The organism is Roseivivax sediminis, from assembly GCF_900112685.1.
Classification (GTDB): Bacteria; Pseudomonadota; Alphaproteobacteria; order Rhodobacterales; family Rhodobacteraceae; genus Roseivivax; species Roseivivax sediminis.
In genome coordinates, this window is the sequence record NZ_FOMS01000014.1 from 1 (window position 1) to 56,535 (window position 56,535).

52 protein-coding genes and 3 pseudogenes (1 of these 55 only partly in view) are annotated in these 56,535 nt (G+C 64.6%); 28 read left to right on the plus strand and 27 right to left on the minus strand.

Annotation, left to right across the window (positions count from 1 at the left end):
- The first annotated feature begins 604 nt into the window (after positions 1-604).
- The 5 genes and pseudogenes from F3H57_RS18370 (at position 605) to F3H57_RS18390 (ending at position 7,186) form a co-directional block, all read left to right on the plus strand.
- Entirely contained in the window at positions 605-2,128 is a 1,524-nt protein-coding gene (locus tag F3H57_RS18370; RefSeq protein ID WP_149757767.1) for a calcium-binding protein, read from the plus strand.
- 297 nt (positions 2,129-2,425) lie between these two features.
- Entirely contained in the window at positions 2,426-3,868 is a 1,443-nt protein-coding gene (locus F3H57_RS18375) for a mannose-1-phosphate guanylyltransferase/mannose-6-phosphate isomerase (RefSeq protein ID WP_149757769.1), read from the plus strand.
- A gap of 171 nt (positions 3,869-4,039) precedes the next feature.
- Positions 4,040-4,142 (plus strand): annotated as a pseudogene (locus F3H57_RS22895) (UDP binding domain-containing protein); the annotation flags it as partial.
- 261 nt (positions 4,143-4,403) lie between these two features.
- Positions 4,404-6,179, plus strand: coding sequence for a DUF927 domain-containing protein (locus tag F3H57_RS18385; RefSeq protein ID WP_188129738.1), 1,776 nt, complete (start codon positions 4,404-4,406; stop codon positions 6,177-6,179).
- Between the two features lie 230 nt (positions 6,180-6,409).
- On the plus strand, positions 6,410-7,186 hold the full coding sequence (locus tag F3H57_RS18390) for a recombinase family protein (RefSeq protein ID WP_149757775.1): 777 nt from the start codon (positions 6,410-6,412) through the stop codon (positions 7,184-7,186).
- Positions 7,187-7,308: 122 nt separating this feature from the next.
- Here the strand turns inward: F3H57_RS18390 and F3H57_RS18395 are convergent, their stop codons facing one another.
- Both F3H57_RS18395 and F3H57_RS18400 read right to left on the minus strand, forming a co-directional pair.
- Entirely contained in the window at positions 7,309-7,698 is a 390-nt protein-coding gene (locus F3H57_RS18395; protein WP_149757777.1) for a type II toxin-antitoxin system VapC family toxin, read from the minus strand.
- Positions 7,695-7,925, minus strand: a complete 231-nt coding sequence (locus tag F3H57_RS18400) for a type II toxin-antitoxin system Phd/YefM family antitoxin (protein ID WP_149757779.1) — start codon at positions 7,923-7,925, stop codon at positions 7,695-7,697. The genes F3H57_RS18395 and F3H57_RS18400 overlap by 4 nt, the downstream gene beginning before the upstream one ends.
- 326 nt (positions 7,926-8,251) lie before the next feature.
- On the opposite strand from F3H57_RS18400, the gene F3H57_RS18405 reads away from it, so the two are divergent.
- From F3H57_RS18405 to F3H57_RS22830, 6 genes are all read left to right on the plus strand, one after another.
- Complete coding sequence (locus F3H57_RS18405; protein ID WP_223163133.1) at positions 8,252-8,656, plus strand: XRE family transcriptional regulator; 405 nt, start codon at positions 8,252-8,254, stop codon at positions 8,654-8,656.
- A 5-nt stretch (positions 8,657-8,661) separates the two neighbouring features.
- On the plus strand, positions 8,662-8,865 hold the full coding sequence (locus F3H57_RS18410; protein WP_223163134.1) for a hypothetical protein: 204 nt from the start codon (positions 8,662-8,664) through the stop codon (positions 8,863-8,865).
- Positions 8,862-9,212 carry a hypothetical protein gene (locus tag F3H57_RS18415; RefSeq protein ID WP_149757783.1) on the plus strand — a complete coding sequence of 117 codons (351 nt, stop codon included), beginning with the start codon at positions 8,862-8,864 and terminating at the stop codon, positions 9,210-9,212. The genes F3H57_RS18410 and F3H57_RS18415 overlap by 4 nt, the downstream gene beginning before the upstream one ends.
- 363 nt (positions 9,213-9,575) lie before the next feature.
- Positions 9,576-9,947 carry a type II toxin-antitoxin system Phd/YefM family antitoxin gene (locus F3H57_RS18420; RefSeq protein WP_316633686.1) on the plus strand — a complete coding sequence of 124 codons (372 nt, stop codon included), beginning with the start codon at positions 9,576-9,578 and terminating at the stop codon, positions 9,945-9,947.
- Positions 9,948-11,548: 1,601 nt separating this feature from the next.
- On the plus strand, positions 11,549-11,755 hold the full coding sequence (locus F3H57_RS18425) for a hypothetical protein (RefSeq protein WP_149757785.1): 207 nt from the start codon (positions 11,549-11,551) through the stop codon (positions 11,753-11,755).
- The gene (locus F3H57_RS22830; RefSeq protein ID WP_262504527.1) at positions 11,752-11,880 is read left to right on the plus strand and encodes a hypothetical protein; all 129 of its coding nucleotides are present in this window, start codon (positions 11,752-11,754) and stop codon (positions 11,878-11,880) included. The genes F3H57_RS18425 and F3H57_RS22830 overlap by 4 nt, the downstream gene beginning before the upstream one ends.
- Before the next feature lie 192 nt (positions 11,881-12,072).
- Here the strand turns inward: F3H57_RS22830 and F3H57_RS18430 are convergent, their stop codons facing one another.
- Positions 12,073-12,252: a hypothetical protein gene (locus F3H57_RS18430; protein WP_149757787.1), complete on the minus strand. Its 180-nt coding sequence runs from the start codon at positions 12,250-12,252 to the stop codon at positions 12,073-12,075.
- A 197-nt stretch (positions 12,253-12,449) separates the two neighbouring features.
- On the opposite strand from F3H57_RS18430, the gene F3H57_RS18435 reads away from it, so the two are divergent.
- Positions 12,450-12,650, plus strand: coding sequence for a hypothetical protein (locus tag F3H57_RS18435; protein WP_149757788.1), 201 nt, complete (start codon positions 12,450-12,452; stop codon positions 12,648-12,650).
- Between the two features lie 100 nt (positions 12,651-12,750).
- On the opposite strand, the gene F3H57_RS18440 is transcribed toward F3H57_RS18435, so the two are convergent.
- The 3 genes from F3H57_RS18440 to F3H57_RS18450 form a co-directional block, all read right to left on the minus strand.
- On the minus strand, positions 12,751-12,990 hold the full coding sequence (locus F3H57_RS18440; protein ID WP_149757790.1) for a hypothetical protein: 240 nt from the start codon (positions 12,988-12,990) through the stop codon (positions 12,751-12,753).
- A gap of 64 nt (positions 12,991-13,054) precedes the next feature.
- Positions 13,055-13,384, minus strand: coding sequence for an ATP-binding cassette domain-containing protein (locus tag F3H57_RS18445; protein ID WP_149757792.1), 330 nt, complete (start codon positions 13,382-13,384; stop codon positions 13,055-13,057).
- 4 nt (positions 13,385-13,388) lie between these two features.
- Positions 13,389-14,198, minus strand: coding sequence for a molybdate ABC transporter substrate-binding protein (locus tag F3H57_RS18450; RefSeq protein WP_149757794.1), 810 nt, complete (start codon positions 14,196-14,198; stop codon positions 13,389-13,391).
- Between the two features lie 230 nt (positions 14,199-14,428).
- On the opposite strand from F3H57_RS18450, the gene F3H57_RS18455 reads away from it, so the two are divergent.
- Both F3H57_RS18455 and F3H57_RS18460 read left to right on the plus strand, forming a co-directional pair.
- On the plus strand, positions 14,429-15,163 hold the full coding sequence (locus tag F3H57_RS18455) for an ATP-binding cassette domain-containing protein (protein ID WP_223163135.1): 735 nt from the start codon (positions 14,429-14,431) through the stop codon (positions 15,161-15,163).
- 25 nt (positions 15,164-15,188) lie between these two features.
- Positions 15,189-16,007 (plus strand): substrate-binding domain-containing protein, encoded by an 819-nt coding sequence (locus F3H57_RS18460; protein ID WP_149757796.1) that lies wholly within the window; start codon positions 15,189-15,191, stop codon positions 16,005-16,007.
- Between the two features lie 644 nt (positions 16,008-16,651).
- Here the strand turns inward: F3H57_RS18460 and F3H57_RS18465 are convergent.
- Positions 16,652-17,761 (minus strand): ATP-dependent DNA helicase, encoded by a 1,110-nt coding sequence (locus F3H57_RS18465; protein ID WP_188129739.1) that lies wholly within the window; start codon positions 17,759-17,761, stop codon positions 16,652-16,654.
- 883 nt (positions 17,762-18,644) lie between these two features.
- On the opposite strand from F3H57_RS18465, the gene F3H57_RS18475 reads away from it, so the two are divergent.
- Positions 18,645-20,060, plus strand: a complete 1,416-nt coding sequence (locus tag F3H57_RS18475) for an alkaline phosphatase D family protein (protein ID WP_223163149.1) — start codon at positions 18,645-18,647, stop codon at positions 20,058-20,060.
- A gap of 96 nt (positions 20,061-20,156) precedes the next feature.
- On the opposite strand, the pseudogene F3H57_RS22620 reads toward F3H57_RS18475, so the two are convergent.
- Positions 20,157-20,537, minus strand: a pseudogene (locus F3H57_RS22620) (hypothetical protein); the annotation flags it as partial.
- On the opposite strand from F3H57_RS22620, the gene F3H57_RS18485 reads away from it, so the two are divergent.
- Positions 20,470-20,661 carry a transporter associated domain-containing protein gene (locus F3H57_RS18485; RefSeq protein WP_223163136.1) on the plus strand — a complete coding sequence of 64 codons (192 nt, stop codon included), beginning with the start codon at positions 20,470-20,472 and terminating at the stop codon, positions 20,659-20,661. The pseudogene F3H57_RS22620 and the gene F3H57_RS18485 sit on opposite strands and share 68 nt — an antisense overlap.
- Before the next feature lie 35 nt (positions 20,662-20,696).
- Here F3H57_RS18485 and F3H57_RS18490 read toward each other — a convergent pair whose 3' ends face one another.
- Genes F3H57_RS18490 through F3H57_RS18505 form a run of 4 tightly spaced genes read right to left on the minus strand, consistent with a single transcriptional unit; the run spans position 20,697 to position 25,266 of the window.
- Entirely contained in the window at positions 20,697-21,680 is a 984-nt protein-coding gene (locus F3H57_RS18490) for a calcium/sodium antiporter (protein WP_149757803.1), read from the minus strand.
- Positions 21,681-21,734: 54 nt separating this feature from the next.
- Complete coding sequence (locus F3H57_RS18495) at positions 21,735-23,645, minus strand: potassium transporter Kup (protein WP_223163137.1); 1,911 nt, start codon at positions 23,643-23,645, stop codon at positions 21,735-21,737.
- Positions 23,645-24,259, minus strand: a complete 615-nt coding sequence (locus F3H57_RS18500) for an exopolysaccharide biosynthesis protein (RefSeq protein WP_149757805.1) — start codon at positions 24,257-24,259, stop codon at positions 23,645-23,647. The genes F3H57_RS18495 and F3H57_RS18500 overlap by 1 nt, the downstream gene beginning before the upstream one ends.
- The gene (locus tag F3H57_RS18505) at positions 24,256-25,266 is read right to left on the minus strand and encodes a TerC family protein (protein ID WP_149757807.1); all 1,011 of its coding nucleotides are present in this window, start codon (positions 25,264-25,266) and stop codon (positions 24,256-24,258) included. The genes F3H57_RS18500 and F3H57_RS18505 overlap by 4 nt, the downstream gene beginning before the upstream one ends.
- 331 nt (positions 25,267-25,597) lie before the next feature.
- Here F3H57_RS18505 and secD point away from each other — a divergent pair, with 331 nt between their 5' ends.
- Both secD and F3H57_RS22995 read left to right on the plus strand, forming a co-directional pair.
- Positions 25,598-28,093 (plus strand): protein translocase subunit SecD, encoded by a 2,496-nt coding sequence (gene secD / locus F3H57_RS18510; RefSeq protein ID WP_149757809.1) that lies wholly within the window; start codon positions 25,598-25,600, stop codon positions 28,091-28,093.
- Positions 28,090-28,470, plus strand: a complete 381-nt coding sequence (locus F3H57_RS22995; protein WP_149757810.1) for a TSUP family transporter — start codon at positions 28,090-28,092, stop codon at positions 28,468-28,470. Before secD ends, F3H57_RS22995 begins: the two co-directional genes overlap by 4 nt.
- A gap of 63 nt (positions 28,471-28,533) precedes the next feature.
- On the opposite strand, the gene F3H57_RS18520 is transcribed toward F3H57_RS22995, so the two are convergent.
- From F3H57_RS18520 to F3H57_RS18550, 7 genes are all read right to left on the minus strand, one after another.
- Positions 28,534-29,094, minus strand: coding sequence for a copper chaperone PCu(A)C (locus F3H57_RS18520; RefSeq protein WP_149757812.1), 561 nt, complete (start codon positions 29,092-29,094; stop codon positions 28,534-28,536).
- Positions 29,095-29,114: 20 nt separating this feature from the next.
- The gene (locus F3H57_RS18525; RefSeq protein WP_149757814.1) at positions 29,115-30,428 is read right to left on the minus strand and encodes an FtsX-like permease family protein; all 1,314 of its coding nucleotides are present in this window, start codon (positions 30,426-30,428) and stop codon (positions 29,115-29,117) included.
- A complete protein-coding gene (locus tag F3H57_RS18530) occupies positions 30,425-31,111 on the minus strand; it encodes an ABC transporter ATP-binding protein (RefSeq protein WP_149757816.1) in 687 nt (228 codons plus the stop codon). Before F3H57_RS18530 ends, F3H57_RS18525 begins: the two co-directional genes overlap by 4 nt.
- A 6-nt stretch (positions 31,112-31,117) precedes the next feature.
- Complete coding sequence (locus F3H57_RS18535; protein ID WP_149757818.1) at positions 31,118-31,549, minus strand: P-loop NTPase family protein; 432 nt, start codon at positions 31,547-31,549, stop codon at positions 31,118-31,120.
- Between the two features lie 143 nt (positions 31,550-31,692).
- Positions 31,693-33,183: an alkaline phosphatase gene (locus F3H57_RS18540; RefSeq protein WP_149757820.1), complete on the minus strand. Its 1,491-nt coding sequence runs from the start codon at positions 33,181-33,183 to the stop codon at positions 31,693-31,695.
- Between the two features lie 648 nt (positions 33,184-33,831).
- Positions 33,832-34,752 carry an anti-sigma factor family protein gene (locus F3H57_RS18545; RefSeq protein ID WP_149757822.1) on the minus strand — a complete coding sequence of 307 codons (921 nt, stop codon included), beginning with the start codon at positions 34,750-34,752 and terminating at the stop codon, positions 33,832-33,834.
- Position 34,753: 1 nt separating this feature from the next.
- On the minus strand, positions 34,754-35,257 hold the full coding sequence (locus F3H57_RS18550; RefSeq protein WP_149757824.1) for a sigma-70 family RNA polymerase sigma factor: 504 nt from the start codon (positions 35,255-35,257) through the stop codon (positions 34,754-34,756).
- 184 nt (positions 35,258-35,441) lie between these two features.
- Here F3H57_RS18550 and F3H57_RS18555 point away from each other — a divergent pair, with 184 nt between their 5' ends.
- Positions 35,442-35,846 carry a DUF4168 domain-containing protein gene (locus F3H57_RS18555; RefSeq protein WP_149757826.1) on the plus strand — a complete coding sequence of 135 codons (405 nt, stop codon included), beginning with the start codon at positions 35,442-35,444 and terminating at the stop codon, positions 35,844-35,846.
- A 517-nt stretch (positions 35,847-36,363) separates the two neighbouring features.
- Here the strand turns inward: F3H57_RS18555 and F3H57_RS18560 are convergent.
- From F3H57_RS18560 to F3H57_RS18580, 5 genes are read right to left on the minus strand one after another with little or no spacing between them, the layout of a single operon-like run.
- Complete coding sequence (locus F3H57_RS18560) at positions 36,364-37,953, minus strand: hypothetical protein (RefSeq protein ID WP_149757828.1); 1,590 nt, start codon at positions 37,951-37,953, stop codon at positions 36,364-36,366.
- 10 nt (positions 37,954-37,963) lie between these two features.
- The gene (locus F3H57_RS18565; protein WP_149757830.1) at positions 37,964-38,713 is read right to left on the minus strand and encodes an SDR family oxidoreductase; all 750 of its coding nucleotides are present in this window, start codon (positions 38,711-38,713) and stop codon (positions 37,964-37,966) included.
- On the minus strand, positions 38,710-39,975 hold the full coding sequence (locus F3H57_RS18570; RefSeq protein ID WP_223163138.1) for an FAD-binding oxidoreductase: 1,266 nt from the start codon (positions 39,973-39,975) through the stop codon (positions 38,710-38,712). Before F3H57_RS18570 ends, F3H57_RS18565 begins: the two co-directional genes overlap by 4 nt.
- A gap of 56 nt (positions 39,976-40,031) precedes the next feature.
- Entirely contained in the window at positions 40,032-40,418 is a 387-nt protein-coding gene (locus F3H57_RS18575) for a GtrA family protein (protein ID WP_223163139.1), read from the minus strand.
- Between the two features lie 52 nt (positions 40,419-40,470).
- Positions 40,471-41,877, minus strand: a complete 1,407-nt coding sequence (locus tag F3H57_RS18580; RefSeq protein WP_262504528.1) for a UbiA family prenyltransferase — start codon at positions 41,875-41,877, stop codon at positions 40,471-40,473.
- Between the two features lie 502 nt (positions 41,878-42,379).
- Between F3H57_RS18580 and F3H57_RS18585 the strand changes: the two genes are divergently transcribed.
- The 6 genes from F3H57_RS18585 (at position 42,380) to F3H57_RS18610 (ending at position 50,491) form a co-directional block, all read left to right on the plus strand.
- Positions 42,380-44,320, plus strand: a complete 1,941-nt coding sequence (locus tag F3H57_RS18585) for an AsmA family protein (protein ID WP_223163140.1) — start codon at positions 42,380-42,382, stop codon at positions 44,318-44,320.
- 7 nt (positions 44,321-44,327) lie between these two features.
- Positions 44,328-45,860, plus strand: coding sequence for a protein O-mannosyl-transferase family (locus F3H57_RS18590; protein WP_223163150.1), 1,533 nt, complete (start codon positions 44,328-44,330; stop codon positions 45,858-45,860).
- Between the two features lie 231 nt (positions 45,861-46,091).
- Positions 46,092-47,282 carry a DUF4185 domain-containing protein gene (locus tag F3H57_RS18595; RefSeq protein WP_188129741.1) on the plus strand — a complete coding sequence of 397 codons (1,191 nt, stop codon included), beginning with the start codon at positions 46,092-46,094 and terminating at the stop codon, positions 47,280-47,282.
- Positions 47,283-47,436: 154 nt separating this feature from the next.
- The gene (locus tag F3H57_RS18600; RefSeq protein WP_223163141.1) at positions 47,437-47,688 is read left to right on the plus strand and encodes a hypothetical protein; all 252 of its coding nucleotides are present in this window, start codon (positions 47,437-47,439) and stop codon (positions 47,686-47,688) included.
- Positions 47,685-49,181 carry a sulfotransferase gene (locus tag F3H57_RS18605; RefSeq protein WP_149757844.1) on the plus strand — a complete coding sequence of 499 codons (1,497 nt, stop codon included), beginning with the start codon at positions 47,685-47,687 and terminating at the stop codon, positions 49,179-49,181. The genes F3H57_RS18600 and F3H57_RS18605 overlap by 4 nt, the downstream gene beginning before the upstream one ends.
- Positions 49,178-50,491, plus strand: coding sequence for an arylsulfotransferase family protein (locus F3H57_RS18610; protein WP_149757846.1), 1,314 nt, complete (start codon positions 49,178-49,180; stop codon positions 50,489-50,491). The genes F3H57_RS18605 and F3H57_RS18610 overlap by 4 nt, the downstream gene beginning before the upstream one ends.
- Here F3H57_RS18610 and F3H57_RS23000 read toward each other — a convergent pair.
- The 3 genes and pseudogenes from F3H57_RS23000 to F3H57_RS18625 form a co-directional block, all read right to left on the minus strand.
- Complete coding sequence (locus F3H57_RS23000; protein ID WP_149757848.1) at positions 50,394-50,819, minus strand: type II toxin-antitoxin system RelE/ParE family toxin; 426 nt, start codon at positions 50,817-50,819, stop codon at positions 50,394-50,396. The genes F3H57_RS18610 and F3H57_RS23000 overlap by 98 nt on opposite strands.
- Complete coding sequence (locus F3H57_RS18620; RefSeq protein ID WP_149757850.1) at positions 50,797-51,051, minus strand: type II toxin-antitoxin system ParD family antitoxin; 255 nt, start codon at positions 51,049-51,051, stop codon at positions 50,797-50,799. Before F3H57_RS18620 ends, F3H57_RS23000 begins: the two co-directional genes overlap by 23 nt.
- Positions 51,052-51,194: 143 nt before the next feature.
- Positions 51,195-51,503: pseudogene (locus F3H57_RS18625) on the minus strand (helix-turn-helix domain-containing protein); the annotation flags it as partial.
- 436 nt (positions 51,504-51,939) lie between these two features.
- Between F3H57_RS18625 and F3H57_RS18630 the strand changes: the two are divergent.
- The 3 genes from F3H57_RS18630 to F3H57_RS18640 form a co-directional block, all read left to right on the plus strand.
- Positions 51,940-54,012, plus strand: a complete 2,073-nt coding sequence (locus F3H57_RS18630; protein ID WP_223163142.1) for a hydantoinase/oxoprolinase family protein — start codon at positions 51,940-51,942, stop codon at positions 54,010-54,012.
- 36 nt (positions 54,013-54,048) lie between these two features.
- On the plus strand, positions 54,049-56,133 hold the full coding sequence (locus tag F3H57_RS18635; RefSeq protein ID WP_149757852.1) for a hydantoinase B/oxoprolinase family protein: 2,085 nt from the start codon (positions 54,049-54,051) through the stop codon (positions 56,131-56,133).
- A gap of 262 nt (positions 56,134-56,395) precedes the next feature.
- Positions 56,396-56,535: the 5' portion of a transporter substrate-binding domain-containing protein gene (locus tag F3H57_RS18640; RefSeq protein ID WP_149757854.1), read on the plus strand. The gene runs 1,027 nt beyond the window's last position; 140 of the gene's 1,167 nt are visible here — the first part of the coding sequence; the start codon lies at positions 56,396-56,398; its stop codon lies beyond the right edge, outside the window.

The window sequence follows — 56,535 nt, forward strand, 5'->3', positions numbered from 1 at the left end:
AGGCCGGTGAAGTTCCAGGACTGCTCGATCGCGGTCTCGGGGATGACGAGCGAGGGCTCCATCTCGGCAGGGCCGTCGGCCATCGCCGCGGTGCCGACCGCAGCGAGCAGCGCGGCTGTGAGGGTGAGGAAACGAGGCATGCGCTCTCCGGAATCTGTGATCTTCGACATATCCGGGCCGGAGTGGTTCTCTCCGGACCCGAATGCGCTCAATCCTGTATTGGCCGAACGGGCCCTTGCTGGCACATCGCGGGGACCGGCGGAAGTCCGCGCGGCCCGGGTGACACGCCCCCCGGCCCCGTTGCATGCGATATGTGGAAACGGCGCCACACTCGGTGACCGGCCTCAGCGGTTCGCCATTTTTTCAGGCAAGTTTTGCCCGCATATTTCCGGCACTTTTCTCCTGTCGGTCGCGGAAACAAGAAAGCCGGGTCTTTACACTGGCACGAAGCCGGCCCCGCAGCTCCGACCGGTTTTTGCGCGATCGCCCGCACCGGCGCGACTGGGCCGCGCGCACAGACCCCAGTATATTGCGGTTCCGCCCGCCCCCATGATCTGGTGCAGCGGCGCATGCGCGATTCGAAGTCGAACGCAAGGAAGTGTCGATGGCGGTCCTCAGATATCACGTCCCCCTCTCTCTCGATGAGATGTTTCTCCTCGAGGGCGAGTTGCAGGAGGTGGGAAATTCCAGGATCGCCGTAAAAGACGGAGATCGCAGAGCGATCTACGAAGGCGATTTCGACATCGACTCCGACGGGTTCGTCTTCGGCGATCTGGAGACTTTTACCCTCGAATTCGGCGATACCGTCGTCCTCGAATCCACCGGACTCGAAGCGGATGCGCGGCGCTTCGTCTGGAGCCTCGAGGCGGAAAATTCGGCGCGCGCCTACCGGCTCATCGCCGACGGATCTGACGAGATCTTCGGGTCCCCCGGTGCCGACACCCTGGACGGCTATCTCGGCGACGACGTCATCCGTGGCGGCACCGGCGACGACAGCCTCTTGGGCGACCGTGGCAACGATACCCTCGTCGGCGGTCCCGGCGACGACACGCTCAATGGTGAGGCGGGCACCGACACGGCGGTCTTCGAGACGCCGCGCCAGCTAGTCACGATCTACCGGGACGGCTCCGACATTCTGGTGCGATCTGCCGACGATTGGGACAGGCTCTCCAATATCGAGACCTTCGTGTTTGCCGATGTCAGCCTGGGTGAGAACGAGCTGGAGTCGCTTTCCATCGACGAGTCGACACGGCTCGTCGGCGCGGAGTTCGCCGACCGCTTCGCCGGCGGGTCCTGGCACGACACGATCGGCGGTCACGGCGGCGACGACACGCTGCTCGGCCGCGCAGGCGACGATCTGCTGCGCGGGGGCGCCGGGGACGACGTGATTTCGGCCTCCGACGGGAACGACACCATCTACGGCGACGAGGGCGACGATTTCATCGGCGGCGGCATCGGCCACGACCGGATCGAAGGCGGCGCCGACAACGATACCGTCGGCGGCGGCTTCGGCGACGATACGGTCCTGGCGGGAACGGGCGACGATGTCGTGGCCGGCGGGCCAGGCGACGATCGGCTCTTCGGGGGGGGCGGGGCCGACACGATGGGCGGCAGCTACCAGGACGACAGGCTCGAGGGCGGGTCCGGCGACGACAGCCTCGGCGGCGGCACCGGCCGCGATACGCTGCTCGGCGGCACGGGCGACGACGCCATCGGCGGCGGCGAGGGCGACGACGTCGTGGAGGGCGGTGCCGGCGACGATTTCCTGGCCGGCGGCGGGCGCAACGACCGGCTCGAGGGGGACGAGGGCCGCGACACTCTGAACGGCGGGGAAGGCGATGACACCCTGGACGGGGGAGCCGGGGCCGACCTCTTCGTCTTCAACGACCTCGTGGCGGGAGAGACGGACGTCGTTCTGGGCTTCGAGGACGGGATCGACCGGATCCGCCTCAGCGGCGTGCAAAGTTCCCCACAAAGCGGTCTGGCGGGATATCTCGACGCGCTGAACCTCACGGATGTCACGGTCGAGGGCGCTCCCGGCGTGTCCCTGCAGGCGGGCGGACACACGATCCTCGTGCAAGGCGTGACGGCGGCCGAGTTCGGGCTCGACGACATCACCTTTCTCTGAGCCGGCTTCCGGCTGGATTCGCGTTGCCGCCCCCACATGCCGACGCATCTCGATTGGCGGCACTCCGATTCCTCAGAAAATCATGCACGTGGCCGAACAAAGAGCGTGGGGACACCGAACATCCCATCGCCCCCCGCGATATTGTCGTCCGCTTCGAAAATCGCAAAGGAATCTGCCTTTTAGGTAAATCGCGACCAATACACGCCGCGACGCAGAAAAATCTTGCGGAGCCGTTGTGAAAATTTGGCGACTTGGCTACCCAATCGAAATTGAACGCACTCATTGGCAGAATGATATATGTCGCAAACCACCTTGACCCCTGTTCTTCTGTGCGGTGGATCCGGCACGCGGCTCTGGCCTTTGTCCCGCAAGAGCTATCCTAAGCAGTTTGCGCCTCTGATGGGCGAGGAAACGCTCTTTCAGGCCTCCGCCAAGCGCCTTTCGGGTGAAACCGACGAGATCGCCTTCACCCCGCCCACGGTGCTGACCAACTCCGACTTTCGGTTCATCGTGACCGAGCAGCTGGCCAATGCTGGAATCGATCCCGGCCCGGTGCTGATCGAACCCGAAGGCCGCAACACAGCCCCGGCTGTGCTCGCCGCAACGCTGCACGCCGCCAGGACCGATCCCGAGGCGATCCTTCTGGTCGCGCCGTCCGACCACGTGGTGCCGGATACAGAGGCCTTCCGCGCCGCGGTGGTGCGCGGACTCGAGGCGGTGCGGGCCGGCGATCTCGTCACCTTCGGCATCGCTCCGACCCATCCCGAAACCGCCTACGGGTATCTCGAGTTGTCCGGCCAGCCGGACAGCGCCGGGATGCCGGTGAAGCTCTCGCGCTTTGTCGAGAAGCCGGACGAGGCCCGTGCCGCAGAGATGCTGGAGGCCGGCACCTTCCAATGGAACGCGGGCATCTTCCTCTTCCGCGCCGCCGACATGATCGCGGCCTTCGAAAGCCATGCGCCCACCCTGATGGGTCCGGTGCGCGCGGCGCTCGACGAGGCAGAGGTCGACCTGGGGTTCCTGCGCCTCGCCCCGGGCCCCTGGGCCGGGTGCGAGGACATCTCCGTCGACTACGCGGTGATGGAGAAGGCGCAGAATCTCTCCGTCGTGCCCTTCGATGCGGCCTGGTCCGATCTCGGCGGCTGGGACGCTGTCTGGCGCGAGAGCGGACCGGACGCGGATGGCGTCGTGACCTCGCAGCATGCCACCGCGATCGACTGCCGCAACACGCTCCTGAGGTCCGAGAACGAGCGGCTCGAGGTCGTCGGGATCGGCCTCGAGAACCTCATCGCCGTGGCCATGAACGATGCGGTGCTGGTGGCCGACATGTCCCGCGCGCAGGATGTCAAGGAGGCGGTCGCGGCGCTGAAGCAGAAGGGCGCCGACCAGGCTGTCGCCTTCCCCAAGGATCACCGCCCCTGGGGCTGGTTCGAGAGCCTCGTCGTCGGCGGGCGCTTCCAGGTCAAGCGCATCCTCGTCCACCCCGGCGCGTCGCTGTCGCTGCAGAGCCACTTCCACCGCTCGGAACACTGGATCGTGGTCGAGGGCACCGCCCGCGTGGCGATCGACGACGAGGTGAAACTCGTGACCGAGAACGAGAGCGTCTACATCCCGCTCGGCGCGGTGCACCGGATGGAGAACCCCGGCCGCGTGCCGATGGTCCTCATCGAGGTGCAGACAGGCACCTATGTCGGCGAGGACGACATCGTCCGCTACGAGGATATCTACGTGCGGGGATAATACGGCCAGCTGACCTTCACCCACCACCTGCCGACCGCCATCGCAGCCTTCATCGCCGTCGGCACGCCCGACACCAAGACGCTTGCGTGGATCGGCCAAGACCCTGCCAGGGCGGGCAGGTCATCCAGATTAAGGAGGAGGTCAAATGCTGCATGGTCGACCTCTGGATGGGGTTTCAATGGCAAGAGCGTCGCAATCCTTGGCGTGACCTTCAAGTTGAACACCGACGACATGCGCAAGGCGCCTTCGCTGACGATTGTGACGGCGATGGTCAGGTCGGCTGCGCTGACACCCACCAGAAAGGGCAGGGGCGTTTCGCACGCGAAACATCTGCCGGCCCTAGTGAAGAACCTGCTCGCCCGACGTTATGCAAGCTGGGAGCTACGTTGCCGCGCGCCCGGAGCGTTTCGACCTGACTCTGAGCCATCTTCACAAACTGCGGTCATCCCGGCAGTGCCAGCGCTATACAGGAGATAAGTCGCACGATGGACGTGATCCCGTGCGGCGCCACGGTAATTTCATACGAGACAGAAAGATGAACTCACCCGCTTGGGAGCCCGTTGCCGCATCGCGGAACGTCGTCCCGTTTGTGAACCCGGCTGCCGAAGCCGATCCGGTCCCGACAGACCGGTCCGACGGTCTGCCAAAAGGCTACCATCTGCGCGACGATGGGATCTGGATGGACCAGGTCGATGACGACGGTCACTTCGAGACGATCCGCCTCTGTGCCCCGTTCCGTGTGAGCGCGACGTGCTGCCGCTCCGATGGGGGGGGCTGGGCGCGTGTGGTCGAGTTTGAAGACAGCGCCGGACACGAGCACAAGGTTTTTATCGAGGAAGCATCGTTCGCGGTTGCCCCGCAGAAAATCCTCGCCACGCTGGTCGACCAGGGCCTTGTGACGGAGCCTGACGAGCAGGCGGACAAGGCGCTCAAGGCGCTGCTGCGTGCCTGGCGCCCCGATCGCCGCCTTCTTCTGGTCGACGCCCACGGGTGGGTCGATGAGCGCTACGAGACGTTTGTGCTGCCGGACGGCCGGGTTCTCGGAAACACGCCCGTCGTCACCCGGCTTGCGCAGGCCTCCGGCTCCGGCCCTGAAAAGGGCTCTCCGGAGACATGGAAGGCCGAGGTGGCCTCGCGCTGTCTCGGGAATCCTGTACCCGTTCTCGCTGTCTGCCAGGCGCTTACGGGGCCTCTTCTGCAGCCGCTCGGTCTCGGGGGCGGAGGCTTTCATCTCTGGGGCGCATCGACCTGTGGAAAGTCGACGTTGATGGACGTGGCCCTGTCTGTGTGGGGCTCGCCAACCGGGTTCCTGAGCTGGCGCGCGACCGATAATGGCCTCGAAGCCAGCGCGGCCTCACGCAGCGGGATGCTGCTCGCGCTCGACGAGATCGGCGAAGCGCTTAGTCCTCGGGTTGCCGGCGAAGCTGTCTATGTTCTCGCGAACGGCCGTCCCAAGCAGCGCATGGGGCGTGACGGCACCGCCCGGAACGCCGCCCGCTGGCACGTGGCGCTTCTCTCGAACGGAGAGATTTCATTTCAAGAATATATGGCTATAGGCAGGCGCACGACGTATGCGGGCCAGGAAGTGCGGTTGCTCGATCTCAACGTGGAGGGCCGGGCTTATGGCGCCTTCGATACCCTGCATGGTGAGGCTGGCGCCAGGGAGTTCGCCGAGGCACTGTCGCGTTTCGCAGCGGAAGCCTATGGCCACGCCGGGGCAGCGTTCGTTGCATCTCTGATACCGACGCTTAAAAAGCGCGAGGTCTTGCGCCGTTACATGCAGTCATTCTGCACGGCAGCCATCAAACGGTTCGGGTTGTCCAGCGACGGGCAGACTATGCGGATGCTCACACGTTTCGGCGTATGTGCCTTGGCTGGAGAACTGGCCTCGCGTGCCGGGGTGACGGGGTGGCCGAGTGGTACCGCATACAACGCCATGCTCGAGCTCGTCGGTCTTTGGGTGCGTGGGGCCGATCGCGCCACCAAGAGCGAGGTCGATACGGTTCTCGATCGGACGCGGGCATATCTGCGTGCCTCTGCGACCAGCCGGTTGCTGCCTGTCGGGGTGAGCGGTCAGCCATTGCTCGACGGCTGGCGTGACGCGGAGATCTACTATCTTCTGCCCGAGACATGGCGGCAGATTCACGCTGGGGGAAATCCGGTCGAAGCGGCACGCCTGCTGCGCGCGGCCGGCCTCCTGCAGTGCAACGATACCAGGACCTGTCAGTATCGGATGGGGCGTAACGTGCCGGGCCGCCCGCGCACCTATGCCGTGCGCTCGCGGATCCTCGACGAGGATGCCGGATCATGACGGGCCCGGTTCGGTAACTTCAAGGGCGCCGTTGTGCGGCCTGCCTCGAAGGCCGGGACCGCGTGGACCAGTAAAGATCAGCGATATCAAGCTGGTCCAACCGGTCCAAGCGGTCCGGCATGGTCGGTCAGGAGAGACCTGCAAGCGCGGCTCACAAGACCGAGCTACAACACTCGCAGCCACCCCCCGACAACCTCACGCTTTATACAGCGTATACAGGACGTTAAGCAGTGTTTAACCACACTTCCGAACCTACGGAAATTCTCCTCCCGAAACGCCGCCGTGTCATCCTATACGCACGCGTCTCATCGACGAAGCAGTCCATCGACTCGTCGAGCCTCGAGGAACAGCTCGTGGCGATGCAGATCTATGCCAGGAGCAACCGGATGGAGGTTATCGATGTCACCATCGACAAGATGTCCGCATACGGCCCGGGCTCCGAGAACCGCCCCGGTTTGCAGAAGGCGATCCGGGTCGCGCAGACACAGAACGCGGCCATCCTCGTGCTCCGCGTCGACAGGCTCTCGAGGTGGCTTCCGACGGTTGCCTATCTTCATGACCGGGGTATCCGCGTTTACGCAGTCGATCTCGGTTACGTAGGCAGGACGCGCCTTCGGGAAGAAGTGCTCAAAGCGCAGGCCGAAAGCGACGCGAAATCGAAGGCCCAGGTTGCCTCACAGGCTCTGGTGCGGCTACGGGAGGCAAAGAAGCGCCGTGGCCGCTTGAGCCGGGAACAGCAGCGCAGGGGAGTGACGAGCAACCTTGTCAGGCGCGACCGGAACATCCGTCTTGCGGCCGAGCATTTCAATCGCCTGCCAGACGCCCGGTCCATGACGCACAAGGAACGGGCTGCCAGTCTCAACATGGCAGGCATCCTTCTGCTCACGAGCATCCGGACCGGAATGTCGGTAACATGGGATCGTAACAGTATGCGCAAGCGGTGGCCGCAGATCCAGGACGAGATCGCGCGGTTGTCCGGAGATGATCCATACACCCCCGGACCGTGATCTGCGCTCGGCGCCACCCTCTGCCGTCCGTGCGGCCTTTCCGGGCCGAACCTGCGGGGCAACCCATCCCTTGAGACCAGACAATCGTATCTGATCGACGCACGGCTTTCTGTGGGGTCGCCTCAATTCCAGATGCGGGAGATGCGCAACTCGTCGAACACGGCGTCGGAGGACACGAGCGGCAGCTTCTCCTGCATCGAGACGGTGGCGATCATCCGATCGAAAGGATCGCGATGATCCCACTCCATCACCGACGCTGCCAGCGCGGCCGCCGGACTCAAAGGAAGTACCTCGAAGCCGTCGGTGCGCGCGCGTTCTGCAAGGCCGGCAACATGCGGGGCCATCTCCGGCCACTTCCCGAGCCGGACCTTCTGACCGATCTCGTAGAAGCTGATGGCGGATAGAACAGCGCGCACCGTCGCCGATATCCGGTCCCGTGCCGTTGCGGCCAGGCGCGGATCGTCTGTCAGGGCCATGGCAAAGGCGTTGGTATCCAACAGAAGGCCGCTCACACCGTCTCCCAATCTGCCAGCTCATCCTCGCTCATGGGCGCCAGGAACGTATCGGGCGGCGGGCCTACGACATCTCCGAGGCTGCCGATCCTCACGCGGCGAGGTTGGGCCGGAATGAGCTCTGCCGCAGGCACGCCGTTCCGGGTGATGATCACGCGCTCGCCTCGCTCCACCGCTTCGAGCAGGCGCGAGAGGTTCGTCTTGGCTTCATGCACGGATGCCTGCATCGGCTTACCCTATCTTGCCTAGCCAACACTTAGCTAATCCGCATGAGGGCATCGGTCAACGAGACAGGAGCGTCCCTTCTGCTGACCGACTTGCAGGTCGACAATCCGCACGCCCGTCGACAAGGCCCGGGCAGGTAGCCTCCCGAGAGTTAGTGTGGAACCGGTCTCCGCCTGCCTGTTCGCGACCGGGTCTGGTCCTCGTGCCGAGCCTGAAGCCGAGGATCTGCAAGGCAGGATGGCTCCCGCCAGAACCCAACGCGTTCCCGTTATCGCCGTCGCTACACGTGATGCAGCAGCAAGACGCTGCGTCTATTGGAGACCACCAAGTGGCACGCAAATACCCCAACGAAAATTCCCGGCTCGCCCGGTTTCTGGACCGGCGCCTCGCCGAACTCTCGCCCGTGAAGTCGCAGCGCCAGGTCGCGATCGAAGCCGGCTACGTGAATCCCAACATCCTCTCGCAGCTTAAGGCGGGAAACGGGAAACTCGCGCTTGATCGCGTTCCGGGCCTGGCCAGGGCGCTCGATGTCGACCCCCGCTATCTCTTTAGGTTGGCGATCGAGCAGCACGGTTACGAAACGCTGCAGTCGGCGATCGACGAGATTTTCGGCGCGGTCGTCACGGAGAACGAGATCGGCTGGCTCTTGGCGATTCGTGAGGCATCCGACAATTCCGATCCGAGGCTGACACGCCGGGCTCGCGCGGCAATCAATGCGATCTTTGGCCGGTGACAAGGATGGAAAACGAGAACATGAACACTTTCCAGCAACCAGATCATCGCCTCGAACTGACACCGGCCGAACACGCGTGGGTCGGCTTCTTGCGCGACATCTGTGATGGAGACGTGCCCCGCCCCACCTTGCGCGCCGTTCAGGCTCTCCGGCTGGCGCTCTGGTCATCCGGCCACGGTAACCGCACCAGGAAGGAGCAAACGGAATGACCCCGGAAGTCCAGGTCGCCTTCGCCGGCATCGCTCTCGCGCTCGCGAGCGTCGCGATGGTCAAGACCATGATCTGGTTTGATAAGCGCGAAGCGCGCCTGCGGAAACTCGAGGCGGATCTGCACGCGCTGCAGGCGGCCAGGCCGGTCGATAACACGGCGGCCGCCTCCACGCTCGTCGCCGCCTTCGGGATGGGGGTAGCACTTGCCTTGCAGATGAGGGGCGGCGCTGCACCGAAGGCCTCGGGAGATCGGGGCGGCGCAACCAACCGGCCCGAGGCGCGCAAGGGTACTTCCATCGACGAACATTCCGTGACCGTCACGACTGCCGCGACCAGCGGCCTGTAGCTCGGGATCGGATTATCCATGGCAACCGCGACGGTCATGTCCGACCCTTGCGGTTGCCAGCCCGGACAGCATTCGCGTCCTTTCCCGCGAGACGTTCGGCCATATTTGTGGCCTGTTAGCGTCGTGCCCCATCCTGCTGTGACGTTGGCTTCACGGATGGTGATTATCCCGCTGACACATCAGCTACCAGATCTTGTGGTGGCCTGACGGCCGCCTGATCCGGTGCAGAGGATCTCTGGAACTTGTCCGCCGCGTCGAGAGGTGTCTCTGCCGTCAGCACGCTGAGGGCATCGCCCCGCCTTGCTCCAGCCCGTGGATCGGCCTACCTGTGATCTGGCCAGCTAGCTGGCCAGGAGCCGTGCCATGATCAATCTTGAGGATGCCAAAAACCGCTTCAGCGCGCTTGTCGATGCCGCTCTCGCCGGACGACCTCAGGAGGTGTCGCGGCGGGGTAAGCTGGCCGTGGTGATCCTCGCCGCCGATGAGTATCACCGGCTTGTGGCGGGTGCGCGGGCCGAGCGGCCAAGCTTTGCCGAGCATCTGATGAGCTTTCCGGCCGATGAGGGCAGGGGAGAGACACCCCCCGCGCAGGGGCCGCGCCGCGCGACGTGGCCTTCTGAGGGACGACGCTTTCCCGGGGTCGCGACCCGGCAAGGGTCTGACCGCCAGTGTGTCCGGGATCAGCGCGCCCGGATCAACAGCTTTCGCCGACCCGCCTTGCGACTAAATACGTGATTCCAACAGATCACGGGTTACCAACCTGCCAAAACCTGCGCGAACCGGTCGCCCTGTCAGGTTTGACGCTCCCCAAACCGGTCCGCTGTCAGGTTTCGGTCGTCAGTAAACCGGTCGCCCGATCCTGCGCAGCCCCGGATCTGTCAGGTTTATATGACTCCAAACCTGACAAGAGGACCGGAAAACCTGTCACCAAAAATTCGGGTATATCCGTGAAGCGAAATCATCACTAGACCCCCGAAAAATCGCGCTACAGCACGTCTGAACACCCAGACGCACACCGACACCGAGAGCGCAGAACTCACGGACAGCATCAGGTGACGCTCTACGACGCTCCCAGACATGACCGTAGCTATGCAGCTAGATAGCCCGACAGCTAGACGCGCAAGAGGGCATGATCGGCAGAGACCAGACGCAGACGAGCACCGGAGCGTGAGAGAGCGTGCAGAGGGGCACCGGAGCGCGTAGAGGGCAGTGCGTGAGAGGATGCTTGCCGGAGAGTGCGCGTGTAGACGAGGGGCACCCGGAGTGCGTGCTTGGTGTAGGGCGTCAGGTGCGCCCCGGAGTGCGTGCTTGGTGCGAGCGTGTCTGGCAGGTGGAGTTGTGCGGCGCCACCTCCACGGATCACCAGACGCCACCGCGGACACCTTGCCCACTCCGCGCGCATCCATGGACACTCACGCGCATCCATGGACGCCCCGGAGCCCCGGACACCGTCACAAGCCTCCCGACGCCGCTCGCACCCCTGAAAAGCCAGTGCTATCGTAAGACATCAGTTCGACGCACGGTCCAGCGTCGTAGCGGCCAGCACGCTCCCGGTGAGCCGAGGCCGCATCTCTCGATTGCTGCGGTGATGGGCCTAAGTCCGCTACCTGCCGGAGAGACAGCCAGTCCAGCACCCCGGGCGCGGCGTCTCTCCGGACCCTTTTCCCTCTCAGCAGCAGCAGCACGCGGCCACGTCGGACCGGAAGAGGTCTTGCCGGAGGTGAGGATGATGGTCCCGGACGAGATCCGAAGTCCGTTCATCGTAAAGAAGTAAGAAGTAGTAGGTAAGAAGTAGTAAGTATTTACGATAGACGGCTCGGTTTATACCTTAGGTTGTATTCTCCGGAACCATACACCTCCGGGGCGACACAGCCTATATTTTCACGTTTCGTTCTCATTTCCGCCACCTCCGGGGCGAGGAATGGACGCTGCCGCCTACACCCATGGGTGCCCAGACACGTCCGCGGATGCGCACGGACACCCATGGTCGTCCATGGGAAGAGCCCCTGCCGGGTAGGCACGGCGCGGGGCAGGGGCCCACCGCGTGCCCTGTCCGCACCCTGTCCGACGCCGCTCCAGCGCCACCCCTCGAAAAACGCCCCGTGGAGCGCGCTGACACCTCTCCGGCTATCCCTCCGCCCCGGAGCCCCCAAACGCGCTCCAGCATGCCCCCCCAGAGTCGCTGACAAGCCATTGCTTGCCTGGCACCCCGTCCGGCTCGACAACGGCGACTGGGTGTGGTTCGAGAAGGTCGAGCGGCGCAGGATCGAAGGCAGTCCGGCCGCGATCGGCTGCTCGCCTTATACCTGGCGGCACCGCGGCGTGGGAGAACGGGAATGAAGCCAGCCGATCCCGCGACGATCTACAACGAGCGGATCAAGTCGAGCGTGATCCTCTGCAATGCGGTCGCGGTTGGCGTCTCCCTCGTCGCCTTTCGCGAAGCCTTGCAGGGTCTCTACGTGTTCCTGGTCTTCGTTCCGCCCATGCTTGCCCTGCACGGCCTTGGGCACTATCTTTTAGGCAGATTGAGGAAGGAACCATGAGCGACACCTTCATCACGCTGACGATCCTGACCGTGTTCGGCTTCACCTATGCCGGCGCGGCTATCGCTTGGGCGCACTGGGAAGGCCGGCGCCTCGACAAGCTGGATCAGTCGAAGAACCGGTGAGCTCCGGCTACCGCGCTCTCTGGGTCCTCTGCGCCTGCGGCCACCACGATACCGTGCGCTGGCCGATGAACCGCACCACGCGGCACAAGGACATACTGCACGATGCGCCAGGTGCGGTCAGAAAACCGCCGTCGACATGCGCGTGATCTGGGTGCCGGATGCCGACGCGCTGGAAGGCGCCCGGGTTCCGGACTAGGGCCGCCCGCGCTTGTCATACCATTTGCGGCAGAAACCGAGGAAGGCCATCTCCGGGCTGCGCGGCACCTCCGTCACCCAGCTCCGCCACTCGGCCTCGATCATCCGAACGTCCCAGCCCGGCGCGGCCTGCCGCGCCATGGCGTAGACGTCAGAGTCGAGCGGCGGGATGATCACCCGCCCACTCTCGACTGCGGCACCGAGCCGCGCGACTGGAACACCACCTGCTTGCCATCCTCGGTGGAGCGCCCCCCTGTGCGTGGACAGGATCAGGCGGCATTTTTGACACCTCTGGGAGAACGGGAAGCTGGCGTAGGCTCGACGGCATCGGTGACAATCCGTTCATCTGGCTCTACCACAACTGAGGACGTGTTATGCGCCCCAAGGTTCGCGACGAGCGCATCAAGCTCTTTGCCACGCTCAACAACAACGTCGCCATCGGTTTCATCGGCTTCGCGCTGATCCGGCCGGTGGTATCGGCCGAGCCCGTGCTGTGGGCCTATGTCGCGATCGGGGTTGGCGCGCACGGCGTAGCGCTCTACATTCTGAGGTACCTGTCGGAGGACAAAGCATGAGCCCTGAAGTCCAGGTCGGCCTTGTCGGCATCGCCATCCCGGTCGCCACCCTGATCGCGGTAAAGCTCATGGTATGGCACGACGAGCGGAGCAAGCGCGACTAGGGCCGGCCGCGCTTCTCGAACCACTTCCGGCAGAAGCCCAGGAAGGTCATTTCCGGGCTGCGCGGCGCCCCGTCACCGGGGGGCGCCATTCGGTCTCGGACATGTTCAAATCCCGGCCCGGAGTCATCTTGCGCGCAGTGTCGTTTGGCGCGCCCCCAGAAAATCGAAAAAGGTGCGGTGAAGGTCACGGGGAAGATCGACGTCGGTGGCTGGGCGCTCATCGCCTTGATGAACACCAACGCCTCCGTCGAAGACTTGGCCTCGTCTCAGGCAAGGACACTATGCGGCCATTAAGAGGTCTCATGTAATGGCGGCCGCCGAGGACTGAAGCGCTGGCAGGCAAACGCGGCGTCCATCGGCCGTGCGCTCGACTGTCAGCGGGACGCCGTAGATCTCGGAAAGGCGCGCGGGCGTCAGGACCTCCACCGCCGGGCCCTCGGCCAACATCCGTCCCGCCGACATCGCAAGCACGCGCGCCTGAAGCGCCAGCGCCTGATCTGGGTCATGCGTGGACAGGATCACGCCGCGACCGCTCCCGGTCAGGGACGCGATCCGGTCGAGCACCGCGACGGTCCGCGCGGTTGCCGGCGCGGCAAGCAGCGCGAAGGCGACGAGCGTTCGGAAGATCATGCCGTCATTCCTTCGGCAGGCTTGGCGCATCGAATCCGTAATCCGCGAGCACGGCCTGTCCGGCAGGCGAGAGGATGTGGAACGCCAGCCGCCAAGCGGCGTCCGGCGCGCCATCGAGCACCATCAGCCCGTAATCGGCACCCACGGAGAGCGCCCCGGGCACCTGCACGATCTGCAGGTCCGGCACTTCGCGCTGCGCCAGCACGGCGTTGGTGCAATAGGTCAGGAGCAGGTCCGCGCGGTCGTTCTCCATCACCCAGGCATAGGTGTTGTGGTCCTCCGGCGCAGGCTCGCTGTCCGGCCCGCCGGTCAGCTGCAACGCCTTCCCTTCAAGCGCCTCCTGCGCGCCTGGGCTCAGGCCTTCGGCCTTTCCGAAGAGCTCCCACGCGTAATCCCCCGACGGATCGGCACCGGGCGTCGAGGTGCCGAGGCGCGTGTTCTCGGAGAGCATGACGTCCAGAAGGGTCTCGGAGGTGACATCGAGATCCGGCTGCGCGATCCCGCAAAGACGGTTCCGGGCGAAGAGCGCCACCGGGCCGCCGCGACCTTCCTCTTCCAGGCTGCGCGGATGGGCCATGTTCGCGGACGCAAAGACATGCGCCGCCGCACCGCCTTCGATCTCCTGCCGCATGAGCCCGGAGGGTCCGAACCTCGTTTCGACGGTCGTGCCTGTGGAGGCCCCGTAGTCGGATGCGACCTGCCCGAGCGCCGTGCGCAGGCTGCCGGCCGCGATCAGAGACACGGTCTCCTGACCGATCGCAGGACCAGCACTCAGGAGCGCTGCCCCGATGATGGGTATTGTCGATAGTCGCATGTTGCTCCTCCCCGCATGAACGCTCGCTTCGGTTGGTCGTTGTGTGCCGACATAGTGGCACGGGAATTTTTGCAGTCAAATGCAAGGCTTAATGGGCTGCAAGCAATTGCGCAGGTGCCGAAAGTCTCACAAAGTTCGATTTATATGTTGAATTATTGGCCTGAGCGCTCAGTGTGTCGAAGATAGGGCAACCCGGCGGTCAGAAAAATTTGCAGCAAAACGCAGAAGCTTTGAGCTATTTCGACACGAAGTCGGCGATCGCAAGCCGCCTTATGCCCTTCGTGGCAGAGAGGCTGACCCTGCGGTTCGGCGACCATGCCGTGCTCGACGGCCTCGATCTTCGGCTCGATGGGCCGGGCTGCACCATGCTTTTAGGGCCCAATGGCGCGGGAAAGAGCCTCCTGCTGAAGACCATGCACGGCCTGATCGAACCAAATGCAGGACATGCGGCCTGGGCCGGTAATGCCGCGGCGGAGGTCACACGTTTTCAATCCCTCGTCTTCCAGGCTCCGACGCTCCTGCGCCGCTCGGTCGCGGCGAACATCGACTTCGTCCTGAAGGCCCGGGGCTTGAAACGCGCACGCGGGCCGCGCCTGCTCGACCATGTCGGCCTCGCGCACAAGGCGGAGCAGCCGGCGCGGCTTCTCTCGGGCGGCGAGGCGCAGAGGCTCGCGCTCGCCCGTGCGCTCGCGATCGATCCCGAGATCCTGCTGCTCGACGAGCCGACGGCGAGCCTCGATCCTGCGTCCGTCCTTGCCATCGAGCGCATCGTTGGGGACGCGCGGGACCGCGGCGTGCGCATCGTCTTCGTCACCCACGATGTCGGGCAGGCCCGCCGCATGGCCGACGATGTCGTGTTCCTGTTTCGCGGTCGGGTGGAGGAGCACCGACCGGCGCAGGACTTCTTCCGGGCACCCGCTTCGCAGGCGGCCCGGGACTACCTCGGCGGCAACATCGTTGTCTGAACGTCAAAAACCAGGGGAGAACCACATGCTCAAACGCACCTTCTGCACCTCCATCGCCGCGCTTCTGCTGACGGGGGCCGCATACGCCCAGGACCAGTCGATCATCGTGCAATCCACGACGTCGACCGCCAACTCGGGCCTCTATGATTATCTCCTGCCGATGTTCGAGCAGGAGAGCGGTATCCAGGTCAACGTCGTCGCGGTTGGCACCGGCCAGTCGATCAACAACGCCGAGAACTGCGACGGGGATCTCCTGCTCGTGCATGCCAGGCCCGCCGAGGAGGCCTTCGTCGAAGCGGGTTACGGCACCGAACGGACGGACCTGATGTACAACGACTTCGTCATCGTCGGTCCCTCTGAGGACCCGGCGGGTGTAAGCGGCATGAGCGATGCGCAGGACGCCCTGAGCCAGATCGCCGGAAGCGGCGCGACTTTCGCCTCGCGCGGCGACGACAGCGGCACGCACAAGAAAGAGATGTCGCTCTGGGCCGGCGCCGATGCCGATCCGACCTCGGGCTCCGGAAACTGGTATCGCGAAACGGGCTCGGGCATGGGTGCGACGCTGAACGCCGGTATCGGCATGGGCGCCTACGTCATGACCGACCGCGCCACCTGGATCAGCTTCGGGAACAAGCAGGATTACGAGATCCTGGTCGAGGGCGACGAGGATCTCTTCAACCAGTATGGCGTGATCCCGGTCAGCCCCGAGCATTGTCCGAGCGTGAACATCGATGGGGCGCAGGCGTTCGCCGACTGGTTACTCTCGGCCGAAGGCCAGGAGGCGATAGGCGCCTACGAGGTCGAAGGCCAGCAGCTCTTCTTCCCGAACGCGCCGAAGAGCTGACTTCTGCTCCGGGTGGCCTGACTGGGCCACCCGGTTTCCGGTAGCATCAATGCCTTGTTGTGCAAAATGAGTGTTTCCACGCCACCGCACAGGCAATGACCGCGTCGAGACCACGGCACGGGCTGCAAGCAGGCTCGACCAAGACCGGCAATTCAAGGGCCGGGTCACACTTTGCCAAGAGCGAGCGTTGTGTTGGCTCTGTGTCGGGCGTTCAATGGCCTCGCGACGTTTCGGCCCGCCAAGCGCCCAGGGATCGAGAACATCCGCGCCGAGGGCCACGAAGGGCGTCCGGTCGCGCGTGGCGACCATCGCCCCCCGGCCGGGAGAGCGCAGTCGCCGCAATCTGTCCGTCCGCCATCGTGATCGCGTGGCCGCGCTTGAGGGCATTTGCCGCCGCCGGTTTCGGCCTCTGTGTCGGGGGCCCGAGGAAAGGCGCTATGCGCACGGATCCGCGGGTGGATCCCGCGATGTCCTAGAACTTCCGTGGATGCATATGGGGATGGATCGGGGTGCCGGCGAACTCCGGCGATCAATTCTGCCGCTGTGCCCACGAGCCCAAGGTGCGGCTTACGAAAGGTGGCCTCCGAGGCCATGGAGACTGGGACGGCCTCGGAGAAACATCTGATAGAGACGCTGACAAGCTGCTACCGAGCGATGGTCACCCGCTCGGTGGCACGGGTGAGGGCCGTGTAGAGCCACTTTGCCGCATGGTCCTGGAAGCATGCGCTCTCGTCGATCACGAGCACGTTCGGCCACTGCGAGCCCTGGGCCTTGTGTGCCGTGATCGCATAGCCGTAATCGAAGCGCGGCTTCGGGTTACGCTCCCAGACCTGGGAGGCACGGGGATCCATGAAGCCCGACGCGGAGATCGTCACCTCGATCGGATCCTCCCCGGGCGCGCTGACCGACCTGATCAAGAACGTGAGATCGTCCCCTTTTGCGGTGGGCATGCTGACGACGTCGAACGTCTCCCCATTGCACAAGCCGAGCCTGTTGTGGTTCGCGGTGCAGACCAGCCGGTCCCCGAGAACCGGGAGCTCGCCGCCGTGGCCCTTCAACGCGCGGACGATGCAATTGTAAGTATCGCGCGTATCGTTGCGCCCGACGATGATCTGGTCGGCCGCCAGGAGATCGGCCTCGCAGAGGTCCTCCTCCCGCATCACGCGGCTCGTGCCGTAGATGCCCGGCTCGAGGCGACGTCCTGCCCGGACATCGATCGACATCCTGAGAACCGGGTTGCCCTGGGCCTGCCGGTGCACCTCGCTCAGAAGGATGTCCGCTGCACCGCCGGCGAAGACCCCGGCGCCATTGACGGGCGGCAGCTGCGCAGGGTCTCCCAGCAGGAGGACCGGGATGCCAAAACTCAGAAGATCGGCGGCCAGATCATCATCGATCATCGAGGCTTCGTCGGCGATGATCAGGCGGGCCGAGAAGACGGCCCCGTCGACCCTGCGGTGATACCGGATCGAGCCGTCGGCCGTCTTCCGCGGTTCGTAGATCAGGCTGTGGATCGTCGTGGCATCCTCGCAGCCGCTCTGGCGCAAGACGCTGGCGGCCTTGCCCGTTACGGCGCAGAAGGCGACTTCGTCATCGACGAGCGCCGCGATGTGGCGGGCAATCGTGGTCTTGCCGCTGCCGGCATATCCGAAGAGGCGGAGCACGGGCTTGGCGGCGGTTTCGGTTTCAAGCCAGGCCTTGGCACGATCGAGTGCCGCAAGCTGGTGCGGCGAAAGGGCGAAGTCGATTGCAGACATGTCTGCGGTTTCCATTTCATGAAGTTGGGCCCTGTGGCCATCGGCATCGACAGGGCACGAGATGATGTGACCCGCGCCGGTCGTCCGGCGCAGGAGGGGGCAGGCGTTGGATTTTCAGAACGTTGGCGCCAACGCGGCGCGCTGCATAAGGAAGCGGTCGGAACGAGGGTCTCTTGCCCGGCGCTGAAAGCGCCCGGGCCGCGTGTCGCTGGTGATCTCCGAAAGTTCTCTATGCCATTGTATATAGCGCCCGAGGCCGGGGGATGCGCTCAGTTTCTGGATAACCGGTTATTGAAACAAAGCATGAACACAACATGGCTTGTTGTCATGAGCATGATCCGGTTCATTCAAAGGTTCTCGACGGATGCGGCGTGCTGCGCCTTCATGGAAGTGAACCGCTTCGGCTTCGCTGGAGGTGAGTATGGACGGAGCCTATGGAACGAGACAACAGAGCGAACCGCTATACGCCTGAGACCCGCGAGCGCGCGGTTCACAACGATGAAGACGCTCGCAGCCGCAGAACAAGGTTTCGCGGCGCGGATCGCTGAGGCGGTTTTTTAAGGCTTCGCCAGCTCGAAGCATCTAACCCACCATTCGCTGCGTCTCGTCTCAGCGCCGCCGATGCGGGACGAAGTGGCTTTCGCTGCTCGGTGCACGGAGGTCCGCTTCGATTTTGATCGCAGTGTCACCTCCCTGTCTCGATACTGACACGTACGTCTTCTTGCTTGTGCGTGATCCGTACCGTGGCAGGAGGAGACGAACGATGGCCAGAATGATCCTTTCGCGTCGGCAGGCACTCGCCGCCGGTGCCGCAGCGAGTGCCATGCTCGCGGCTCCGAGTCTTTCGCGAGCGCAATCCCGACCTGTTATGGCGCACGGGATCATGTCGGGGGATGTCGCCCATGACAGTGCCATGATTTGGGCCCACGCTGACCGGGAAGCCCGCATGCTCGTCGAATGGGCGACGACTGAGAGCATGACGGATGCAACGCGGATGCCGGCTCTCAATGTTGGCCCGGCCACCGGCCAAACAGGCAAGTTCCTGATGAATGGGCTGCCTTCGGACCAAGAGATTTTCTACCGCGTGCGCATGGAGGATCTTTCCGACCCAACCGCTATTTCCGAACCTCTCACCGGACATTTCCGCACCGCGCCAACCGGATTGCGTGACATCCGCTTCGTCTGGTCGGGCGACACGGCCGGACAGGGTTGGGGCATCGACCGGGACCGGGGCGGGATGCGCACCTATGCCACGATGTTGCAGCATCAGCCGGACTTCATGATCCATTCGGGCGACACCGTTTATGCCGACGGCCCGATGGAGGAGGAAGTCCTGCTGGAGGACGGCTCGACCTGGCGCAACCTGGTCACCCCGTCCAAGCGCAAGGTCGCCGAGACACTCGACGAGTTTCGCGGCCAGCATCTCTACAACTACCTCGACGCCAATGTGCGAGCCTTCAACGCCGAAGTGCCGATCCTGGCGCAGTGGGACGACCACGAGGTGACGAACAACTGGTACCCGGCCGAGATCCTCGAGGACGACCGGTACACCGAGAAGAACGTGGCCCTGCTGGCGGCGCGAGGCGCCCGAGCGTTCCACGAGATGCTGCCGACCCGGCAGCATCTCGTGGAGCCGGCACGCGTATACCGCAAGGTCGCCTACGGGCCGCTGCTCGACATCTTCTTCCTCGACATGCGTAGCTATCGCGGAGACAATTCGCCCAACCGGCAGGAGGGAGGTGCTCCCTTCCTCGGCGCCGAACAGCTCGCCTGGCTCAAGCGCGAATTGGCCGGATCGCGGGCAACGTGGAAGGTGCTCGCCTCGGACATGCCGATCGGCATGATGGTGCGCGACGGCGAGAACAATTTCGAGAACATGGCCAACGGCGACGGACCACCGCTCGGGCGCGAGCAGGACATCGCCGAGATCCTCTCCTTCATCCGCGCCGCGGACATCGGCAATACGGTGTGGCTGACGGCCGACGTGCATTATACCGCAGCGCACCATTACAGTCCCGAGCGCGCCGTGTTCCAGGATTTCCAGCCGTTCTGGGAATTCGTCTCGGGACCGCTGCATTCCGGCACGTTCGGTCCCTCCGAGTACGACAACACGTTTGGTCCAGAGGTACGGTTCGCCAAGCATCCCCAGGAGGGCCAGGCGAACCTTCCGCCCTCCGAGGGGCTTCAGTTTTTCGGCCTAGTCGATATCAATGCCGCAACGCGCGAGATGACGGTGCGTCTGATGGATGCCGGCGACACCGAGCTTTGGTCAACGACGCTCGCGCCTCGTTCGGTCTGATCCATGGCAATCGAGGCCTTCCGGACATACAGATCCGTGAGGCGGCGCGCGACCTCCGGAGGAGCTTGATGCGAGCTCACCCGGTTGATGCCGCAACCTGGCGAGCCGCGCATACTGCCGCGTGGAGATGTGCGGTCTTCCATGAAACCGGCTCGAGAACAGGAATGCGCAGCCGATCATTTCGGGCCGCGCCACCCACGCCGAGGTCGAAGCACAGGTGTTTTCCGTGACGTCGAACTGAACAGGACGCGGCCTCTTGCTCTGAACCATTGACCCGCGTTCGCGTACCCGATCGCCGACAACGAGGTCGGCGACCCTGAGACGGACGAGGTCACAGCCGCGAAGCTTGCTGTCGATGGCCAGGTTGAACAGCGCGAGATCGCGCAGATTGCCCGCGAGTCTGAGACGCGTGCGGATCGCCGACGAGTTTGCCGATCGTCTCAATGTTGCGCTTCCGAGCGGCGACTTCACCACAATGGCCGGTCTGGTCATTCAGCTTTCCGGTGAACTGCCCCGGCTCGGGCAAAGTGTAAGCGTCGGGGGCCTGCGGCTTGAAGTCGTCGACATGGACGGGCGGCGTATCGACAAGCTGTTCGTGTAGAAGATAACCTCGCAGCTCACCTGGCGTGGCTCTGATCACGGCCAGATCGCATAGACATAGATCAGGTATCCGCCAAGGAGCACGGCGCCCTCCCACCGCGCGACCCTGAGACCCGTCCATGCGAAACCAACTAACGCCAGCGAAACGCCGATCATGACGAGGTTGTCGAAGCTTACGATTTCCGTCGGAACGGCGCCGGGCGCAATTAACGCCGTAAAGCCGCCGATGCCGAGGATATTGTAGATGTTGGAACCGACGATGTTGCCGAAGGCCACGTCGCCCTGTTTTCGCAGCCCTGCGACAACGGAGGTGACGAGTTCCGGCATGGACGTGCCCACCGCGACAATGGTGAGCCCGATGACCGTCTCCGAGATCCCGAAGCCCCGTGCCAGCGACACTGCGCCGTCCACGAGAAACCGCCCGCCGATAACTACCAGAGCCAGCCCGGCAAGCGCGATGAGCGCGGATACCAGGAATGATGTCCGCGGCGTGGCAGGAGGTGCAAGCGCCGCATCCGTCTCCTGCAGAGCGAGGCTCTTGTCATAGACCGCGCCGTGGTCCGATTTCGAGGACGACATCTCCTGGCGGAACGCCAGGTAGACGTAGGTTGCAAGGGCTGAGATGAATATCACGCCGACCATGCGCCCAAGCGGCATTGTGAATGCCGCGAGCCCAAAAACAACGGCCACAACAAGCATCACCGCGCCGTCGCGCTTAAGCGCCGCGGATGCAACCACCATCGGGCTAATCATCGCCGCAATGCCCGCGATTAGGAGGATGTTGGCGATGTTGGAGCCGACGATGTTGCCGTACGCGATGCCGGGCGCGTCTGACATGGCCGCCTGAACCGAGGTGACGAGTTCCGGCGTCGAGGTTCCAAAACCAACGAGGGTGAGCCCGATGACGAGGGGTGAAACACCGAGACCTGTTGCAACCTGAACCGCGCCGCGAACGAGGAATTCCCCTCCGGCGATCAGGAGAACAAGCCCTCCGATAATCGGCAGCCAAATGTCTAGCATGTAAAAACTCCTTCTATGCTCAACGCTTGGAGGCGCGAGTGACCCAATGAAGTGTTAGACTGCGACTTGCGAGCCCATCTCCACGACCCGATCCCGGGGGAGGTGATAATAGTCGCTCGGGTCCGCTGCGAGACGCGACATCAAGATGTAGAGACGATCTTGCCAGACCGGCATACCGACCGTTGGACTCGCCACGAGCTTGCGACGTCCCAAGAAGAACGAAAGCTTCCTGCCCTCGAAATCTAGGCGCTCCTTCCGCAGCTCGCCCAGGGCGCGGTTCACGTTCGGGGGTTCCATGAACCCGAACCGAACCGAGACCCGCGTGAAGCGGTCGTCGATCGGTTCGATCCTTGCGCGCTCGGATGCAGGGACACGGGGCTCCTCCCCCGTTTCTACCGTTAGAACGATGATCTGATCGTGCAGGACGTGATTGTGCTTGAGGTTGTGTAGCAACGCGGGCGGCGTCGCGGCCGGATCGCTGGTCAGGTAGACAGCAGTTCCGGGAGCTTGCAGGGCACTACCGCCGTCGATCTGCAGTATGAAACGGTCGAGCGGGATGGCCTGCGCGCGGCTTTTCTGGAAGAGTTGCAGCGTCCCGCGCGACCATGTCCACATGGCGATGCCGATGCACGCGCCCAAGAGCAGGGGCACATACCCGCCTTGCGGCACCTTGAGCAGGTTTGCCGAGAAGAATGCGCATTCGATGACGGCAATTGGGGCGATGACCAGAGCAACGGCCACCCACGACCATTGTCGAACATTGCGCAGCATCAGGGCTGCAAGCCCCGTCGTGACCAGCATCGTACCGCTCACCGCGATTCCATAGGCCGCGGCCATGCTGCTCGAAGTTTGAAACGTCAGGACGAGGGCCAGGACCCCGACAACAAGCACCATGTTGATCGCGGGAAGATAGATCTGGCCACTTTCACGGTCCGACGTGTGGCGGATAGCAAAGCGCGGCAGAAGGCCGAGCTGCGCTGCCTGGCGGGTCATCGAGAAGGCACCAGTAATAACCGCTTGGCTGGCGATGATGGTCGCGAGCGTGGCGAGGATCACCAATGGCAGCAGCGCCCAGTCCGGCGCCAGCAGGAAGAACGGATTGTCCAGTGACGCCGGGTCCGACAGCACCAATGCGCCTTGGCCGAGGTAATTGAGGGCCAGTCCAGGAAAGACCAGCACAAACCATGCATACTGGATCGGGCGCCGCCCGAAATGGCCGAGGTCGGCATAGAGCGCTTCAGCCCCCGTCACGGCAAGAAAGACCGCGCCCAGAACGAAGAGGGCGACAAGCCCGTGTTCGAGCAGGAAGCCGACGGCGAAGGCGGGGTTGAAGGCCGCGAGAATACCCGGCGTCTCGATCACCTGTACCAGGCCGAGGGCCCCCATCGCGGCAAACCAGATCGCGGTGATCGGGCCGAACCAGCGCGCGAGCAGTCCGGTCCCGCGGCTCTGGATCAGAAAGAGTGCGACAAGTATCGTGGTGGCGATCGGCAAGACATACGGTTCGAAGACCGGCGTCACCAGCTTCAGGCCCTCGACAGCGGAAAGGACCGAGATCGCCGGCGTGATGATCGCGTCGCCGAAGAACAGCGCAGCGCCGGCAATGGCCAAAAGGAACATCGCCAACCCGCCGCGCCGGTTGGCAGACTGGACGAGAGCATAGAGCGCCAGCACGCCACCCTCGCCGCGATTGTCGGCCCGCAGCAGGAACAGGACATACTTCGCCGTCACGACGAGGATCAGGGCCCAAACTAGGAGCGACACCACACCGATAACTTCGCCTGGCGCCAAGCCATCCTGGGCCGCGGGGCGCAGTGCCTCGCGCAGCGCGTAGAGTGGGCTTGTCCCGATGTCGCCATAGACGACGCCGACCGCGCCGATCATCAGGGCTAGGGCGCGCCCATTCTCGCTTTGAGACGCATCTTTCATGGTATTCAAGCTAGTAAACGCCGCCGCCTTGCCCATCAGAAGATCCGAGTGAGAGCGAGCGCGCCGCCACCAATGATTGCGGCGCCGAATACCACGGCGAAGGTCGCGGTCAGGATCCCCAGAATGAGCCAGAGCCCATCCCGTTCGCTGAGCGCGAGGCTCAGGGCGATAATCGCCAGCGCGGGCGCGGCATTGCCAAACGGGATCGGCAGGAACAGCAGCAGCGCCATCACGAAACAAACAAGTCCGATGAGAGGGTCGATGAAGGAGGTGCCCCCGGGCCAAAGCCGCGGTCGCGCCAGGCCTTCTATGCGTTCGACCCAGGGCAGCGAGTGGCGGACGATCCGTGCGAAGCCGTCGCGCTCCACGGACCGGTCACTCAAAGCGCGCGGCAGCCAGACGGACCGCCGTCCGACGACGAGCTGCAGCGCGAGGAGCATCAGCGGCACGCCTGTGAGGGCCGAAGTCCCGGGGATGTAGAGGAAAGCGTTGGGTACCGCGAAGAGCACCAAAAGCGGGGCGAAGCCGCGGTCACTCAATCCAGAGACGAGGTCGCCAAGTGCAACGCGGGGGCCGAGCCCTGTCTCGAGCTTGCGCAGTACGTCCGAAAGGCGGAGTGGTGCGGCGCCGATAGCCGGATCCATGGTCATTTCTGGATCGGCTCCACGGCAGCAACGGGCTGCGGGCTGGCCGAGACCTTGCCCGTCTTCCAGAGCGAGAGCGTCACTCCCGCGCCGAGGATCGCGAAGGTGATACCCAGCGACCAAGCAGGGGGAAACTTCTCCCAGCCCATGAGGTCAGCGACGAATATCTTCGAGCCGATAAAGACCAGCAGGACCGACAGAGCATACTTCAGATAAGCGAAGCGATGGAGGATGGCCGCCAACGCGAAGTAAAGCGCGCGCAGGCCGAGGATGGCGAAGATGTTCGATGTGTAGACGATGTAGGGATCGGTTGTGATCGTGAAGACGGCCGGGACGGAGTCGACCGCGAAGACGAGGTCCGCGATCTCGATCATGATAAGCGCGAGAAACAGGGGCGTTGCGTAGCGGACGAGGCGCCCGGTTTGGGGATTGGATTTGCGCACGAAGAACGCATGGCCGCGGACCTCGTCGGTCACGTGCATCCGGCGCTTCAGGAACCGGATCAGCCCATTTTCCTCGATCTTGTGTTCCTTGTCCGCGATGAAGAGCATCTTGATCCCGGTGAAGATCAGGAAGGCCGCGAAGAGGTAGAGCACCCAGTGATACTGATCGACGATTGTGGCCCCGAGGCCGATCATGATGCCGCGCAGTAGGATCACGCCGAGAATGCCCCAGAACAGCACGCGGTGCTGGTACTCTCGCGGGATGGCGAAGAAGCCGAAGATGAGCGCGATGACGAAGATGTTGTCCATCGCGAGCGTCTTTTCGACGACGAACGCCGTCAGATACTGCGCGGTCGCCTCGGCATCCATCTGCCACCAGATGAAACCCGAGAAGGATAGACCCAGAGCGATGTACATGGCCGAGAGCTTGAGGCTTTCGGCGACCCCGATCTCGTGGTCGTCTTTATGCAGCACACCGAGGTCGAAAGCAAGAAGCGCGACGACGAGCGTAAAGAACAGCAGCCACATCCAGAGCGGCTTGCCGAGAACCAGCAGGAGCAAGAATTCCAAATACGAGACCTTTCGGCACATCACGCCTGGGAGGTCACGGGCACACCAATGCGCCAAGGACACCGGGCGGAGAGGTGCGGTCCGACATCACGAAGGTCATCCGTCGTCAGAGGGGCCCGGGCCGCGTGCGAGAGGTGGAGATTGCCCGGCGCCTTTCAATGGACCGGCACGCGAATCTTTTTTTCACGCTGACACTTGTGGGCGCCTCTCCGGCATCTGATCTCCTATCGGCCAGTTGCAGAGCAGGTCCGGTGGGCCACGCCCAACGACCCCGCTTCGCTTCGATGATCGGCGAAGCGCACCCGGCGCTTCCGGGTTGGAGACCTCGGTCTTGAAGCTGCCCATTTGGCGTTTCGCCCTCTACGCGCTGGTCATCCTGACCGGCATTGCGATAGCTCTACCGACTTTCCTGCCGCGACACCTCGCTCAATCCTGGCCGACTGCGCCGGTAGCGCTCGGCCTCGATCTCCGGGGCGGCGCCTCCCTGACGCTGCGTGCCGACGAAGCCGCAATCCGTGCGGGACTGGTCTCCAATTTTGTCGTGGCATTGACCGAAGCAGAGCCCGATCTGATCGCCGGAGCAACAAAGGACGGGGACCGACTGCTCATCGCGATCCCGGAAGGAATGACCCGGGATGTAGCGATGAGCATTGCCAGCGGGGTCATCCCCGACGTGGGCGGCGGCCCCATGCAGAGCGCTCAGCCGGCCTTCACATTGGCCGGGGACGAAGATGTGGTCACTGCCACTCTACGACCTGCAGCGGTTGCACTCGCTCAGGCAGATGCCGTCGCGCGCAGCATCGAGGTCATCCGGAACCGGATCGACGAGGCCGGCGTGGCCGAACCGTCGATCCAGTCGCTGGGTCGGGATCGGATCCTTGTTCAGATGCCGGGCGTCTCCGATCCCCAGGGCTTGCGGTCCCTCCTTGGGGCCACGGCGGAACTCACTTTTCATGAGGTTCTCCCTGCGGACACCGAAGGCGCGATGCGCCTTCCGGAGGTTGGGGGCACGGAGATATGGGTTTCCGGCCGCCCTGCGCTAGATGGCGAGCGGTTGGTCGACGCCAGCGCCGCGTTCGATCCGGAAACCGGCGCTCCCGTCGTCCAGTTTCGCTTCGATACCGAAGGGGCGCGCCTTTTTGGCGAGCTCACCCAGGAGTTCCTCGGGCAGAGGTTCGCCATCGTTCTCGACGGACAGGTCATTTCCGCGCCTGTGATCCAGGCGCCGATCCTTGGGGGATCAGGCGTCATCAGCGGCGCTTTCACTGTGGATGAGACATCGACGCTGGCGGCTCTGCTGCGCGCGGGAGCCCTCCCTGTGCCCCTCGAGATCATCGAGGAACGCACCGTCGGTGCCGACCTTGGCGCCGATGCCATTGCGATGGGGCTATGGACCGGGCTTGCGGGGTTCGCGCTGATAGCGGCGATGATGATCGCGCTCTACGGCACCTGGGGCGCGGTGGCGACCGGGGCGCTCTTGATAAATGTCGCTCTTACCATATCCGCACTCGTTCTGCTGGGCGCGACCCTGACGCTTCCTGGCATCGCCGGCCTGATCCTTGGCATGGGGCTGGCTGTCGATGCCAACGTGCTCATAAACGAACGCATCCGCGAGGAGACACGGGCCGGAAAGCGAGCGGCTTCGGCGGTGCAGTCGGGCTTTGACAGGGCCTACCGCGCGATCCTCGATTCCAACCTGACGACGCTCATTGCGACCGCGCTGCTCTTCTGGCTGGGATCGGGCCCGGTGCGGGGTTTCGCCCTTACAATGGGTCTCGGCATCGCGATTTCGCTCTTCACCGCCGTCGCCGTGGTGCGGGCCGCAATGGATATTCACCTGCGCAAGCGCGGGCCAAAGACGTTCAAGATCAAGCCGCTGTTCAGTTTTCTGGCCCCCGCGCGCGTACCCTCCTATCGCTTCATGCGAGCACGGTTCGTCGGTCTTGCTGTGTCGCTGCTACTGTCCTTGGCCTCTATCGGTCTCTTCGTTTCGCCGGGCCTGAACTACGGAGTGGATTTCCGCGGCGGCGTGCTGATCGAGGCGAGCAGCGACACCCCGGCCGATCTCGGCGCGATGCGCACCGGCATGGAAGTGCTGAGCCTTGGCGAAGTCTCGCTCCAGGAAAGTGAGGGCGGGCGCTCGGTCCTGATCCGCGTCGAGGAGCAGCCCGGTGGCGAAGCTGCACAGACGGCCGCGGCCGAAGCCGTGCGAGGTGTTGTGGCGGAGGTGTCTCCGGGTACCGATATCGACCGGGTCGAGATCGTCGGCCCCCGCGTCAGCGCGGAACTGGCTATCGCGGGCCTCATCGCTGTCGCCGCGGCGAGCCTAGCCATGCTCGGCTACATCTGGGCGCGCTTCGACTGGCCCTATGCCGTGGGCGCCATCGTGACGCTGGTGCTCGACATCACCAAGACCGTGGGGTTTCTCGCGCTCACGGGGCTCGATTTCGGGCTGACTGCCATCGCGGCACTGTTGACGCTGATTGGCTATTCGGTCAACGACAAGGTCGTGGTTTACGATCGGATGCGCGAGAATGCGGGTCGGTACCCGGAAATGTCATTGCGCGAGCTGATCGAACTATCGATCAACCAGACACTCGCGCGGTCGCTCTACACCTCCGGCACAGCTCTGCTGGCGATGCTGCCGATGGCAATCTGGGGCGGCGCCGCCGTCCAGAGCTTCGCCATTCCGATGGCCTTCGGCATCGTGGTTGCGGCCTTGTCGTCAATCTTCATCGCGGCGCCTATCCTTCTTTTCCTTGGGGACTGGTGCCGTCGGCATCGGCTCGTAGAGCCGATGCCCTCAAAGCCGCTTATTAAGCCATGATAGAGGATTTCTGGCAAATTGCAGCGGTCGGGTTCGCTGCGCAGATGTTCGACGGCGCGCTCGGTATGGCCTACGGGCTCACCTCCACGTCGCTCCTGCTCACTCTCGGGTACTCGCCAGCCGCAGCGAGCGCAGCGGTCCACTTGGCGGAAACCGCGACCACCGCCGTCAGCGCTGGCTCACATCACCTTGCCCGGAACGTCGACTGGAAGCTGGTTCGCCCACTATGTAACCACCGGCCCAATTCTGAGTTCCATGCGATGCCGCGGTGCGGCGTCCCGATACGGCCGTTCGGATCGTCGTACAGCGCCGGTTGCATCATGGACATCGGCGACGCGGGGCAAAGCGGACTTCAGATGCTGCCCCGATGCAGCTGAAGAGTCTCCGCCGGCTGGCCACGGCCGCAGCACTGTTTTTGCCGATGCCAAAGGCCGTTCGGGTTAATGCGCGTGGCCGGCGTGGCTGTGGCCGGTCGCATCGGCGGCGCCGACCTCCACGTCCATCGGGATCGGGCCGCGGTCGGTGGCGAGGGTCACCTCAATATACCCGCCTTCACCCAGTTCGGCACGCAGGCCTGTTAGGCGGATCGCAAGCTCCTGCGGGGCAAAGCGCAGGGAACCGCCGGGCGGGAGAGGCATCTCGGCAAGCGGCGCGTAGCTCCCTGTGCCATCGCCGAGGCTGAAGCCGACGATCTCGGCGTCGTCGGCGAGGTCGCTCGAGGCGCCGGTGAGCACGACGCGGTCCTCGGACGGATTCTCGACCGCCAGAAACACGAGCGCGGCGTCGCCGGTCGTCGCACGGGTCCAGGCATGGACGGCGCGCAGACCGTGCGCCTCGGTCACGTGCGAGACCGATCCGCCCTCGGCGTGGTCATCGTGATCTTCTTCGTGCGCGTGGTCGTCGTGGACATGATCCTCGCCGGTCTCGGCGTGGCCGTGACCGTCATCGGCGAGGGCCGGCGTAGCGGCGAGCAGGAGGGCGAGAAGTGCGGCGCGAGACATGGCGCATCTCTTTTCAGATGTCAGGCGCGCAGGCCGCCGACGACGGACTGGCGACGTTGGGCAAGGACCGGCAGCAGCGACAGGATCGTGGTGACGCTGAGAAAGCCGGCGACGAGGTGGAACTCGCTCCAGCCGAGCGAGGCGCTGACGACGATGTCGGTGCGCTCGGTCACGATGCGCGAGAGGATCGCTGTGGCCGCATAACCGACGCCGAGGCCGAGCGTCGCGCCCGTCGCCAGAAGTGCAGTGCCATAGGACCACATCACTGCGAGCACGAAGCGCGAGGACGCGCCGAGCGCGCGCAGTAGCGCGATCTGCCGGCGAAAGAGCCGCGAGAGGATGAAGAGCCCGAGAAGGACGCTCGCCGCGACGAGGCCTTGCGTGACGAGAGCCATGATCGACATCGCCTGGCGCACGTCGCCCATGACGATGTAGAGGTTCGACAAGACGGTGCCGGGGAAGAAGGCCATCGTTTCGCCGTCGCGGGTGAATTCCGAGCGCAGCGCGTAGTTGGCCCAGAGCTCGTCCGCGCGCACCACGATGGCGGGTGTGCCGGGAAAGTGGTCCGGGTCAAAGGGCGGACCGATACGGCCGGCGTCCGAGGGTGCGTGGCCGTTGGCAAGGCCGTGGGTTTCCCACACGGTCTCGACCGGCACGAGGATCGAGCGGTCCCACGGCGTGCCGGTCGGGGCCATGCGGCCGACGACCTCGATCTCGGTGCCGGCATGGGCGCCCTCTTCGAGGGCGCTGCCGTGGCCGTGGGCAGGTGTAAAAACCGCGCCAATCTCGAGTTCCGAGAGCGCGCCGGCGATGGCCTCGCCGCTCGATCGCCACATCCGACCCTCGATCCGGTTGTCGCTGAGGTGGCGCGCGAAGCTCTCGATCGTGCCGACGACGGGGGCCGAGCGGTAGCTGTCGCCGAAGGCAAGAGGGGCGGCGATCTCGACGTTCTCGTGCGAGGCCACGCGCTCGAAGGCGGCGCCGCCGAGAAGGGGGACGTCCTGCGGCTGCAGGAAGACGGTGGCGAAGAGCATGGTCAGCTCGCTGCCCGGCGCGGTGACGACGAGGTCGAACTTGTCGGCCGCCTGCGCGGTGCCGGCGCGCAGGCCGCGCTCCTGCGCGACGAGGCCGATACCCATGCCGACCGAGATCGCGATGAGCGCAACGAACATCGTGTTGGCCCAGCGGAAACGCCAGAGGATCGCCGAGACGAGCGGAAACGGGGCCACCCCGCGCAGGAGCGCCACGCCGATCGCAAGGGCCGGGACGAGAAAGAGCGCGAGGATCAGAGCGTCCTGTGCGCCGGAGGGAAGCGAGAGCCAAATGTCTCTCATGCCGCCTCTGCCCGCGCATCGGAGACGAGGCGGCCGTCCTCGACGGTCAGCACGCGGTCCATCCGCGCCAGCAGCGCACCGTCGTGGCTGACTGCGACCATGGTCTTGCCGCCCTCGCGGGCGAGCGCCACCAGATCCTCGATCAGCTGGTCGGCGGCCTCGCGGTGCAGGCTCGCTGTCGGCTCATCCGCGAGCAGGATGCCAGCGTCGTTCGCCAGCGCCCGGGCTATGGCAACGCGCTGGCGCTCCCCGCCCGAGAAGGTCGCAACCGTACGGCGATCCACGGGCACGCCGAGGCGCGACAGGTGGCTTGCGGCACGCGCGACGATGTCCGTGCGGTCCTTGCGCGGGCGGAACTGAGCGGCGAGGGACGCGTTTCCGAGGGCGCCGAGCTCGTCGAAAAGCAGGAAATCCTGGAAGATCAGACCGATGCGGCGCGCGCGGAACACCGCGCGGGCGCCCGGCGTGAGCGCGGCGAGGTCGGTGTCGCCCCAGTGGACGGAACCGGTTAAGCCCTCGAGAAGCCCCGCGAGCGCGTAGAGCAGCGTCGATTTGCCGGCACCCGAGGGGCCGCGCACGCCGATCAGGCTGCCCGCAGGCACCTCGAGGCGGTCCACGTCAAGGAGCCGGCGTCCACGGTCGCTCGTCACGGCGAGCGCTTTCAGGGTGAGATCGAGGGTCATGACACCTTACGAATAGGTCGCGTCTTCGAGCCGGGCCTGGCTCAGGAACCCGGTCTCGGGGTCGCGGTATTCGTCCAGCACGAGAATCCCTTCGGCCACGAGCTCGACCGTGTAATAGACCGGATCGACGGTTCGCTTGGTGTAGACGGCGAGAATGTCGTCGGGCCAGTCGGCCGATGTCTCGCAGAACGGGCAGACCGCCATCGGGCGCTGGGTGAGCACGAAGAACTGCGCCTCAGCCTTGAGAGGAGGGGCCATGTAGCCCTCGAGCCGGACACGTTGTCCGGCCATGGATCGCGCGATGTCCGAAAAGCTGCCGTCGCGGTCGTAGAGCTCGCGCGGCATGATCGGCTGCTCCTGCGCTGCGGCGAGCGTGCGGGTAAGCGGGATCAGGGCGAGGCCGGCGGTCGTGCGGCCGAGAAAGCATCTGCGGTGCATGTCGCCCTCCTGTCAGATCATTGGCTGGTGCGACTGTAATCCCGCGCCGGCCTGCCAGGGAGCCCCGCGGCATGAAGTTTGGGTGAAGATGACAGGGGCCGCGCGGTGGCGCCCCCCGGAACAATGCGGATTGCCGCGTACGATCACTCGGCGGTCATCGCATGGTGCATCACGTGGAAGATCACGTTCTGCTCGATTGTGCCGTCATAGAGATGCGCGAACGGGCCCTTGGCGTAGACCGCGACGTCCTCGCCCGAGTGGCTCTCGGAACTCTTGGGGATCAGCGCTTGTTGGAGGTAGTCGATGTCGGTCGCCTCTTCGTTGGTCACGTCGGCGCGGGTGCCGGTGAACTCGCCCTCATCGTTCGGTACGAGGATCGAACCGGGGCCGTTGAGGTAACCGATCACGGTGTAGGGCTTCTCGTCGGCGCCAAGCTCGGGCTCGCCTGAATGCTCGACCTGGTCGTCCGAGGCCGTCATGCAGAGCCCGAGGATGTCCGAGCCGCGGCCGCAATAGCCGTTGAACGCCAGCGAGTGCTCGTGGTCGGCGGTGACGACGATCAACGTATCCGCGTCGTCGGTCATCTCGTCGGCGAGCGCCACGGCCTCGGCGAACGCCATGCCGTCACGCACCATGCGCGCGGCGTTGCCGGCATGGTTGGCGTGGTCGACGCGGCCGGCCTCGACCTGCAGGAAGAAGCCGTTCTCGCCGCCCTTGGCCTGAAGCGCGGTGATCGCGGCCTCGGTCATCTCGGCCAGCGAGGGCTCGTCGTTGCGGTCGGCCTCGTACATCATATGGCTCATCTCGAAGAGACCGAGGATCGGGGCGTCTGCCTCGGGGTCGATCTCGCCGAAGGTGACCATGTCGGAGGCGAACTGCGCGCCGAGCTCGTTCTGCGCGACCTCGACGAGGTTCTGGCCGTCTGCGCGGCGGCCGCCTTCTTCGCTCTCGGGCAGGAAGTGACGCATGCCGCCGCCCATGGCGACATCGATCACGCCGGCTTCCATCGCCGCCAACAGCTGCTGGGCGATGTCGCTCTGGCTTTCGCAGCCTTCGGGGACCGCGTCCTCGAAGTTGCGGTCGACCGACTTGGCGTAGGCCGAGGCCGGGGTGGCGTGCGTGATGCGCGCGGTCGAGACGATGCCGGTGGCCTTGCCCATCCCGTCCGCAATCTCGTTGAACGAGGCGACGGTGTTGCCCTCGAGGGTTGAGCAGTCGCCGCGGACGACCTCCGAGGTCACGCCGACGACGCCGATGTTGGTCTTCACGCCCGACATCATCGCGGTGCCGGTACCGGCCGAATCCGGCGTCTGCGAGTTGACGTTGTAGGTCTTCACCAGCGCGAGGTTCGGGAAGGTCTCGAACGGCAGCACGTGCTCGTCGCCGAAATTGCCGGCCTGCTGACCCGCGAAGAGGCGCGTTGCATAGTTCGAGCCGACGCCGTTGCCGTCCGAGACCATCAGAATTATGTTAAGGGCGCGGTCGGTGTTCTGCTGACGCTCAAGCGCGGCTGCGACGGTGTCTTGTGCGGCGATGAACCACTCGTTGCCGGTCTGCGGCAGATCCTGCGCAAAGGCGGGCATAGCCGTGGCGGCGGCCAGCGCGAAGGTGGAGGCCGTGAGAGTTCTGGTCATGGAGTCCATCCCTGTCTTCGTTCCAAATCGGCGGCACCGGGCGGCGCCACACGGGGCGACGCGTAGACCCCGCAGATGACAGTTCCTTGAAGACGGGCGGCACTCAATTTCGGCAGTTCAGCGACGAAGCCGTGAGGGCGCTACGACAAATCACGCCAAGTCCTTAATCTGTCAATGAATACTCGCGATCGAGCCGTGCCTTCTGGAGTCGAGACGGTTGGGCCTTGGGCGAAGATGACGCGGGCACGGCACGTGGCCCAAGGCGCCGGAAGAAACGGGTCTCAGGTCAATATCCCGAAAGTAATGAATCTTTTTAAGTTATGCGAAATTTGAACTGTAGGTGATTGCGTTCGTTTGAGTCGATATTGGTTGATTTGGCTGAGGGTTCGAACATAAACTTTATGATATAAATATCAAAGCCAGACCGGTAAGTATAATTAGCGCTGGCCAGAACGGATCGCATCGCATGTTTGCAGTGATCCTGGTAAATATTGATGATCGAATTAATCTGATGTATCTCCTGGATGTGTCGGAGATTGATTTTTTGCGCACCTTCAGGATATCCTGATTTATTCCGTATGTTTTATGCAGTCTTCTCTAGGGCGCTATGCCAAGATCAGGCGATACTACCCTCTTATATTTGTGAAGTTAGTTTTGCATTATGCCTGACCCTTTCGAGAGGCCAGGATTTTTTCCATAATTTTGGCCTGATGTTCCATCGAGTGTGTCGGCCATGATGCCCTTAGTTTGTGTTCCTAGGGATTTGAAATCAGGTTCCAACGTCGCAGGCGGAGATGTTTCATTTCGCATCTCGCTTCTCACTGTCTCTGCGAGATGACGAGCCTCAGCCTTCGGAAGACGAGTCGCGATGGAGGATGCTAGGGGACCGTCATGCCAGTATGAAAGCGCTACTCCGTAACGTTCGTCTTCGACAATTGTTCCGGGCCGGTCCTCCCAGCGGGGAGCAAGAAACAGTGTGAATGAGCGGCCGTCTTGAGCCACGTAGTCCAGTGCGACGATGCGGGCGTCTTTGTCGTGAACCGCACGTTTATCGATCAACTGGAAGCCCTCGGATGACAAGTCGGGTGCGGATAGCCGGATGGCGACATCTTCCTGCAACCATCCAATCGCATGTTGTGCGCCGGAAGAGGTCGGCGTGAGCGGAGAGTTCGCATGTTCCGGGGGGTGTGCGGTAAACTGTCGGTAGCTTTCATCCAACAGGGCCTGGCCTGAAGAATCCACTTCTCGTTGGCTACCTGCCCACCATCCGCCCAAAGCTGCCGTGGAAATCAGCACGCTCGCCACGGCTCTACGGAACCACGGACGAGACCGCTCGTCATTTTCCTCGATTAGCCTGGAGAAGCGCTCGGGAACGGCTTCAGCGATGATGCCGGAATGGGCGGCACGAAGGGCAGCCGTTTGCGCGCGATAGTCTTTCAAACGAAGCGATGCTTGATTGTCACTTTCTACGAGTGCCTCCACCTCGGCCTTCCTGGCCGGGTCATGGTCCAGAAACCCGTCGGCAAGCGCCAGGAGGTCCAATTCCTCAATGTTGTCATGGTTTGTCATGTCATTTGACCTGCCGAAGATGGGGTTCGCTGGTATCAAAGGTCTCGCGCAGGCGCTCCCGGCCGCGTGAAAGTCGTGAGCGCAGAGTACCTATGGGGATAGAAAGGACCGCGGCAGCCTCGTCGTAGCTCAACCCTTCGATCGCGGTGAGGGCGATGGCAGCACGCTGCTCGACGGGGAGATCCTGCATCGCATTCACGATGTCCCGCTGAGCCAGCTGGGTCTCGGGTGTCCCTGTGTCGGCAAGTTCCGGGGCATCATTCAGGTCTACTTCGTGTGCCCGTCGCCAGCGTTGTGTACGTTGGTTCAGAAAAACGCGGTAAAGTATCTTGTAGAGCCACCCACGCAAGCTGCCTTTGCGGCGCCACAGATGGCGCTTGCGGATCGCCCGCTCAAGCGTGTCCTGAACCAAGTCGTCCGCCAGGACCGGGTCCCGGGTCAGTGCCAGCGCATAGCGGCGTAAACGCGGGATTTCACGCGCGATGAGCCATTTGGTTTCCTGCATCTCGCCCCTTGGACTGTCGGTCACAGCTTACGTGACAGGGCCGCAGAGTAAAAAGTTCCCAAGAAAAGCCATGGACTGAAAAATTTTTCAGAGCCGGAACTTTGGTCTCCGCATGCCTGTCGGTTCAGTAGGTCGGGTGGAGATTGCACCACGCGATCCATGATACGAGAATAGGAGAATTCGCATGTTTTTCGCACGGAAAGCAAAAGTAACTCTTACCGCATACGGCTTGATCGTGGCGGGCGCGATGACACCGGTTGCAGTGGCGGCCAACGAAGCTGGCTCCGGTAATCCGCCGCTGATCCCGGTTCAAGCAACCACCTTCGACCAGGAGACAATCGATGCGTTTGCGGCCGCGCGCACACGGGTCGATGAAATCCGCTCCACATATCTGCCTCAGTTTCAGCAAGCTCAAACTGAAGCAGAGCAGCAGAAGATCAATCAACAAGCCACCCAGGAGATGGCGGAAGCAGTCGAGGCCACGCCGAACATCACCATTGAAGAATATGATGCCGTCGTCAGAGCGGTGCGCGAGGACCCAAACCTCTCGGATCGTATCGATGAAGCGATGGCAGAACCGGACATCTGACGCGGTTTGTCGTCATCAGTTCTCGTAGAGATTAGTTTTCCGTTTCGCTCATCTTCCAGGCTGGACTGCGCTATCGCAGTCCAGCCTTTGGAGAATGGAAATTGCGAACACATAGCAAAATCCCATTTCCGTATTTTCAGATCAACCTCGTGAACGCATCAATCGCAATCATCTGGTTTCGGAATGTCTCGGCAGGCATTTTGCCGCCGAGGCTCTTGTGGGGCGTTGCCTTGAGACGCGAATAAACCGACTTCAGTAATCGATTTGTGAGTGGCGTCGGATGCGTCTCGCGCGGCAGGAAGGCGCATAGCCCGGTTGCTGCTGTTCTCCACGGTGTCTTTCTACCAAGATGGTTAAGGATCGCAAAACCAAGTCTGCAATCCGAGCCTGGCCTGCAGATGCTCCCATGCCGAGCGCTCGGCGCCGCGGTCGAACGTGATCGAGCGACGGGCCGGCAGCCTTTACTCTGTCGCAAAGAACGGTCGAATGAAGCTCTGTCGGACTCGCCGTCCGTGCCTTACTGCGCCGGTCGTATTTCGGTTTGGCTCATCTTTGGTTCGCGGGGTAGCGCACGGCGGCGTAGGTAGACCTTCCACAGCTCGGTGTCTGTCTCGAGCCGGAAATTCTCCTCGAGATGCGCGCCGTAGATTTCAAGCATCAGTTTGGTGGTCCCCCCGGCGACCGGGCGCTTGGGGACCATCACGACGTTGACGCCGCCCATGACCTCTTCGGCGGGAAAATGGTTCTCCGCGTCGAAGTTGCGCCCGTTATGCATCCACGCCGGGCCGCCGTCGGGCGGTGCGATCCCGAGGAGCGACGAAAAGGGGCTGACGAAGTCGAAAACCAGCACCCGGCTCGGCGCGACCTCGAGCGTCCGGAGAAGCCGCGCGCCGGCGTCGAGGGACTCGACGTAGCGCGCGTAGAAGGCGAATTGCCCTGCATTGGTGGTGTTCATCACGCGCAGGCCTTGGCCGTTCGGTGTCTCAAGCGCAATGCCGGAGCGGGTCGCCGCCGCGGCGGCGTGCAGGCCGAGTGCCCCGGCCGAGGACACCCCGATGGGCAGAAGCAAGAGGATCGCGGCGAGCGGCGCGCCGCGCGTGACCGCGTCCGCGAACAAGCCCATCCGGGGCCGCGCGCTCCGCGCGAGGGTCTCGGCCGCGACGGCGGCGCCGACGAGGAGGCTGACGATCCCTTCGGTCTGGAAGTTCTGGCTGAGAAGCATCAGTCCCGCCGCGATGCAGAAGCCGTAGAACAGAGCGTCCGTGACACTCGGGCGGATCCACAAAGCGACCGCCGCGAACGCGAGGAAGAGGACATACTCGCCGGAGGTCTCGAGCGCCGAGCGCACGTAGGACATGGCCGATCGGCCGCCGCTCGTCTGCGTCGCGACGATCAGGTCCCCGATATGGATTCGGGTGCCGCCCCAGGCCAGCTCGGCAAGGCCGACGCCAACGAGCCCGCCAAGGATCGCCAGCATCGCAAAGCGTCGCCCCCCCGGCTGCAGCAGGAGCATCAGCAGAAACCCGGCCGCCACCACGCCGTAGGTCGCCTTGGTATAGCCGGCTAGAAGCGCGAGCATAGTCGCCGCGGCCGCGTCCAGTGCCGTCTGGCGACGGGTCGGGCGCTCCGGCCGGAGAAAGAGGATCAGCAGCAATGCCAGCAACGCCCAGCCGATCCGGTTGTAGTACATCGCGAAGGACACGCGGCTGAACGCCTCCCCGGTGTTCATGGGCGTCGCGAGGAGCAGCATGACGAAGATCGCAACCGGCACGCCGATCAGGGGCCGCATCCGCGACCCGATCACGTGGATGGCGATCGGCGCGATGACCAGAATGAGAAGCGACATGCCGACCGGCATGGCGAGGCCGAGCGAGCCCGACAGCCAGTATCCGGCGCCGGGAATGTAGAACGAGAGCGGCCCGAGCGCCGTGCTGAAATCGATGTTCGGAACCTGTCCGTGGACCACCCGGTAGCCGCCGTCGAGAAAGATCAGCAGGTCGTTGAAGTACATCGACGACACCGTGACCCCGGGCAGGATCAGCAACGCACAGCAAAGCGCCGTGGTCAGAAGCACCGCCAGCGGAACCGGCCGGGTGACGGCGCTCATGCCACGATCCTCACAGCTTGAGCTTCTTGAAGATCGCCTCGGGAATGGCGCGGATGATCAGCATCACCAGCCGCCATCGGCGCAGGACATAGACGACGTCGCGCGGGCGATCCTCGAGCGCGACGATGCGCTCGGCCACCGTGGCGGGCGCGGCGGTCAACGGGCCGGGCAGGTCCATGCCCTCGGTCATGCGTGTGCGCACAAAGCCGGGCTTGACGGTCGCGACGTGCACGCCGCTCTTGGCGAGACGGTTGCGCAGACCCGACAGGTAGGCGGTGAACCCGGCCTTGCCCGCGCCATAGACGTAGTTGGTGGCGCGCCCGCGGTCACCTGCGACGGAACTGATGCCGACGATGAGCCCGCGTCCTCGCGCCGCAAAACGGCCCGCCACGGCTTCGAGCAGGAGCGCGGGGCCCTCGAAATTCGTGCGCAGCACCTCGGCGGCGTGGGCCGGGTCGCGCTCGGCGCGGGCCTGCTCTCCCATCGCGCCGACGACACAGACGACGGTGTCGGGCAGGGTGGGCAGGGCATCGAGGAAGCCGGGAAACGCGTCGGTTTCGAGGATGTCGAGCGTGCGGGTCTCGACCCGCGCGCCCTCGTGACGCGCGTTCAGATCGGCGGCCTCGCGGTCGGCCGCCTCCGGATTACGAGCGGCGAGCGTGACGTGCCAGCCCCGGGCGGCGTAGGCCGAGGCCACGGCCCGTCCGATATCCGAGGTGCCGCCCACGAGGAGGACCGATTTCGCCGGTGCGTCGCTCATAACCCGAGCCTTTCCGATTGCTTGGAGGACATGTGCCCGAGGGCGCCCGCGTCGCGGCGCACCTCGTGAAACGCGGCGATGTTGGGATACCCGGCCTCGAAGGTCTCACGCGACTGGCAGGCGTCCTTGGCCAGATAGAGACGCCCTCCCGCCTCGGAGACGAGACCGTCGATCTCGGCCAGAAGCGCGAGCCCCCGTTCGCTGACGGGGATGTCGAGCGCGAGCGTCAGCCCGTCCATCGGGAAGGACATGAGGCCCGTTCCGGCGCGCAGCCGCTTCAGCACCGCGAGGAACGACCCCGTGCCGGTCTGCGACAGCCGTTCGAGAATGATGGACAGCACCGCTTCGGCCCGCTCTTCGGGGATCACGCATTGATGCTGAACGAAACCGCGCGGCCCGTAGATGCGGTTCCACCGGGCGATGCCATCGAGCGGAAAGAAATAGCTGTCCCACGGCACGAGCGACGTCTGTCCGGCTCGCAGCGCGCCCTTGCGGTAGTAGAGCGCATTGAACGCCGACACGGTCTTGGCGTTCAAAAGCCCGCTGGGCATGTCGAAGGGAACGCTCACGCGGCCGGCTCGCGCGGGCGGGAAGGGCGCTTGCCGTGGTCCGAGCTCGTCGCGCGCCGCGTGCCCACCTTCGAGGATGAGCGACCGGCCGAGCGCGGCCCCGCGCGCCAGCACATCGATCCACGCAACGGTGTAGGTGGCGCCCGACGTCCGGCTGAGAAGTCCGATGGCGTCCGACAGGTTGTTGGCAACGCTGGTGGTCTGGCGGATCCAGCCGGTGTCGACCCGGCGCAGGCGAAAGGACGCGTCGAGGATCGTGCCGGTCAGGCCCATCCCACCGATGGTGGCGTGAAAGAGGTCCGTGTTCTGGTCCCTGGCACAGCGGACTGTACGCCCGTCGGGCAGCGCCAGGGTGAACGCCTCCACATGTTCGCCGAAGGTGCCATCGTTATGTTGGTTCTTGCCGTGCACGTCCGACGCGATCATGCCGCCGACGGTCACGAAGCGCGTGCCAGGGACGACCGGGGGAAAGAACCCGCGCGGCACGAACGTGGTCAGGATATCGTCGAGGCTGACAGCTGCCTCGGCCCGCAGGAGGCCGGTGTCGGGATCGAACCCCTGCAGCCGGTCGAGACCGGCGGGGGCGAGCGTGCGGTCGCGCCCGATGGCCGCGTCGCCGTAAGCCCGGCCCAAACCGCGTGCCACGACCCCCGGTGCGGCCGCGGTCAGCCGCGCCGCCGACGCAGCTGTCAAGGCGGTCGTCAAAGGCCCGAACAGCCGGGGATAACGGCCCCACCCGCTGAGGTCCTTCATACCGTCGCCTCGCAAAACACCATGCGGCGATCGAGCATGTACTTGACCACGTAGCCGATGCCGAGGCCCAGGACAGCGCCCGCATACTTGGCAAAATCCGTACCCCAGATCGCGTAGAAGCCGAGTTCGAAGCCCCAGAAGATCACCGTGGTCAGAACGCTGAAAAGGCCCGACAGCGTGATCCGCCACGCCTCGGCGGCCGGCGTGATGTAGGGCTCGCGGAAGGTCCAGGTCTTGTCGATGACGTGCTTCACGAGAAAGCCCACGCCGGTGCCAATAATGATCGACACCATCAGTGGCGCGCTCGGCGCTGCCCGCACCACCGCCTCCTGTGCCGCGAGGTTGGTCGCGACGCAGATGACGGCCGCTGCAGCGTAGCGCACGAACGGTTGCGCATCACGCAGCCTGCGTTGTGGGAACGACGACCGCGTCATGTCAGATCGCGGCGATGAAGACGCCGAGCATTGCGATCCCCGTGATCCGGCTCTGCGGATCCTTGATCGCGAAGAGCACCGGGTCGTCGGCCATTTGCCGCCTCTGTGCGAGGATCAGCGCCCGGCCAATCCAGTAGGTCAGGATCGGGCACACGAGCAGCAGAAGCTCCGGCCGGCTGTAGAGCGTGCTGACCGAACTGCCCGAAACGTAGAGCGCGAGCACCGTGACCGCGTTGAACCCCGCCGCTGCCGAGAGCGCTGCGAGCATGCCGAGATCGAGCGTTTCGTAGTCGCGATTGGTGGGAGAGGGCTTATTGGCGTCCACGAGGGCGGCGAGCTCGGTAAAGCGCTTCATCAGCGCCAGCGAGACGAAGATCGACAGCGAGAAGACAATGAGCCACGAGGACATCGCGATGCCTACGGCCACCGCGCCGCCGAGCATCCGGATCGTGTAAAGTCCGGCGAGTGTCAGGACGTCGATCAGCAGGATGCGTTTCAGCACGAAGCTGTAGGCCGTCGTGGTCGCGAAGTAGATCGCGAGCACCAGTGCGAAGGTCGGCGAAATGGCGAGGGAGATCGTCGCCGCCGTCAGCAGGAGTACGGGGATCGCTGCGACCGCGTGCGCGACCGACAGATCGCCCCGTGCGAGCGGACGGTTGCACTTGGAGTGATGCGCCCGGTCCTCCTGCAGGTCCACGAGGTCGTTCAGGATGTAGCAGGCCGATGCTGCCATGCAGAACGCAAGCGCGGCGAGGCTCGCGAGGGCGACATTCTCGAAGGTGAGCGCGTGCCCGGCGATCATCGGCACGAACACGAGCACGTTCTTGGCGTATTGATGGACCCGGAACTGACGGGCCCAGATCGAAACGCCGGGAGTCGGTTGATCGATCAGCGTGGCATCTCCCGAAACCTCGCCCATTCGCGCGGTGACCCGGCGGGAAGTCCGTACGGCGAAGGCGCGCCGCGCCGCCTGCCAGACCGGCAGGTCCGCGGCCTCGTTGCCGATGTAGTCGAACCGGCCCACACCGAAACGCTCCCGCAGCCGCGCCGCCTTGGCCGGACCCGTCAGGTTGGTGTCGCCCTCCGTGGCGAACCAGCCGTCGAAGACATCGAGGTGTTCGGCGATGGCGGAGACGAAGTCCGCGTGCGATCCGGACGCAAGGTAAACGGGCCGCCTGGCAAGCCGCGCCCGGCGCGCAAGCGCGAGCACGTCGTGGTCGTAGGGCAGGGTGGCTGGGTCGACACGCACCACGCCCGCTAGGTGCGCTTTCAGCGCGGCCTTGCCATGCCGCGCCGCGCGCAGCAGTGCCAGAGCCTGCAGCGGCGCGCTCCCGGCGTGCCGCAACGACGTTTCGACCAAGAGATCCGAGCGTAGCAGCGTGCCATCGAGGTCGATAACGAGCGGCACGTTGGGTGCGGACGCAAGATCAATAGCCTCGGATGGGAGGCAAACGACATCGGCCGGCGCTCCCGCGGACTTGTCGAAAGGATTTTGCGGTGGCTCGGCCGGGGCGGGCACGGCACGTGTCACGTTCGGATCCGACGTCATTCTCGTTGTGCTCCTATCGGGACGCCGTGCAGGTGTACCGCCTCGGCACCGCCGACGGACGCCGTACGACGCGGGCGGTGCGTTCGAGAGCGGCACTGATTCAGAGTGGCTCGGCGCCAAAACATGTCCTGAAAACTAGCAATAGGACGCCGGGTTCCTGGAGGCCTCTGCCGTGCGGCAAGAACGCGCCAGTCTCGCCGCCGATCGGCAAAAATCCGATTATATTGGGATATACTGCGTCCTTGACGGCAGAATTCCGCGCTCGCGCCTCTGGATTATCGGCAGGTGGCACCATCTCATTCAATGTCATAATCGGATCCTGCGAGCCGAATCCTTCTTTGGCGACACCACGGGATTCTGGTTGCATGCGATCGTCCGGTCGCGGGGATACACCCGTGATGCGGCACGGCGAGCGCGAAACGGTTGGAAGGCATGCAGACACCGTGTGATGACAAACCCATGTGATGACAAACATGCTGTTCATCGGATGCGTCGACTGGTGATTGCCGGTCTCGTCGTGGTGTCGATCGTTGCGGCAGCCGCTGTCGCGGTCTATTTCACACTGCCTTCCGCGGTCCCCGAGCGCGTCGTGCGCGCGCAGCTCGAGGCGCATTTCGAGGAGCTGAGCGACGGCGCAGTCACGATTGGACGGCACGAGGGCGTGTCGCTGCATCCTGGCGGGCGCGTGCAGATTGCAGGCCCGGAATTCGTGCCGACCGTGGTCGCCCCCGCACGGTGGAGCGGGCGGGCCGAGGCCATCGAAGCAACGCTGCGGCTCGCGCCGCTCTTTGCCGGCCGGGTCGAGATCGTCCGGCCGCGCATCGTTCGCCCGGAAATCACGCTGACCGGCCGCACTCGCCTGCAACCCTCGCAGGTCAAGGCCGCGGCGGCGTTTGGGCTCGGCGACCCGAACAAGGCACTCGAGGTGACAGAAGGGACGATCCACTATGACGACGGCAGCGCGCGGCAGGTGATCCTGACCGGGCTCGACCTGCGCGTAGCGGGGACCGAGCCACCGGGTGGCGTTGCCGTCACTTCCAGCTTCGATGCCGGGGCGGTGCACGTCGACGCCGACCTCGCGCTCGAAGATCTGCGGCTGCTCGGGACGTCCGGCGGCAGCCCCGGCCGCATATCCCTCGACGTCGCAGCGGCGGGCCGGGCCGGCGAGTTGCCGGCGGAACTACGCGATCTCGCCGCGAGCGGCGATATCGCTACGCTGTTCCGCAAGCTGGGCGCCGGAATCGGTCTGCCATCGCTCACCCGCATGGACGCTGAAGGCCGGATCTCGATGACGCCGTCGGCCGTCGCCCTCGAGGACGCGACCTTCTCGGTCGGCGGCATATCGCTCGACGGTCGGGCCAGGGCCGCCGTTGCGCCGGACCAATCGCTCCTGCCGCGGTTGCGCGCACTGCAGGACGATGCCGAGCGGGCCATCGCCAGGGGTCGTGCCACGATGGAAAACGACGACTGGGTCTCCGTGTCGATCGGCACCGACTGGCTGTCGCAGGTGGTGTTCGATTTCGAGCTGTCAGGGCAGGACCTGTCCGCCTCCGGCCTCACCTTCGAGCAGGCCGCGCTGGAACTGTCGGTCGGGGAGGGCGCCGCGAGGCTTCTTTTCGACGGCGCGAGTGAAGCGTTCGGCACGTTCCGTACTCTCGCGACCCTGAGCGCGGCGGACGCGGCGGCTCACCTCGATCTGTCGAGCCAGATCGCGGGTCTGTCGCTTGATAAGACCGTGGAACTCGTCACCCGATTCGCTACGGATCCGCTCGTCGGGACGCCTCAACGGCCCGGAGGGCGGCTGGACGCCGTGGTGCGGGCGGAGGCCACGGGCCGCACCTTGGGCGATCTTGTCGCTTCTCTGACCGGCAGCGCCTCGGCCCATGTCGCGGACGGCAGCCTGTCGGGCGGCAACGTCATCGCGACTCTCGACTCACTGGCGGAGGGGCGCGAATTCATGACCGAGGACAAGGGGCCGTTGATCCCCTCTGCCGGGCGCACGCCGTTTGACACGATCGACATGCAGCTCGACTTCGCAGCGGGCGCCGCCGATCTTTCGCGCCTGACCATCGCTGGCGATCGATACCGCATCGACATGGATGGCGCGATCGGGCTTCGGAGCGGCACTGCAGAGGTCGAGGGCAACGCCATCCTCTTCAGCGAGGCGGAACCGGAGCCGGCTGAGCAGGTGGTCGACCTGCCCTTCGGCGTCGGTGGCACGCTTCTGGCCCCGGTGATCGCGGCCGGGGTGCCGACCGTGGCGGCCAACCTCACCCGGACGAATGCCGGGGAGGAGGAGTGATGTGGCAATGTACGTAGAGGGCGTGGCATCCCTGTCGCGCGCGGGCGCATCGAGCGACGTGCGCAACCGCCGTCTGATCGCGTTCGGGATACTCGCGTTCTGGTTGGTCTACTACGGCGGCTGTCAGTTTCCGGGGTTGGGCGGAGAGCTGAATGCCGGGGACTCAGCCAAATTCCAGACGCTCGGGCACACCTCGATCCTCGTTCATGGGCCGGGCTATCCGCTCGTCCTGCTGCTCGGGACGCTCGTGCGCGCGCTGTCGCTCCCGGTCGAACCCTGGTGGGCGATGACCTTCGCCATGGCGTCCTTGCCGGGCGCAATCGCCAACACGATGGCGTTCCTCATCGTGGCGCGGCTGACCCGCAGCCGGCTGTTCGCTCTCGCCGCGGCGATGCTGCTGGGAAGCGCCGGCCTGATGGCGGTGCAGGCGACCGAGGCCGAGGTCTATCCGCTGGCGCTCTGCTTCATCCTCTCGGTGACCTACCTGCTGCTAAGCTTCGTCGACACCAAGAACCCGCGCTGGTTCATCGCCGCGGTCGCGGTCTATGCGCTGTCCTTCGGCAATCACCTGATGATGATAATGCTGGCGCCCGTGGGCCTCTGGGTAATGATCGCGCACCATCGCCTGCTTGTGCGGCTTCGCGTCATCGCGGCGATGGTGGGCCTTCTGATGCTCGGGGCGTGCCAGTATCTCTATCTCTACTGGGTCACGCACCAGCCGAGCACCGCCTATTCCGAGTACATGCCCCTGCCGCCCACGGTCGGGGAGCTGATCGACTATATCCGGGGCACCTATTTCGGGGATCTTTACGGCTCGGGCCTCTCTTCGCCGCAAACGCGAGAGGTTCTGCTCGACACGTTGTCGTATGCGCATCCCAACGTCTCTGGGCCGCTGATGCTCTCCGGCCTCGCGATCCTCGTGCTGGGGTGGCGCCGCCGCGACGCCGGCTGGACCGGGCTCGCGCTTGTTTTCGGCGTGGCCTTCGCCTTCGTCCCGTTCATGCTGTGGTACGGCGCCTACGACATCCGCGCCTTTCACCTGCCGGTGCTCGGCCCGCTCCTTGTCGCGTCGGTCGCCGCGATCGGCTGGCGGCTTGCGTCTATGCCGCGGGTGCACGCCGTCGTCGGGCTGATCCTCCTGGCGTTCGCCGTGGTGCGCACGGGGGGGGTCGCGACGGAGCTGCGCGCCCGGGAGGCGCCGTTCGACGGCATGATGTCCGCCTTGGACGCGGCGGTGGCGCAGGCGCCGGTCGAGAACCCGCTGGTGTCGATGACCTACTACGAGCGCATGGTGACGCTCTATCACGAGCTCCTCGGGCAGGCGCCTGCGCCGGCCGAGTACCGCGTGACCTGGCGCACACAGGATGAGGTCGAACGCCGCGACGTCGTGGGGGGCATTGTGTTTCCCACCGACGGGGGACAGTTTCTTCGCTGGGTCGAGCACCGCCGGCCCGACCTGAGCTGCACCGCGATCCCGCTCGATCAGCCCTCGGCACCGAATTGGCCGGCCGAAGGATTTCTGTGCTGTCCGAACGAGTGACCGGCAGCATCCCGGGCATCGGCGCTCCAAACACCCGCGTGCCGGACAATAGGCGGCAGAGATCTGCCGAACGTGGGTGATCCGCGACATTCCGACACATTCCGGTCGCTCCACTTGATCGAAATCTCGGCCCGGTGCATGCCTGACGAGGCTGTTTTTCCTGACAGTTCCGGCCGGGATGGGCGCTTCGCATTTCGGCATGAATTCGCTTTCCTGTCAGAGGATGTCTTCGTGCGCGTCGCGTTGTCTCTTGCCGTAACCTTTCTGAGCATCGCTAGCCTTGCCCACGCCGCGCCGCCGGTCTTCGACGTCACCGTGCCGGATCTTGCACGGGCCGAAACCGCAATGAGCGCGGACGTCCCGCGGGACGAGCTCGATGCACCCCATCCCGACACGAGCCTTGCCGGCGCGCTCGTGGTGGGCGCGACCGAACTCGTGCGCCAGCTGACCGGCGCCGCCTCACACAACGACACCGCCGCGCGCTGGAACGTGCACGGCACGGACCTTGGCCACATGTTCCGCCACGACGGCGCGCTCTACATGGTGTTCGGTGACACCTACGGCGCAGACGGAGGCGACTGGCGCAGCAACACGATGGCCCGGATCGACGATCCCGATCCCGCCGGCGGGCTGCCCTTCGCGGCGATGATCGCGGAGACCACGGGTGCGGCGAAGGAACTGGTGCGCTCCGCCAAGATCCCCGGCCACGAATGGACGGTGATCCCGACGAACGGCATCTCTGTCGCGGGGCAGATGGTTCTGCACTACATGTCGGTGCGGTTCTGGGGCGCGGACGACCAGTGGTTCGTGCGCCGCTCCGGCCTCGCGTTTTCGGACGATCACGGTCAGTCCTGGACGAAATCCGACCGGGCGATCTGGGCCTCGGGGCTTGGCTTCGAGCAGGTGGCCTATGCCGAGCACGACGGCATGATCTACGTTTTCGGTATCCCGCAGGGGCGCTACGGCGCGGTGCGGCTCGGTCGCGTGGCGCCCGAAAGCCTGCTGGATCCGGCCGCCTACAGCTATTGGGACGGTGCCGCGTGGAGCCACGAGATCACGCGCTCGGCCCCTGTCGTGCCCGCCCCGGCCGGGGAACTCTCGGTCGCCTGGAGCGAAACCCATGGGCGCTGGCTGATGCTCTACTTCGAACCGGCCCGGGCCGAGATCGTGCTCCGCACCGCCCCCGCGCCGACCGGGCCGTGGAGCGCGGCACAGCGCGTCGTCTCCTCTGCCGACTACCCGGGGCTTTATGCGCCCTACATCGTGCCCATCGACGATATCGGAGACTCGCTCTATTTCACGATGTCCATGTGGAAGCCGGTCTACAACGTCTTCCTGATGAAGACGACGCTCGAGGGCGGGGCCGGCGTGATGGCCACCAACGACGTGCCGACCGAGGCCCTGCTGCCCGCCACGGAGTGAGGCCGCCAGCCACCAAATGAGTGGAAATCTGCCGGCCGGCTCCCGTTTCTGGCACGATGACGCTTGTCAGCGCGGGGGCGCGGGAACCGCGACGCCACCTCTGGCGTAACGTGCATGACCCAGGGTCATTTATGAGGTTGCCGTGCGTCCCCATGTGTCAAAACCTCTCCGGTTCGTCGCCCTGCCGATCGCGGTCGGCGCAGCCTGTCTTCCCGTCTCCGCCCAAGCCTATGTCGGCCCGGGCGCGAGCCTGACCGCGATCGGCATGCTGATCGCGCTCGTCGCGGCCATCCTGCTCGCGCTTGTCGGGTTCGTCTGGTACCCGATGAAGCGCGTGATGAGGAACCGCGCGGACCGGCAGGACGCCCGGACCATGGGCGCTAGCGACGAGCGACGCCGCGAGTGATCATCGCGGCCCTTTTGCTGGGGCTGATCGCGTTCGTCGGCGTCCTGCGGAGCCTGCGCGCCGAAGTTGTCGCGCGCCGGGTCGTGGCAACCGCGCAGGAGGCGTTGCAGGTCATCAGCAACCCCGACCTCTCCGACATCGAAAAGGAGAGGAAGGTGCGGCACGCTTCCATCTCTCTCTTCGGACAGTTCCTGGCGATCGCCGGCATCGGCTTGGCCTCGTTCAGCGCCGCGGCGGCCCTCGTCTGGGGGGGTGCGAAGGCCGGTCTCTACGGTCTCGGCACAGCGATGTCGGTGGCGATGGACTGGCCCTTCCTGCTCGGCTCGACACTCGCCGCCATCGCGCTCTGGCTGGCGCTCGACCGGATTGGAGGACGGCGCGAGGCCGCGCCCACGGAAACAGGCGAGGTGCCGTACGGACCGATGGAGCAGGCCCTCCACAATTTCGCTTTCGCCTCGCCCGTCCGGCAGCGCAGGCTCGGCGCGCTCGAGACCTATCTCTATCGCAGCCGCATCGACCACAGCCGCGCCACGCGGCCCGTGTTCGTCACCTCGCTGCCCCGCGCAGGGACAACGATCATGTTGAACTTGCTCGCGGAGACCCCCGAGTTCGCCTCGGCGACCTACCGGCACATGCCGTTCACGCTCGCGCCGCTTCTCTGGGGGCGCATCGTGCCAATGATCCAGAAAACCGCCGCGCGCACGGAACGCGCGCATGGCGACGGGATCGAGGTTTCGGGCGACAGTCCTGAGGCGTTCGAGGAAATGCTCTGGATGGCGTTCTGGCCGGATCACTACCGCCCCGACCGGATCGAGACCTGGAGCGCTCGGGAGAACGACGCGGCCTTCGCGCAATCCTTCCGTACCCATATGGCCAAGATCGTCGCATCGAAACCCGGTGCCAGCCGCTACGTGTCGAAGAACAACGCAAACATCGCGCGCCTGCCGCTGCTCGACACGATCTGCCCTGACGCCGCGATCGTGATTCCGGTTCGGGATCCGCGGGCGCAGGTCGTGTCGCTTATGCGCCAGCACGAGCGCTTTCTCAACCTGCATGCGCGCGAGCCGTTCGGGCGCCGTTACATGGAGGGTGTCGGGCATTTCGAGTTTGGGCAGGCGCTGCGTCCCATCGCGTTCGGCGGAACGACCCCGGATATCGAGACGGCGACCGGCCCGGATTTCTGGCTGCGCTACTGGATCAGCGCCTACGAGCACGTGCTGGCGACGGCCGGACGGAACGCCGTCTTTGTCGACCACGACGCGCTTTGCGCCGCGCCGCACGAGACCCTGCCGGTTCTGGCAGAGGCCATCGGCGCCGATTCGAAGGCAGACATCGTTGGCCGCGCCTCGATCTTCCGTGCACCCGGGCCGCCGCTCGAGCTCGACGGCGCCAGCCCGCCGCTGCTGGCGTGCGCACGGGCGGTGCATGCCGCGCTTCTGGACCGCGCGCTCGCACCGTCGGCGTCGCGCTATCGCAAGGAGGTCACGGTATGAACAAACCGTCTCTCTCTGACCACCTGGCCCCGGTGGTCTTTGCCGTCTCCATCGGGGTCCTCGGCATCGTCTACGGCACCGTGGCCTCGTGGTGGGGCTGGTTCCCCGCGCCGCAGCTCGGCCTTGCGCACCGGACCTACGTGGACCTCAAGGAAAACTGGCGAAACGATATCGGGCTCGAGCCGACCCGCCACCTCGTGCCCCCCGGCGGCACCGATACGCCGGACCCGGCGCGTGGCTTCACCGCGCATCAGCCGCAAAAGGCGCAGGGCGGCTTCACCCTCGTGTCCGGCCTCAACACCGACCCCGAGGGCACGTTTCACACGGTCAGGCTCTACGACTCGGACGGGAAGGAGGTACATCGCTGGCCGATCCCCTATGCCGAGCTCGATGGCGACATCCGGCCCCAGAACACGATGCTGCACGGCATGGAGGTCTTCGAGGACGGCTCCATCGCCGTCACCTTCGACACCGGGCAGGTGCTGACCCGGCTCGATTCCTGTGGCGAGCCGATGTGGAGCAACATCGACTGGTACCACCATACCCTGACCCGGGACGGGCAGGGCAACATGGTCACCTGGCGCGGCGAGACGATCGTCTGGGTCAACGAGGACACCGGCGAGGAGGTCCGCAGCCTCGATCTGCGCGGAGCCATCGCGGGCGGGAACGATCGAGCACAGCAAGGCTATCTCGACCTGCGCACCGTCGCGCTCGACAAAACTAACGGCGAGATCCGATATGGTCACGACCCGTTCCACCCGAACGACGCCGAACCGCTGACCGAAGATCTGGCCGAGGCCTTCCCGATGTTCGAGACGGGCGACGTGATGATTAGCCTGCGTGAGATCAACCTCGTAGCCGTGGTCGACCCCGAGACAGGCCGGATGAAGTGGTGGCAGCACGGACCGTGGCTCAAGCAGCACGATCCCGACTTTCAGCCCGACGGCACCATCACCGTGTATGACAACAATCCCGGCACAAAGGTGTCGCGGATCATGCGCATAGACCCCGAAACGCGAGAGGTCGGCATCGACTTCACCGGATCCGAAGAGGTGCCGTTCTATTCATGGCGCCGCGGCAAGCACCAGGTCCTGCCGAACGGCAACCTGCTCCTGACAGAGGCCGAACGCGGCCGTCTCCTCGAAGTCGATCCCGCCGGCCAGCTCGTGTGGGAGCGCCATATGGTCTGGGACGCGGCCTCGAACGTGATCGTCACCGAGGCGCGCAACATCCCGGAGGACTTCTTCGCCGATGGCGTCCCAAGCTGCGCGACCGGGGCCTCGGATTCGGCGGAAGCGGCCTCGGGTTGAGATCGCGCTTGCAAAGCACGTCCAATGATAACCGAGCCTGAAGTGGGTAGATGGTATGGTTGCCGCCCTCCCCTGACGGCATCGCGATGTGCCAAGATCGTGGTGTTCGAAGCCATGCAACGGAGAGGACGGCCGCATGAAAGATACGATGATCACGAGAGATCTCAGGATGGCGGCATAGATCTTCGAGTTTTTCGTCCAAGCCGCGCAGATAGGTATCTGCCTGGTCAGACGACCACATCTCTGCAGTGTAGTCCCAAATGCCGCTTAGATCGATCCGCGTGGCCGGTGAGACGCGATATTCCTCAATCGGGCTTTTCTTCCGCATGGTCCTCCCCCTTGCCCGTCAGGAACGCCTCCATGTCGAACTTCTGCGGCGGGCCACTTGCAAGCCCTTCATCTACGAGTTTTTGCAACTCCGCTACAGCTGTCTGACGATCCTGGTCTCGGCGGATCAGGTCGCGCACGTAGTCGCTGGCGTTGCTGTAGCGCCCGCTCTTGGTCTGTCTTTCGACCCAGTTTTTCATCGGGTCAGGCAGGGATACGTTCATCGTTGCCATAGGCGCCTCTATCCACCAAGATGGTGATATAGATTGGCAAATTATGTCAAACTATCCAAGAGGTTCTGCACACGTCCCTGCGCAGTCGCGCCGGAAGCTGCCGTTGACTGAAAGTCCGCAACGTACGCATTGTGTGAGTCCGTCAGACCGTGGTGTTCGGCCAGCATCTCGGCCGCCAGCGTCGGCCCGAAATCCGCGTAGCTCTCCTTGATCACGGTGACCGCGTAGTCGCGTTTGGCCTGGTGGATGCGATTGTTCGGCGCACGTCCGCGCGCCTTGTGCCGGATCGCCGCTGCGCCGTCCGCGCGATACCGCTTCAGCAGCCGAAACACCTGGCGCCGGGACAGCACGAGAACGTTCGCGCCGCTCTCGACGCTCAGCCGGCCGTCATTGATCTGCGCCAGCACCTCGATCCGCTGCAACTCGCGCTCGCTCATCATCACCCATCCCATGCCCGAACTCTCTGCCAAGCTTCGCCACGGAGGAGAGTGACACTTGTGCTTTGCGCACGGGTGACATTATCGATTTGCGTGAAGGCTCAAGGGTCCGATAATGTGTGTTATGTGAACTTTTATCATATTGGTTGCACGGCACTTTGGGTAACAAATGCTCAAAAGCCTGCCTACACTGACCGGACGATATTTCCCGCACGGCGATTATAAACGCATCAAGATATTGATTTTAATGCCTTTAAAAAATCCTTGCGAAACTCCGAATCCTCTGTAACGTCAAGGCGAGCGCTCAACAGCGAGCGCAGCCAGATCCCGCCCGAGCCTGAGTGCGGGATTCCTGTCTCCCCAAAAAATCAATCTGACACGACCCAAACGCCGCGACTCCGTTCGGAATCTGGCGTGGTCCTTGCTGTCAAAGCCCGAGAGGATTCCGAGAATGCCCATGGATGGAAACGTAGTGCAATCATCGGCCGAAAAGCCGAATGTGCGAATGGCGATCGACGTGGGCGGCACGTTCACCGACATCTTCGTTCTGGGGGGCGACGGCATCCAGAAAGTTGCCAAGGTGCCCAGCACCGCCAACCCGATCGACGCGGTCATGAACGGGGCCGAGGCGGTGGGCGTGAACTGGGCCGACGTGGAGCTGTTCACCCACGGCACCACCACCGCGACGAACGCCCTCATCACCCGGAACTTCAAGCCCGCCGCGATGGTCACCACCAAGGGCTTCCGCGACGTACTCGAGATCGGCCGGGGCACCCGCGAGGATCCGTGGGACGCCTACAAGGAAGGCACTCCGCCCTATGTCCGCCGTCGGGACCGCTTCGCCGTGGCCGAGCGCATCAACTACCGAGGCGAGATCGTCGAGCCGCTGGACGAGGAAGCCGCCCGGGAGGTCGCCCGTATCCTGAAGAAGCGCAATGTCAGCGCGGTCGCGGTCTGCTTCATCAACGCCTATATCAACGGTGCGCATGAACTGCGCATGGCCGAGATCCTCGCAGAGGTGCTGGGTCCCGACGTGGCCATCACCACTTCGCACGAGACCCATCCCGAGATCTTCGAGGATGACCGCTTCTCGACCACCGTGGCCAACACCATCCTCGCCCCGATCATCCGGCCCTATGCCCGCGACCTGGCCCAACGCACCAGCGACGCCGGTTATGCCTCCGACGTGCTGCTGTTTCATTCCGGCGGCGGGGTGATGACCCCGGCCTCGGCCGAGAATTACGCCGCGCGGCTTGCTGCGTCGGGCATCGCGGCAGGTGCCATTGCCAGCAAGTATTTCGCCGGGCTCTGCGGCTATGACAACGCTATCGGGCTCGACATGGGCGGCACCTCCGCCGATATCTCGCTGGCGGAGAACGGCGCCCTGCGCATGACCGACAAGTGGGAGGTCGACTGGGGCCACCCGATATGCTTCCCCTCGATCGAGGTGCTGACCATCGGCGCCGGCGGCGGCTCCATCTCCTGGCTCGACAAGGCCGGATCGCTGCGCAACGGCCCGCACTCCGCAGGCTCCGTTCCCGGCCCGGCCTGCTACAATAGCGGCGGCACCGAGGCGACGAACACCGATGCCAACATCATCCTCGGCCGGGTCGGCACCGCGCTGGTGGGTGGCAAGAAGAAGTTGGACCGCGAGGCCGCGGTGACGGCCATGGGCAAGATTGGCGATGCGCTGGGGCTGGATGTCGTGCAGGCCTCGCTGGCGACGCTGAGGGTGGCCAATGCCAACATGGCCGACGCGGTGCGCCTGATCTCGATCGCGCGGGGCCACGACCCGAGGGATTTCGTGCTGGTCGCCTTTGGCGGTGCAGGCCCCCTCCATGGCGCCGATATCGCGCGGGAGCTGAATATCCCCGCCGTGGTGGTGCCGCCAAACCCCGGCGTGACCTCCGCCGTCGGCTGCATGCTGGTCGATGTGCAGCATGACGTGACCAGGATGTTCTTCGCCGATGCCTCCGAAGTCGACCCGGCAAAGCTGGAGACCGCCTTCGGCGAGATCGAGGTCGAAGGGCGCGAGCGCCTTCTGAAGGACGGCGTGCGCGAAGAGGACATGACCTTCCAGCGGCTGGTCGACATGCGCTACCGCGGCCAGTGGCGATCGCTCGCGGTGCCGCTGCCGGGCACCGTCACCTCGATGGACGAGGCCATCGCGATCTTCCATGACGAGTACGAGAAGGCGCACAATTTCCGGCGCGAGGATTTCCCGGTCGAGGTCTACCGCCTGACCGTACGCGCCATCGGCGTCACGCCGAAACCGTCCTTCCCCAGGATCGAGATCGGAGAGGCTCCCGGGGCGAGCCCCAAGGGCACGCGGGAAGTGTGGTTCCATGGCCATGACAGCGCGCTGCCGACCAACCTCTACGACCGCGACGACCTGCCCGTCGGAGTCACCATCGAGGGACCCGCGATCATCGACCAGCTCGATTCCACCACGGTCGTTCCGCCCAACGCTACCGCCGAAATCGACGAGTGGTTGAACATCCAGATCAAGCTTGGCGCCGAATAGCAGCCGCTGATCCCAGACAGTGAAAAGGATACGACCATGAAAGACCTGACCGCCTGTTCCGGGCTCTCCGACAAGGGCATCCAGAGCCCCCCTGCCCCCGAGGACCGCCTGACCGAGTTCAACACCAGCCTCGACCCGATCACCTTCGAGGTCCTGCGCAACGCCTTCGTCAACATCGTCGACCAGATGGCCGAGCAGCTGCTGCGGACCTGCTATTCCTTCGTGATCTACTGCCGCGACTTCTCGTCCGGTCTGTGCGATCCGCAGGGCAACCTTGTGATGCAGGGCACGGGCGACATCGCCGCCCACGTCGGCACGCTGCACTATACCTGCAAGGCGATCATCGAGGAGTTCGGCGATGACATCCATCCCGGCGACGTGTTCATCGTCAATGACCCGTTCCGGGGCGGCAGCCACTTCAACGACACGCGGATCGTCCGCCCGATGTTCTACAAGGGCGAGCTGATCGGCTATTCGCAGGCCAATGGCCATTGGGCCGATGTGGGCGGCGCGGCGCCCGGCTCGTTCAACATCACAGCGCTCGATCACATGGGCGAAGGGCTGCGCATCACCCCCGTGCGGGTCTGGAGCAAGGGCGTCTGGCTGGCCGATGTGGCCAAGCTGATGGCCGCGAACACCCGCAACCCGGGTGACGTGATCGGCGACATGCAGGCGCAGGCCGAGGCGACCGCCGTGTCGGAACGCGAAATCGTCCGGCTGTGCGACAAGTACGGAGTCGAGACGATCAAGGCGGCCTTCCAGGAAGTGCAGGATTACGTCGAGGTGTTGACCCGCACCCGCCTGGCAGAGTTGCCCGACGGCACTTGGTACGCCGAAGATTACATCGACCAGGATCCCAAGCTCGGCGAGGGCATGATCCCGATCAAGATCAAGCTGACGATCGATGGCAATCACGCCCACTACGACCTGTCGGGCTCGCACCCGCAGATCTCGACCTTTCTCAACGCGGCCTATGGCGGCTCCTTCGCGGGAGTCGTGGCGGGCACCAAGTACCAGTTCCCTGACCTGCCGCTGAACTCCGGCCTCTACCGGGCGGTGACCGTCGACGTGGGCGAGCCGGGAACGGTGGTGAACGCGCAATGGCCTAGCCCAAGCGCGGGGTTCTGTTCCGGCCCGTTCGAGAAGCTGATGAACTCGGTCTTCGGCATGTGGGCCGATATCCTGCCTGATCGGACCATGGGCTGCGCCTTCAATCTCGAATACCTGCTGGTCGGGGGCCGCGACACGCGGATCGAGGAGAAGCCCTATTTCATGTGGTATGACTGGATGGCCGGTGGATGGGGTGGCCGCAACGGGCGCGACGGCTTCAACGCCACCGCCCCGGTCTTCGGGGCGCAATACGGCATCCAGCCGCTCGAGGGCCAGGAACGGCTGGCGCCGGTCATCACCGAATGCCACGACTTCGTGCAGGACTCCGCCGGGCCGGGGGAATCCCGTGGCGGGCTGGGCGCGCAGAAAGGCGGCGCCGTGTTCGAGGGCGAACGGATCGTGATGTCCTATTGCTGCGACCGCGAACGCTCGGTGACATGGGGCATGTGGGGCGGACTGCCTTCCATCCCGCACGGCGTCTGGCTCAACAAGGGCACCGAGAAGGAGCGCTATCTCGGCTCGATCTTCTCGAACATGCCTCTGGAGGTGAACGACGTGTTCACCCGCCCCTCGGCCGGAGGCGGCGGCGTGGGCGATCCGCTCATGCGTGATGCGCAGGCTGTCTGCGAGGACGTGGCGGATGAATACGTCAGCGTAGAGCGTGCCCTGATCGACTACGGCGTCGTCATCAAGGTGATCGACAGGGACCTTGCCGAATACGAAGTCGACGAAGAGGCGACCCGGGCGGCGCGAACGCGGATCGCCACGGAGCGGGCCGGATGGCTGGACGCGGATCCCGAAGCCGTGGCCGCGCGCTACCGTGCGGGCGAAATCAAGGACATGGACTGCATCCGCCAGTATGGCGTGATCCTCGACTGGGGCGACGGCACGCTTCTGGCCAACACCACCAGCCAGTTCCGCGAGATGCTCAAGCGCCGGACCCTGCCCTATTGGGGCAAGACGCTCGCCGCGCTGAGCGACGAAGCCAGGGAGCGCTACAAGGCGGCATGATCCGAACGCGGCGGGGCGGCGCAGATCCTGTGTCGTCCCGCGGCAAATGTCCCTTCGGGATGAATTCGGCAAAGCCAATTCCACTGACGGGACTTGAATGGAACATTCGCGCTTTTCATACATCGGGATACCTGAACTCCGCTCCCGACCTGCGATCCGACCATGCCGGACAATCGGGTAGGCCAGTCACCAGGCTCGCCCTGTCCGCGGCAGCCCGCCCCCCGTACTACCGGCAGACACTCAGCATTGCAGAGGGCCAAGTTTGAAGAAATCCAAGTCAAAATTCCGCATTGGTGTCCTGCACTCGGTGACCGGCGTGACCGCAAGTACCGAACGGCTGATGCTCACGGCGCTGAAATTCGCGGTCTCCGAGATAAACGCCGCCGGCGGCATTGAGGGCGA

What these genes read in the sequence shown, in the direction of transcription:
- F3H57_RS18370 (WP_149757767.1), top strand. Translation starts at nt 605, where the DNA reads ATGGCGGTCCTCAGATATCACGTCCCCCTCTCTCTCGATGAGATGTTT.
- F3H57_RS18375 (WP_149757769.1), top strand. Translation starts at nt 2,426, where the DNA reads ATGTCGCAAACCACCTTGACCCCTGTTCTTCTGTGCGGTGGATCCGGC.
- F3H57_RS18385 (WP_188129738.1), top strand. Translation starts at nt 4,404, where the DNA reads ATGAACTCACCCGCTTGGGAGCCCGTTGCCGCATCGCGGAACGTCGTC.
- F3H57_RS18400 (WP_149757779.1), bottom strand. Translation starts at nt 7,925, where the DNA reads ATGCAGGCATCCGTGCATGAAGCCAAGACGAACCTCTCGCGCCTGCTC.
- F3H57_RS18410 (WP_223163134.1), top strand. Translation starts at nt 8,662, where the DNA reads ATGGAAAACGAGAACATGAACACTTTCCAGCAACCAGATCATCGCCTC.
- F3H57_RS18415 (WP_149757783.1), top strand. Translation starts at nt 8,862, where the DNA reads ATGACCCCGGAAGTCCAGGTCGCCTTCGCCGGCATCGCTCTCGCGCTC.
- F3H57_RS18420 (WP_316633686.1), top strand. Translation starts at nt 9,576, where the DNA reads ATGATCAATCTTGAGGATGCCAAAAACCGCTTCAGCGCGCTTGTCGAT.
- F3H57_RS18425 (WP_149757785.1), top strand. Translation starts at nt 11,549, where the DNA reads ATGAAGCCAGCCGATCCCGCGACGATCTACAACGAGCGGATCAAGTCG.
- F3H57_RS22830 (WP_262504527.1), top strand. Translation starts at nt 11,752, where the DNA reads ATGAGCGACACCTTCATCACGCTGACGATCCTGACCGTGTTCGGCTTC.
- F3H57_RS18435 (WP_149757788.1), top strand. Translation starts at nt 12,450, where the DNA reads ATGCGCCCCAAGGTTCGCGACGAGCGCATCAAGCTCTTTGCCACGCTC.
- F3H57_RS18445 (WP_149757792.1), bottom strand. Translation starts at nt 13,384, where the DNA reads ATGATCTTCCGAACGCTCGTCGCCTTCGCGCTGCTTGCCGCGCCGGCA.
- F3H57_RS18450 (WP_149757794.1), bottom strand. Translation starts at nt 14,198, where the DNA reads ATGCGACTATCGACAATACCCATCATCGGGGCAGCGCTCCTGAGTGCT.
- F3H57_RS18460 (WP_149757796.1), top strand. Translation starts at nt 15,189, where the DNA reads ATGCTCAAACGCACCTTCTGCACCTCCATCGCCGCGCTTCTGCTGACG.
- F3H57_RS18465 (WP_188129739.1), bottom strand. Translation starts at nt 17,761, where the DNA reads ATGTCTGCAATCGACTTCGCCCTTTCGCCGCACCAGCTTGCGGCACTC.
- F3H57_RS18475 (WP_223163149.1), top strand. Translation starts at nt 18,645, where the DNA reads ATGTCGGGGGATGTCGCCCATGACAGTGCCATGATTTGGGCCCACGCT.
- F3H57_RS18490 (WP_149757803.1), bottom strand. Translation starts at nt 21,680, where the DNA reads ATGCTAGACATTTGGCTGCCGATTATCGGAGGGCTTGTTCTCCTGATC.
- F3H57_RS18495 (WP_223163137.1), bottom strand. Translation starts at nt 23,645, where the DNA reads ATGGGCAAGGCGGCGGCGTTTACTAGCTTGAATACCATGAAAGATGCG.
- F3H57_RS18500 (WP_149757805.1), bottom strand. Translation starts at nt 24,259, where the DNA reads ATGACCATGGATCCGGCTATCGGCGCCGCACCACTCCGCCTTTCGGAC.
- F3H57_RS22995 (WP_149757810.1), top strand. Translation starts at nt 28,090, where the DNA reads ATGATAGAGGATTTCTGGCAAATTGCAGCGGTCGGGTTCGCTGCGCAG.
- F3H57_RS18520 (WP_149757812.1), bottom strand. Translation starts at nt 29,094, where the DNA reads ATGTCTCGCGCCGCACTTCTCGCCCTCCTGCTCGCCGCTACGCCGGCC.
- F3H57_RS18525 (WP_149757814.1), bottom strand. Translation starts at nt 30,428, where the DNA reads ATGAGAGACATTTGGCTCTCGCTTCCCTCCGGCGCACAGGACGCTCTG.
- F3H57_RS18530 (WP_149757816.1), bottom strand. Translation starts at nt 31,111, where the DNA reads ATGACCCTCGATCTCACCCTGAAAGCGCTCGCCGTGACGAGCGACCGT.
- F3H57_RS18535 (WP_149757818.1), bottom strand. Translation starts at nt 31,549, where the DNA reads ATGCACCGCAGATGCTTTCTCGGCCGCACGACCGCCGGCCTCGCCCTG.
- F3H57_RS18540 (WP_149757820.1), bottom strand. Translation starts at nt 33,183, where the DNA reads ATGACCAGAACTCTCACGGCCTCCACCTTCGCGCTGGCCGCCGCCACG.
- F3H57_RS18545 (WP_149757822.1), bottom strand. Translation starts at nt 34,752, where the DNA reads ATGACAAACCATGACAACATTGAGGAATTGGACCTCCTGGCGCTTGCC.
- F3H57_RS18550 (WP_149757824.1), bottom strand. Translation starts at nt 35,257, where the DNA reads ATGCAGGAAACCAAATGGCTCATCGCGCGTGAAATCCCGCGTTTACGC.
- F3H57_RS18555 (WP_149757826.1), top strand. Translation starts at nt 35,442, where the DNA reads ATGTTTTTCGCACGGAAAGCAAAAGTAACTCTTACCGCATACGGCTTG.
- F3H57_RS18560 (WP_149757828.1), bottom strand. Translation starts at nt 37,953, where the DNA reads ATGAGCGCCGTCACCCGGCCGGTTCCGCTGGCGGTGCTTCTGACCACG.
- F3H57_RS18565 (WP_149757830.1), bottom strand. Translation starts at nt 38,713, where the DNA reads ATGAGCGACGCACCGGCGAAATCGGTCCTCCTCGTGGGCGGCACCTCG.
- F3H57_RS18590 (WP_223163150.1), top strand. Translation starts at nt 44,328, where the DNA reads ATGTACGTAGAGGGCGTGGCATCCCTGTCGCGCGCGGGCGCATCGAGC.
- F3H57_RS18610 (WP_149757846.1), top strand. Translation starts at nt 49,178, where the DNA reads ATGAACAAACCGTCTCTCTCTGACCACCTGGCCCCGGTGGTCTTTGCC.
- F3H57_RS23000 (WP_149757848.1), bottom strand. Translation starts at nt 50,819, where the DNA reads ATGCGGAAGAAAAGCCCGATTGAGGAATATCGCGTCTCACCGGCCACG.
- F3H57_RS18620 (WP_149757850.1), bottom strand. Translation starts at nt 51,051, where the DNA reads ATGGCAACGATGAACGTATCCCTGCCTGACCCGATGAAAAACTGGGTC.
- F3H57_RS18630 (WP_223163142.1), top strand. Translation starts at nt 51,940, where the DNA reads ATGCCCATGGATGGAAACGTAGTGCAATCATCGGCCGAAAAGCCGAAT.
- F3H57_RS18635 (WP_149757852.1), top strand. Translation starts at nt 54,049, where the DNA reads ATGAAAGACCTGACCGCCTGTTCCGGGCTCTCCGACAAGGGCATCCAG.